At 71.3% G+C, this 49,901-nt stretch carries 46 protein-coding genes and 2 pseudogenes; 25 read left to right on the forward strand and 23 right to left on the reverse strand.

The genetic code is table 11. The annotated features are described in order from the left end of the window. Positions 1-83 precede the first annotated feature (83 nt). A pseudogene (locus ACWC9R_RS28085) lies at positions 84-587 on the reverse strand (helix-turn-helix domain-containing protein); the annotation flags it as partial. Between the two features lie 340 nt (positions 588-927). Here ACWC9R_RS28085 and ACWC9R_RS28090 point away from each other — a divergent pair. Continuing rightward, positions 928-1,173, forward strand: coding sequence for a DUF7848 domain-containing protein (locus ACWC9R_RS28090; protein ID WP_450735640.1), 246 nt, complete (start codon positions 928-930; stop codon positions 1,171-1,173). 274 nt (positions 1,174-1,447) lie between these two features. Then, positions 1,448-1,729, forward strand: coding sequence for a hypothetical protein (locus ACWC9R_RS28095; RefSeq protein WP_450735642.1), 282 nt, complete (start codon positions 1,448-1,450; stop codon positions 1,727-1,729). A 674-nt stretch (positions 1,730-2,403) separates the two neighbouring features. On the opposite strand, the gene ACWC9R_RS28100 is transcribed toward ACWC9R_RS28095, so the two are convergent. Next, a complete protein-coding gene (locus tag ACWC9R_RS28100; protein ID WP_450735643.1) occupies positions 2,404-2,661 on the reverse strand; it encodes a hypothetical protein in 258 nt (85 codons plus the stop codon). Positions 2,662-2,819: 158 nt separating this feature from the next. Between ACWC9R_RS28100 and ACWC9R_RS28105 the strand changes: the two genes are divergently transcribed. Then, positions 2,820-4,124, forward strand: coding sequence for a pentapeptide repeat-containing protein (locus ACWC9R_RS28105; protein WP_450735645.1), 1,305 nt, complete (start codon positions 2,820-2,822; stop codon positions 4,122-4,124). A 179-nt stretch (positions 4,125-4,303) separates the two neighbouring features. Here ACWC9R_RS28105 and ACWC9R_RS28110 read toward each other — a convergent pair whose 3' ends face one another. Further along, complete coding sequence (locus ACWC9R_RS28110; RefSeq protein ID WP_450735647.1) at positions 4,304-5,470, reverse strand: hypothetical protein; 1,167 nt, start codon at positions 5,468-5,470, stop codon at positions 4,304-4,306. Positions 5,471-5,617: 147 nt separating this feature from the next. Here ACWC9R_RS28110 and ACWC9R_RS28115 point away from each other — a divergent pair, with 147 nt between their 5' ends. Continuing rightward, a complete protein-coding gene (locus ACWC9R_RS28115) occupies positions 5,618-5,809 on the forward strand; it encodes a hypothetical protein (protein WP_450735649.1) in 192 nt (63 codons plus the stop codon). A gap of 151 nt (positions 5,810-5,960) precedes the next feature. Further along, a complete protein-coding gene (locus ACWC9R_RS28120) occupies positions 5,961-7,193 on the forward strand; it encodes a replication initiator (protein ID WP_450735651.1) in 1,233 nt (410 codons plus the stop codon). 207 nt (positions 7,194-7,400) lie between these two features. Here the strand turns inward: ACWC9R_RS28120 and ACWC9R_RS28125 are convergent, their stop codons facing one another. Next, positions 7,401-8,888, reverse strand: a complete 1,488-nt coding sequence (locus tag ACWC9R_RS28125) for a recombinase family protein (protein ID WP_450735653.1) — start codon at positions 8,886-8,888, stop codon at positions 7,401-7,403. A gap of 44 nt (positions 8,889-8,932) precedes the next feature. Between ACWC9R_RS28125 and ACWC9R_RS28130 the strand changes: the two are divergent. Beyond that, positions 8,933-9,031: pseudogene (locus ACWC9R_RS28130) on the forward strand (peptide-methionine (S)-S-oxide reductase MsrA); the annotation flags it as partial. 34 nt (positions 9,032-9,065) lie between these two features. Next, positions 9,066-9,707 carry a hypothetical protein gene (locus tag ACWC9R_RS28135; protein ID WP_450735655.1) on the forward strand — a complete coding sequence of 214 codons (642 nt, stop codon included), beginning with the start codon at positions 9,066-9,068 and terminating at the stop codon, positions 9,705-9,707. 126 nt (positions 9,708-9,833) lie between these two features. Here ACWC9R_RS28135 and ACWC9R_RS28140 read toward each other — a convergent pair whose 3' ends face one another. Both ACWC9R_RS28140 and ACWC9R_RS28145 read right to left on the reverse strand, forming a co-directional pair. Continuing rightward, a complete protein-coding gene (locus tag ACWC9R_RS28140) occupies positions 9,834-10,235 on the reverse strand; it encodes a DUF5958 family protein (protein WP_450735657.1) in 402 nt (133 codons plus the stop codon). 48 nt (positions 10,236-10,283) lie between these two features. Beyond that, a complete protein-coding gene (locus ACWC9R_RS28145; RefSeq protein WP_450735659.1) occupies positions 10,284-10,598 on the reverse strand; it encodes a hypothetical protein in 315 nt (104 codons plus the stop codon). Between the two features lie 134 nt (positions 10,599-10,732). Here ACWC9R_RS28145 and mgt point away from each other — a divergent pair, with 134 nt between their 5' ends. After that, positions 10,733-11,944, forward strand: a complete 1,212-nt coding sequence (gene mgt, locus ACWC9R_RS28150) for a macrolide-inactivating glycosyltransferase (protein ID WP_450735661.1) — start codon at positions 10,733-10,735, stop codon at positions 11,942-11,944. Positions 11,945-12,053: 109 nt separating this feature from the next. Here the strand turns inward: mgt and ACWC9R_RS28155 are convergent, their stop codons facing one another. Then, the gene (locus ACWC9R_RS28155) at positions 12,054-12,866 is read right to left on the reverse strand and encodes a helix-turn-helix transcriptional regulator (protein ID WP_450735663.1); all 813 of its coding nucleotides are present in this window, start codon (positions 12,864-12,866) and stop codon (positions 12,054-12,056) included. A gap of 260 nt (positions 12,867-13,126) precedes the next feature. On the opposite strand from ACWC9R_RS28155, the gene ACWC9R_RS28160 reads away from it, so the two are divergent. The 3 genes from ACWC9R_RS28160 (at position 13,127) to ACWC9R_RS28170 (ending at position 15,465) form a co-directional block, all read left to right on the forward strand. After that, positions 13,127-13,864, forward strand: coding sequence for an SDR family oxidoreductase (locus tag ACWC9R_RS28160; protein WP_450735665.1), 738 nt, complete (start codon positions 13,127-13,129; stop codon positions 13,862-13,864). 134 nt (positions 13,865-13,998) lie between these two features. Continuing rightward, positions 13,999-14,475, forward strand: a complete 477-nt coding sequence (locus tag ACWC9R_RS28165; RefSeq protein ID WP_450735667.1) for a hypothetical protein — start codon at positions 13,999-14,001, stop codon at positions 14,473-14,475. Between the two features lie 288 nt (positions 14,476-14,763). After that, complete coding sequence (locus ACWC9R_RS28170) at positions 14,764-15,465, forward strand: TetR/AcrR family transcriptional regulator (protein WP_450735718.1); 702 nt, start codon at positions 14,764-14,766, stop codon at positions 15,463-15,465. 58 nt (positions 15,466-15,523) lie between these two features. Here the strand turns inward: ACWC9R_RS28170 and ACWC9R_RS28175 are convergent, their stop codons facing one another. Next, positions 15,524-17,326 carry a sulfatase gene (locus tag ACWC9R_RS28175; RefSeq protein WP_450735669.1) on the reverse strand — a complete coding sequence of 601 codons (1,803 nt, stop codon included), beginning with the start codon at positions 17,324-17,326 and terminating at the stop codon, positions 15,524-15,526. 156 nt (positions 17,327-17,482) lie between these two features. Between ACWC9R_RS28175 and ACWC9R_RS28180 the strand changes: the two genes are divergently transcribed. Beyond that, positions 17,483-18,385, forward strand: coding sequence for a phosphorothioated DNA-binding restriction endonuclease (locus tag ACWC9R_RS28180; protein ID WP_450735671.1), 903 nt, complete (start codon positions 17,483-17,485; stop codon positions 18,383-18,385). 46 nt (positions 18,386-18,431) lie between these two features. Here ACWC9R_RS28180 and ACWC9R_RS28185 read toward each other — a convergent pair whose 3' ends face one another. Next, positions 18,432-18,986, reverse strand: coding sequence for a hypothetical protein (locus ACWC9R_RS28185; RefSeq protein WP_450735672.1), 555 nt, complete (start codon positions 18,984-18,986; stop codon positions 18,432-18,434). A 252-nt stretch (positions 18,987-19,238) separates the two neighbouring features. On the opposite strand from ACWC9R_RS28185, the gene ACWC9R_RS28190 reads away from it, so the two are divergent. Both ACWC9R_RS28190 and ACWC9R_RS28195 read left to right on the forward strand, forming a co-directional pair. Further along, the gene (locus ACWC9R_RS28190; RefSeq protein ID WP_450735674.1) at positions 19,239-20,636 is read left to right on the forward strand and encodes a sensor histidine kinase; all 1,398 of its coding nucleotides are present in this window, start codon (positions 19,239-19,241) and stop codon (positions 20,634-20,636) included. Continuing rightward, on the forward strand, positions 20,633-21,274 hold the full coding sequence (locus ACWC9R_RS28195; protein WP_450735676.1) for a response regulator: 642 nt from the start codon (positions 20,633-20,635) through the stop codon (positions 21,272-21,274). Before ACWC9R_RS28190 ends, ACWC9R_RS28195 begins: the two co-directional genes overlap by 4 nt. Positions 21,275-21,305: 31 nt before the next feature. Here the strand turns inward: ACWC9R_RS28195 and ACWC9R_RS28200 are convergent, their stop codons facing one another. Next, positions 21,306-21,878 (reverse strand): class I SAM-dependent methyltransferase, encoded by a 573-nt coding sequence (locus tag ACWC9R_RS28200; protein WP_450735678.1) that lies wholly within the window; start codon positions 21,876-21,878, stop codon positions 21,306-21,308. A gap of 175 nt (positions 21,879-22,053) precedes the next feature. Here ACWC9R_RS28200 and ACWC9R_RS28205 point away from each other — a divergent pair, with 175 nt between their 5' ends. Then, positions 22,054-22,746 carry an AraC family transcriptional regulator gene (locus ACWC9R_RS28205; protein WP_450735720.1) on the forward strand — a complete coding sequence of 231 codons (693 nt, stop codon included), beginning with the start codon at positions 22,054-22,056 and terminating at the stop codon, positions 22,744-22,746. A 40-nt stretch (positions 22,747-22,786) separates the two neighbouring features. Here the strand turns inward: ACWC9R_RS28205 and ACWC9R_RS28210 are convergent, their stop codons facing one another. The 3 genes from ACWC9R_RS28210 to ACWC9R_RS28220 all read right to left on the reverse strand — a co-directional run bounded on the left by ACWC9R_RS28210 (position 22,787) and on the right by ACWC9R_RS28220 (position 26,116). Continuing rightward, positions 22,787-24,016, reverse strand: a complete 1,230-nt coding sequence (locus tag ACWC9R_RS28210) for a DUF2786 domain-containing protein (protein WP_450735722.1) — start codon at positions 24,014-24,016, stop codon at positions 22,787-22,789. A gap of 249 nt (positions 24,017-24,265) precedes the next feature. Further along, positions 24,266-25,531, reverse strand: coding sequence for a L,D-transpeptidase (locus tag ACWC9R_RS28215; RefSeq protein WP_450735680.1), 1,266 nt, complete (start codon positions 25,529-25,531; stop codon positions 24,266-24,268). Positions 25,532-25,828: 297 nt separating this feature from the next. Continuing rightward, entirely contained in the window at positions 25,829-26,116 is a 288-nt protein-coding gene (locus ACWC9R_RS28220) for a hypothetical protein (protein ID WP_362612612.1), read from the reverse strand. Positions 26,117-26,276: 160 nt separating this feature from the next. Between ACWC9R_RS28220 and ACWC9R_RS28225 the strand changes: the two genes are divergently transcribed. Next, a complete protein-coding gene (locus ACWC9R_RS28225; RefSeq protein WP_450735682.1) occupies positions 26,277-26,657 on the forward strand; it encodes a hypothetical protein in 381 nt (126 codons plus the stop codon). A 27-nt stretch (positions 26,658-26,684) separates the two neighbouring features. Here ACWC9R_RS28225 and hutH read toward each other — a convergent pair whose 3' ends face one another. From hutH to ACWC9R_RS28250, 5 genes are all read right to left on the reverse strand, one after another. After that, positions 26,685-28,229, reverse strand: coding sequence for a histidine ammonia-lyase (gene hutH, locus ACWC9R_RS28230; protein ID WP_450735684.1), 1,545 nt, complete (start codon positions 28,227-28,229; stop codon positions 26,685-26,687). Positions 28,230-28,334: 105 nt separating this feature from the next. Beyond that, positions 28,335-29,531, reverse strand: a complete 1,197-nt coding sequence (locus ACWC9R_RS28235) for a diguanylate cyclase domain-containing protein (RefSeq protein ID WP_450735686.1) — start codon at positions 29,529-29,531, stop codon at positions 28,335-28,337. A gap of 159 nt (positions 29,532-29,690) precedes the next feature. After that, on the reverse strand, positions 29,691-30,491 hold the full coding sequence (locus tag ACWC9R_RS28240; protein ID WP_450735688.1) for an enoyl-CoA hydratase/isomerase family protein: 801 nt from the start codon (positions 30,489-30,491) through the stop codon (positions 29,691-29,693). A 206-nt stretch (positions 30,492-30,697) separates the two neighbouring features. Beyond that, positions 30,698-31,852, reverse strand: a complete 1,155-nt coding sequence (locus tag ACWC9R_RS28245) for an adenylate/guanylate cyclase domain-containing protein (RefSeq protein ID WP_450735690.1) — start codon at positions 31,850-31,852, stop codon at positions 30,698-30,700. Positions 31,853-32,074: 222 nt separating this feature from the next. After that, positions 32,075-33,004, reverse strand: a complete 930-nt coding sequence (locus tag ACWC9R_RS28250) for a biotin--[acetyl-CoA-carboxylase] ligase (protein WP_450735692.1) — start codon at positions 33,002-33,004, stop codon at positions 32,075-32,077. A 131-nt stretch (positions 33,005-33,135) separates the two neighbouring features. On the opposite strand from ACWC9R_RS28250, the gene ACWC9R_RS28255 reads away from it, so the two are divergent. The 7 genes from ACWC9R_RS28255 to ACWC9R_RS28285 all read left to right on the forward strand — a co-directional run bounded on the left by ACWC9R_RS28255 (position 33,136) and on the right by ACWC9R_RS28285 (position 39,081). Continuing rightward, positions 33,136-34,725, forward strand: coding sequence for an acyl-CoA carboxylase subunit beta (locus tag ACWC9R_RS28255; protein ID WP_362612626.1), 1,590 nt, complete (start codon positions 33,136-33,138; stop codon positions 34,723-34,725). 50 nt (positions 34,726-34,775) lie between these two features. Beyond that, positions 34,776-34,988, forward strand: a complete 213-nt coding sequence (locus ACWC9R_RS28260) for an acyl-CoA carboxylase epsilon subunit (RefSeq protein WP_450735694.1) — start codon at positions 34,776-34,778, stop codon at positions 34,986-34,988. Between the two features lie 128 nt (positions 34,989-35,116). Continuing rightward, positions 35,117-35,245 (forward strand): morphogenic membrane protein MmpB, encoded by a 129-nt coding sequence (mmpB, locus tag ACWC9R_RS28265; RefSeq protein ID WP_362604327.1) that lies wholly within the window; start codon positions 35,117-35,119, stop codon positions 35,243-35,245. A 161-nt stretch (positions 35,246-35,406) separates the two neighbouring features. After that, on the forward strand, positions 35,407-36,891 hold the full coding sequence (locus tag ACWC9R_RS28270; protein ID WP_450735696.1) for a peptidoglycan D,D-transpeptidase FtsI family protein: 1,485 nt from the start codon (positions 35,407-35,409) through the stop codon (positions 36,889-36,891). 44 nt (positions 36,892-36,935) lie between these two features. Continuing rightward, a complete protein-coding gene (locus ACWC9R_RS28275) occupies positions 36,936-37,547 on the forward strand; it encodes a nucleoside triphosphate pyrophosphatase (RefSeq protein ID WP_450735698.1) in 612 nt (203 codons plus the stop codon). Between the two features lie 88 nt (positions 37,548-37,635). Beyond that, positions 37,636-38,466 (forward strand): MOSC domain-containing protein, encoded by an 831-nt coding sequence (locus ACWC9R_RS28280; protein ID WP_450735700.1) that lies wholly within the window; start codon positions 37,636-37,638, stop codon positions 38,464-38,466. A gap of 51 nt (positions 38,467-38,517) precedes the next feature. Then, positions 38,518-39,081, forward strand: coding sequence for a DJ-1/PfpI family protein (locus ACWC9R_RS28285; RefSeq protein WP_450735702.1), 564 nt, complete (start codon positions 38,518-38,520; stop codon positions 39,079-39,081). A gap of 22 nt (positions 39,082-39,103) precedes the next feature. Here ACWC9R_RS28285 and ACWC9R_RS28290 read toward each other — a convergent pair whose 3' ends face one another. The 4 genes from ACWC9R_RS28290 to ACWC9R_RS28305 form a co-directional block, all read right to left on the reverse strand. After that, entirely contained in the window at positions 39,104-41,242 is a 2,139-nt protein-coding gene (locus tag ACWC9R_RS28290) for a serine/threonine-protein kinase (protein ID WP_450735704.1), read from the reverse strand. A gap of 50 nt (positions 41,243-41,292) precedes the next feature. Beyond that, positions 41,293-43,518, reverse strand: coding sequence for a protein kinase domain-containing protein (locus ACWC9R_RS28295; RefSeq protein WP_450735706.1), 2,226 nt, complete (start codon positions 43,516-43,518; stop codon positions 41,293-41,295). Positions 43,519-43,524: 6 nt separating this feature from the next. Next, complete coding sequence (locus ACWC9R_RS28300; RefSeq protein WP_450735708.1) at positions 43,525-44,496, reverse strand: serine/threonine protein kinase; 972 nt, start codon at positions 44,494-44,496, stop codon at positions 43,525-43,527. Positions 44,497-44,748: 252 nt separating this feature from the next. Then, complete coding sequence (locus ACWC9R_RS28305; protein ID WP_450735710.1) at positions 44,749-45,213, reverse strand: hypothetical protein; 465 nt, start codon at positions 45,211-45,213, stop codon at positions 44,749-44,751. A 515-nt stretch (positions 45,214-45,728) separates the two neighbouring features. Here ACWC9R_RS28305 and ACWC9R_RS28310 point away from each other — a divergent pair. Beyond that, positions 45,729-47,498 (forward strand): acetyl/propionyl/methylcrotonyl-CoA carboxylase subunit alpha, encoded by a 1,770-nt coding sequence (locus ACWC9R_RS28310; RefSeq protein WP_450735712.1) that lies wholly within the window; start codon positions 45,729-45,731, stop codon positions 47,496-47,498. Positions 47,499-47,574: 76 nt separating this feature from the next. Here ACWC9R_RS28310 and ACWC9R_RS28315 read toward each other — a convergent pair whose 3' ends face one another. Further along, positions 47,575-48,759, reverse strand: coding sequence for an alpha/beta hydrolase (locus ACWC9R_RS28315; RefSeq protein ID WP_450735714.1), 1,185 nt, complete (start codon positions 48,757-48,759; stop codon positions 47,575-47,577). Between the two features lie 349 nt (positions 48,760-49,108). On the opposite strand from ACWC9R_RS28315, the gene ACWC9R_RS28320 reads away from it, so the two are divergent. Beyond that, positions 49,109-49,738 carry a TetR/AcrR family transcriptional regulator gene (locus ACWC9R_RS28320; protein WP_450735716.1) on the forward strand — a complete coding sequence of 210 codons (630 nt, stop codon included), beginning with the start codon at positions 49,109-49,111 and terminating at the stop codon, positions 49,736-49,738. The last annotated feature ends 163 nt before the right edge of the window (positions 49,739-49,901 follow it).

A 49,901-nucleotide genomic window follows, 5' to 3' on the forward strand; every position in this document is an offset into this window, starting at 1 on the left:
GCCACCCGCTACGACAAGACCGCCGAGTCCTACCAAGCAGCCGTCACCCTCGCATCACTCCTGATGTGGGCGTGACATTTGAAGACAACTCCTAGCCGGCATCGCGATTCGATGCCGTGGCCGAACCGTTCCTCCTCGCCGCGCTGCCGCACGTTCGCGCTCTCCGCATCGCCCAATGCGATACGTACGGAGCACCCTTCGGCGGCGCGCTCGCGAAGCAGGTCATTCAGGCGGGGAAACCCCTCGTGCAGGAAGACCGCCGCGTAGACGAGGACGTCGATGTTCTCGCGGGCCTCCGCCAGCATGTCCGTGAACGTGGACACGGGAACGTCCGCCCGCTGGTCGTACAACGCGACCAGCTCGGAGCTGACAGCACGGGCAGAGCGTGCTTGCCTGAGCGCCGGCCAAAGTGCATGCACGTCTTCTCCTAACGTCTCAGCCGCCAGCAGGGCCGTCCCCCGTCGCGGGGTTCGGCCCAAGTTGACCCATCGCTCTACGGACTTGGGGTCCACCTGAGCCCTCGCTGCGAGGGTGGCATGGGTCCACCCTCCGGCTGCCATGGCGGCTCGAAGCCTCTCGTTCGGCATCCGCAGTCTCTCCCTGGAAGTTGGGACGTTGCTAGGGACGTTCTACCTCCTCTGGGACGTCCCAAAATGGGTTTTGGGCGAGGTTCCTACGTCCTGGGCACCGCCGTGATCCTCGTTGCATGAGCGACAAGAAAGCCCCCGCGGTGGGCACTTTGACGCTGGACACCAGGAGCGGCCGAGTCGGCCGGGTCATGGACTTCAAGTGGTCGCACGTACAACTACGTCCACCCCAAGGCGGGATCGAATGGGACGCACGGCCGGAGGATCTACGACCGCTCGGTTCCTGTGACGACCTGAGCTCACGCGTGGCAGAACGCAACGCTCACAGCAGGAGCGGGCTGTGACCAGGTCGGTCTATCGCTACCTCAGGTGGACGATGGGGCCGGAGACCGCTCCAGAAGCCCCCGAGATGGTGCACGAGTTGGAGTGCATGTCCTGCGACGCCGCAGCAGACCCCTCGGAAGAGTTCGAGGTCGCACGCGATTGGGCCTTCACGCACACCGGTCGAAATCCCTCGCACCGCCAGTACCGCGAGACCGTCACACGCTTCTGGCGCACGACGCCAACGGACGGTGAGTGCCTGTGAGACAGCGATTATTCAGCGTGCTGATCGTGGCCTTCTGGGCGGCGATAGTCGTGCCGCTTGTCGTCATCAGCACCCCTGGTAACGGCTGATCAAAGACATGTGAGACCGGACCACCCCTCGCCTGGACAGCATCCGGGGTGGTCCGGTCCGGAGCCCTCGCGGACCCCGGTGCCGATGGTACTGGGGCCGCAGTCATGCCCGTTGACCGGCGGGTGGACAGCCCCAGGTAATCAACTACTGCTCCTGGGAGTGACGTTCTGTGCAGCACGATCCCATGGACCCGAACTTCGACGACGAGGCTCTGGAACCGGACGGCTGGGTGTGGGTACGCTGCGTGGACTACGTGGCCGGCTGGCGGAGCGCGATGGACGCTGCGACGGAACTGAAGGGCGCGATGGATGAGGTGGGCATCGACACGGCCAAGGTCATGTCGACGGCATCGACAGCAAGTGATGGTTCGGGAGTCCTCCGGCTGTCGCTTCCTGTGGAGGCCGCGCTAGCTCTGGCCAACGCAGCGCGAGAAGAAGCGCTCAGGTGGCGAAGGGCCGGAGCGTAGGGCACTCGAAGCTGCTGACGCGGCTGAGCGCCGTCTCCACGATCACTGCTTTGCAAGGCTGGCGGTGATCTCGGCGGAAGATCTACTGGCCGGTGGGCGGGCCGCCGACCCTTGTTTCTCCATGGCTGCGGGGACCGATAGGCACCCTCGTTGACCGTGGATGCCCCTCCGCTGTGGCATGCATCTGGCACGCCATGAATTGCGGCCCGCCCGGACCTCAGCCGACGACAGTCAGCCACAACGGTGGGGCGCCCCGGCCGATCAGGCGCGCGTATGCCTCGCGGTCCCACCTCCTGCCTCAACCAAGTTGCCCCGTTGATAGACAGGCTCCCAGGAGCCGACTGGCACACAAGCGGTGCGACCACCGCATTAAGGAGTTCGACCCGAGTCCGTTCTGGCTGCTGCCGTCGACTGGTGCGGCCGCCGGAGAAAGACGCTGGCGTACGCCTTCGTCGGCTGCGGGAACCCTCAGCTTGGGAACTGTGGGCGTGTGCGGCTCGCCTGGGCTCTGACCTGCGTGTACGACTACGGTGAGGCCTTGCGGGGATGGGGCGCTTCCACCGTGGTTCCCTGCTGTTCCCCGCTCGATCTGGTGCGCTTGTGGTGCGCCTCATCTGCATCATAGGTAGCGGGCCCTCCGCCAATCCGGGCGAGAGGGCCCGTGGTCACCCGGGCTAGAACGTCAGCCAGTCAGAAACCTCGGCCCAGCGGACCTGCTGGACCTCGTGCATCAGTGCCAGGGCGGCGGAACCACACAGCGCCCGGACCAGCATGCCCGCCGCCAATCCTGCGCTCAGCTGCCGCCAGCCGCGGCGCTGCCCCGGCACCGGTACGGCCGTCGGACTAGTTTGCCCCTCGAATACAACGATGACAGTCGCTCCCTCAACTGCTGCGTCTACCTGGACCAGCACCATCAGGCCACTCCTGCTCATGATCGCCTCCTCATTCGGCTGCCACTCGGCACGAGGTTGGCCCCCGCCGGCCGTGGCGAGCGTTGATCGCGGACCGATCGCGAACGCACCCCGAACAGGTCGGCAAGGGGTTTCCTGGTGATCGACAAAATCGCAGGAGGGCCCTGAGAGGATGAGGTGTGAGCGAGGTGGCTGCAGAATGGCAGGAGGCCGTCCGACGATTCGGCGGCCTGCTTGGCCAACTGCGTGCAGAGGCCGGACTGACCGTGCGCGAGCTAGCCACGGCCATCGGGGTCGCTGCCGCGACCGTCTCGAAGACCGAGAACGGAGGCCACGCCAGGCCACAAGACTTCTACGTCGTCAAGCAATGGGTCGCGGCCTGCGCGCGTCGCGCGGACGGGCGCGGTGGATTTTCGATCCCGGTGACACTCGACTGGTGGCGCGAGAAGCACGGTCAACTGGAACGCCTGCACCAGAAACTGAGCCTGCAACCACTCCGCTCCGAGTCGGCTGATCCCATCACCGCGACCGCTGGCCACGAGCACGATTCCCACCCGGTCTCCTTCGAGGTGTTGCATCAGAAGGCGGTGGATCACCTAGCCGACCGTTCGCTGCACGTACGCATGACCGCTCTGCGCACGCTGGGGGACCTTGGGGACATGTACCAGGAGAAGAGGCAGCGCATCGTCCACGAGCTGTGTGACTACCTCCGGGTCCCTCCGGATACCAGTGACGCCGGCGAAGGTCAGGTCAGACGCACGGCCCAGATGGTCCTGGCGGACCGGCTGCGACCGAAACGCGGGGACGATGGGACGGCCACGAATTCTTCCTTCTGGCCGGACATGGACGTCGACCTCAAGCGGGCATTTCTCCAGGATGTGTACTTCAACGGCTGCGAGTTCCGCCACGCCGACTTCGACGAAGCACGTTTTGAAGGGGAGGCCCATTTCGACGGTGCACGTTTCGTCGGAGAGGCAAGATTCGTCGGAGCCGCGTTTCTGGGGTATGAGGCTTCGTTCAAGAAGGCGCGCTTCGAAACGATCAGTTGGTTCCGCTGGGTAGCCTTCCACGGTTACGCCGACTTCCAGGGCAGCTACTTCGGATTCAACGCCGAGTTCTCGAGATCGCAATTCAGCGAGAACGCTCACTTCGACCATATGGTGGTACGAAACTGCGCCTGGTTCACCCATGCAGTGTTCCACGGCTCCGTCACCTTCCAGCACGCCCAAGCCGAGTGCGCGAAGTTTTTGCTCGACTCCTTCCGGGCGGGTGCCGACTTCCGGTGGGCACGGTTTGCCTCGCCGCCGGAGGTCCGAAATTCCGAGGCAGTCGGCCAGGCCGAGCGGCACTGGCCCGACAGTTGGGTGGAGCTGACAGCGGAAGACGCCTGTGGATTCGTCGACTCGTGGCCGGTGGGCTGGGCTGCGGTCGTCGAGAAGGCGCATGCTGCAGAGATCCGAGCTTGGTGGCAATCTCGGTCATGACTGGCCCGTCTCGCCTCTTGATAGCCGGCCGATCCTGTCAGGCCCAACGGGCTTCGGGCGCACAGGATGTACGGTCGTCAGTGTCGCTCAAAGTTGGTGTGTCTGCTGGCGTTGATGTCAGCATGCGGCTTTTGCGGGCCCTCATGAGGGCCCGCTTCAAAGAAGCGCGAGGCTAGGTCTCACCCGGAGCGGGCGAGACTGGCCCGGAAGAACGGCAACAGCGGGGGTGGCATTACGGCGGGGGATTCGAGCAGCGCCCACTGGCAGCCGGGCACCTTCTCGTCGAGATAGCGGAGCGCCTGCCGCATCATCAACAGACCCACGGACGCCGACGCTTGTTCCGCCGGGGACCAGTAGCGACTACTCACATCGGTCATCAGCAGCAGTATTCCCGGCGCAAGGGTTCTACCCATCAGCCATTCGTAGGCCGCGTCATCCAGCACGTTGGCCTCAATCTCCGCCTCGACCCGCACGCACAGGTCCATAGCCCATTCCCGGGTCGCTCCGCTTGCCTCCCAAGCCTCTCGCAGATCGTCCAAGGTCGCTGTCTCCGCCAGACAGAGCAGGGTGTCGAGAACAGGGCGGTCGGGGAGGGTGCTCATACCGCCATCAGGGGGAAACACTTCCTCAGCAAGATCCGGTACGTCCTCGACTGTGTATTCAGCCATAGACGCCCATGGGTTGTACCACCCCGCAGGCTGCATGGCCCGCAGAACATCACCGATTCCCTGCGGCGTGATGACGGCACCCCCGCGCAGCACCGTGGTCACCGCCGCAGCCGTAACCTCCCCGTCGGACAGATTCGGAGGCTCTGGGTTCCGGTCCATTTCAGCCAGCTCCGGCGGAGGCCACACCACACCCCGTTTACGCATGCATCGGATGATCCCCTCATCGATCCGGCGGGCCCGAGGGGGAACGAGCCGGACCCGCTGACCGGAGGCGACCACCTCGTCGGCGACACGCTCCGCCCACTCCTCCTCGTCCTCCCGGGCTATCGGACCCTGCTCACCGAGACCGGTACCCAGACCCCGGACGGCTTGCCCGAAGGCTCCCCGCACTGCGTCCTCCGGCACCGGATGTCCCTCACCGAACAAGGCCAGTGCCAGATGAAACGGCCGAGCGCCACGCCGGGCCAATCGGGCGAGCGCCACGACCAAGCCGAATGCCTCGTCAACCGGAACCGATGCACTCCCCCGCCCCCGGCCCAGTGCCCGCACCGTGTGCCTTGGCAACAAACCCGCCCGCCGCCAGGAGGCGAGCTGCTTCATCGACACCCCGTAGCCCTGCCGGCGCGCGTGGTCGATGAGCTGCTGATCAGCGGATACCGGACCACCTGTGGAAGACATGGCGCGAACCTACCCACTCCCGCCACAGGAGGACGTGGCTTTGGGAGAGATAGAGCCTCCCCACCTTCACCAAGGCCAGGTGTGCCGCACATGGTGCTCTTGGGGAACCGCCGGACTACACGGCCCGGCAACGAACCAGGAGAACCCATGCTGATCACCTTCACCGACCTCTTCACGACGACCGGCCCCCTGCCCTGGGCACTGATCACGGCCCTGCACATCTGGATCACCGTGTACGTCGTCATCGTCGGCGTCGCCCTGCTCCACCCCCGCCGCTCCCGACGGAAGGAAGCCCGCAAGATCTTGGACTGCCACTTCCTCGTCCCCCGGCCCCTGTGACACTGGCGGCTTTGGGCTGGAGCTGCTTTGGCGCGAGTGATCATGGCTCCGTAAGCTTCCGGCGCGTCGGGCAGTCTGTGGGCCTGCCCGGTAAAGCACGACGTTGGGGCCATGGTCTTCGAGGCTCGCGCCAAAGTGGCTGCCTAAAGCCGTGGAGCCGACCGCCCCAGCCACGACGTATGCCTTCTCTCAGATCAAGCGGCTGATTGCTCTGAGCGCGGTGCGGGCGCGGGCCGGGCTGGCGCGGGACGGAGACAGGAGCGCCGGACTCGTCGGCGGCAAGACCGTCACCTCTGATGTGCGCGCCCGGCCCCGGCTGTTCATCACGCTCACGGCGCCCGGCTTCGGCCCCGTCCATCACGCCACCACGGACCGTCGACGATGCCGACCGCGCCGGGACGCCGGCCAGTGTGAGCACGGCCGGTCCCTCGGCTGTCCGGCCGTCCACGACACAGCCGACCCGCTCAACGGGCAACCGCTGTGCCCCGACTGCTACGACTACCCGGCGCACGTCCTGTGGCACGCGAACGCCGGGCGACTGTGGAAGGCCTTCACCGACAACCTCTACAACCACCTCGCCGCCCGCACCGGCCGCACCGGCACCGGTCTGCGCCGCAGCCTTCGTATCTCCTACGCCAAAGTCGCCGAGTACCAGAAGCGTGCAGCCGTTCACGTCCACGCGGTGGTACGCCTCGACGGCGCGCACGGAACGGACGCCCCTCCCCCGGCCTGGGCGACGGCGGACGTGCTCTCGTCCGTGGTCCGCACCGCTGCGGCAGCCGTACACCTACGCACCCCCTACAGCTCGTCTGTGGGAGAACACGAGCTGCACTGGGGCACCCAACTCGACGCCCGGCCGCTCCGTGCCTTCGGCGGCCACGAGGGCCTGGCCGACGACGCGGTTGCTGCCTACGTCGCCAAGTACGTCACCAAAGGAGCCACGGACACAGCCGCCGGCCTCGATTACCGGATCGCTAGTCCCCAGGACATCGCAGCAGCCCCCGTGTCGGCACACGTACGCACCCTCATACGGGCCTGCTGGCACCTGGGCGGCCTGCCCGAACTCGAACCGCTACGGCTGCGCGCTTGGGCTCACACGCTCGGCTACCGCGGCCACGTCCTCACCAAGTCCCGCGCGTACTCCACCACGTACACCGCTCTGCGGGCAGAGAGAGCCGACCACGAACGTGGCGGAAATCAACTCGACGACACGGACGCGATCACGGAAGCCCACTGGCGATACGTCGGCTCCGGTCACACACCCGGCGCCGCGCTACTCGCCGCAGGAGTCGCCGAAGACCGCTCCCGCAACCGAGAAATAGCAAGGGAAGAAACAGAGCACGAATTGCACGAGCGACGGGGAGGCCTGACGTGCCCTGTCTAAGCGCTCGCGAGTGGGGAAGAAGGCAAGCGGCCAATGCTCCCGCGTGGAGTGAGGAACGGTGGCGTCGCTTTTCCAGAATCCTCGGAGTTGATCTCTTGAAGGGAGAACCAAGAGATCATCGATCAAGAGGGAACCACGATCTAGAACAGTCACCGTGAACACACAAAGAGGGGCGCACCCATCGCGCCCCTCTTCGCTGTATCAGCCCTAGCTTTCGGTCCACTTGGGGACGAGAAGGTCAGGGTTGAACGGACGTCTGCCTCCTCCGCCGACCGGAAGAACGATCACGGCATGCAGGGCTTCTCGGACGAGAGCACGCTTCTGGGCCATGTCCAGCTTTCCCGAGTACCACTGCTCCCGGATGTTCTCCGTGACCGCTGAAGCGCGCTGAACCTGCAAGGCATGCTGAGTGCGCTCCTTGCGGAGTTCCTTGATGCGAGACTCCATCTTGTGGTTCTCAGGAAAGAAGAGCTCGTCCGAGACCTGGTCCTCCTGCCACGCCTGCAACATCTTCCGCTGCTTGACCATCAGGCGATCGAGCTCTTCCTGCCCGGTCCACTCAGAGCTCACTTGGCTCTTGGCTGCGGTGCGTTCCTCCAGCTTCGCGAGGACCGCTTCCGTAACGAACTCGTCGACCTTGGCGCCGTTCCGTGCGCTGCCACCACAGCCCCCCATGGATCTGCTCTGGCACTGGTAGACATATCCGCCTGACAGGTTCGGCCTGGTGCTCACCCGCAAAGGAGCGTTACAGATCTGCCCGTCAGCCTTGGGCTTCCCGCACCGAAGAATGCCGGTCAAGAGGTGCGAAGGAGTGCGGTAATCCGTGACCGTACCGTCCGCCTTGACGTTAGGACCGATCCGCGCGGAAAAGAGGGCGTCGATAGCCATCCATTCCTTCGGCGTGATGATCGCTTCCCATTTTCCTACGATGGGGACACCGTTAGCGTCTCGCACCAACTCCCCGTTGTGCTTGCGCCAGCCACACAGACGAGGGTTCCACAGTGCGAGCTTGAGCGACCGGCTCTGCCATTCGTTGCCGTGGACAGTCCGTACCCCTTGCTCTCGCCACGCGGCAAGAATGGAGTGGAGGGACTTCCGGGCGATCGCATCTCGTGCGGCCTGTGCGAGGTGCTGTGCCTCTTCAGGCTCAAGGGTCAGCTTGTCGTCCTGCCATCCGAAGGGCCGTTTCCCACCAACCGGGATCCCCTCCTCCGCACGCCGACGGTGCGAGCGACGTGTACGCCGCTTGATCTTGCGGACCTCTGCCTTCGCGATGACCACACCGAAGAGCCCCATGGACTCGACGTCTTCGTTGTAGAGGTCCTTGAGCCCCTTGGCGTCCGCGTACACTCGCCCGTCCTCGTAGGTCAGGGCGTCCACGAAACGCTCGTAGTCACCGACACGCCGCACCAGCCGATCGTCCGCCACGACGATCGCACCGCGCACCGACTGTCCGTCCGGGAGGTGCCCGGCCTTGAGTGTTCTCAGCATGGCCTCGAAGTCGGGCCGTACAAGGCCGGCCTTGGCTGCGGAGAGGTCGTTGTCCGTGTAGTAGTGGACGATCTTCAGTCCCAGCGCCGACGCTGTCTCGTCGTTCACCTTGTGCTGGTCGTCGACCCCGTGGCCGTCCTTGGCCAGGTCTGCGGAGATCCGCGCGTAGGCCACTACCGGCACTAACTGAGCGTCGTTGGTCATGCCACCCCCTGTCATCGCATGAAATACTGTATGAAGAGAGTACGTACCACCAGCAGTACCTCGACAAGAACCCGACGGGGTACTGCGGGATCGGGGGGACGGGGGTGAGCTGTCCGGTGGGGGTGGCTCCGACGGAGGGCTGACGAGGTAGTGGGCTTCAGGACCTACTCGCGCAGGGTGCGCGACGAGCGGTTGCCCCTTGCCCGACGGCACTCAGCGCTGAGGTGTGCCGTCGGGCACTACTGCCCGCTCGGCTTCAACGCGACCTGGGCCTACCTTGCCGCGACGGCATGCCCGTCTCCCGATCTGCGCAGAGACCCTGCGGCGCTGCTGCGCGCGCTGAGCACGCTGGAGGCAAGTCGTGCAGCCTGGCTCGGCGAGTTGGAGGCGTTCGCGGCGCGCCGTCACGCCGAGAAGGCGACGGGCCGGCGAACCCCGCAGGCCGCCGACACCCAGCGTCTCCGTCGCCCTCGCTGGCCCGGTGAAGCAGCGCCCTCCCGCCTGGGACTCATCGCAGCCGTGGCGAACCGCCACACCGCCTTCCGACGGTCGGCCTACCCCGATGAGACGCTCTCCAGCGACACCCAGGCACGCCAACTCGCCGACCTGCACGCCCGTCTGGACGCCTGCGCGTCCGCGTACCTCACGAGCCTTGGCCGCTGCCTCAACGGCCGGGCGCAAGACGAACTGACCCACACCATCCACGGCATCAGCCGCCTGAACCGCCCAGGCTACGCACCGCTGAACACGTACCTCCTCAGCTGGCTGGGCTTCGCGAACCTCCTCGCGTATGCGGCGGGTGCGCGCCTTGATCGTTGACCCCTTGGGCCGTAGACCGCCGGCGCCAGCAGTACCTTTCACGCGAGAATTCGAACGGGTTTTGCGGGATTGGCGGGACGGGATTGCCTGCCCTGCCCCATCGGCGTGGCGCCAGCAGAAGGCTGATCAGATGGCAGACGGTTCCGCGTCTGTACCGCGAGCCAGTTGATGCCACTCGTGCCGACACCCCGCAGCGCAGTAGCGCTCACGCCGGCGGGTGTCGGCAATGGCCAGCAGGGCGATCAGCAGCCGAAATGCTCTGGGAAGGTCGTACGGCGGGAGTGCGGACATGTGGAGCCGCCAGCGGGCCAGCATCACAGCCGGTGTGTAGGTCGGGCGCAGGCCGGAGCGCTCGATGGCCTCCTGGGCGTCTTCCTCCGTCGCGCCCGCCTGGACGCAGAAGTGTCCCAACTCCCTGACGACCAGGCGTTGCTCGGCCTCGGGACGGCCGGCGAACCATGCCAAGCCCTCCGCCATAGGACGAAGCCCCTGGGCGAGCTCATTGACGACGACCTCACGCTCGTACACGCCCCCACCCTTCCGGCGAGGTAGCACGTCGGCCCCGCCCTCTTTGAATCAGGTGTCCTGGAGGAGCGACAGCACCACGAGGCACAGCGCCAACGAGCCCGCGGTGCCTGCCCCGCCCCAGGTGACGAGCTGGGTGCGGCCCGTTCGTCGACCGTGCAGCCTGACCGCCAGGCCGCCATACATGGCGAGCAGGTTCAGCACCGTCAGCCACACTCGGGTCCCGTTGGCGACGGAGAGGTAGAGCAGCACCCAAGGCGCCAGGAGAGCCAGGCCGAAGAGCATGTGCGTGAAGACTCTGCTCTCCCGGCGCATCATCTCGTCCGCTGGTTGGAGCGGTTCGAGATCCGGCAGTTCGGGACTCACAAGCATTCCTTCCACGGCGTAATGCGGGTTCCGGCGCCACACCCTTCACGGCCCGAACCCTACCGCCGCAAGCAACGCCCCTCAGTGCGGCAAAGCAATTGCACGATACGTATCGTCTCGTCTACCGTGGAGCCATGACGACTCCGGAGCACACCCAACGCGCCCATATCGCCATGTTCTCCATCGCTGCTCATGGGCATGTGAACCCGAGTCTTGAGGTGATCCGCGAGCTTGTTGCGCGTGGGTATCGGGTGACGTATGCGATTCCTCGGATTTTCGCGGAGAAGGTGGCCGAGACCGGTGCTGAGCCGGTGTTGTATCGGACGATCTTGCCTTCGCCGGATGATGACCCGGCGGCGTGGGGGAGCACGCTCCTCGACAACGTGGAGCCGTTCCTGGAGGACGCGGTTCAGGCGTTGCCGCAGCTCAGCGAGGCCTATCGGGGGGATGAGCCGGATCTTGTGCTGCATGACATCACCTCGTATCCGGCGCGTGTCCTCGCCCGCCGGTGGGGGGTGCCCGCGGTTTCCCTGTCGCCGAACCTCGTCGCGTGGGAGGGGTATGAGGAGGAGGTCGCCGAGCCGATGTGGGCGGAGCCCCGGGCGACCGAGCGGGGCAGGGCGTACTACGCGAAGTTCGCCAACTGGCTGACGGAGAACGGGATCTCGGAGCATCCCGATCCGTTCGTCGGGCGTCCCCGCCGGTCTGTCGTGTTGATTCCCAGGGCGTTGCAGCCGAACGCCGAGCGGGTGGACGAGAAGGTGCACTCCTTTGTCGGTGCCTGCCAGGGGGACCGTGCCGCGCAGGGCGACTGGGAGCGGCCGGCGGATGCCGAGCGGGTGCTGCTGGTCTCGCTCGGCTCGTCGTTCACCAAGCAGCCCGGTTTCTACCGCGAGTGCGTGGAGGCGTTCGGTGGGCTGCCGGGCTGGCACGTGGTGCTCCAGGTGGGCAAGCACGTCACGGCCGGGGATCTCGGGAAGGTCCCGGAGAACGTCGAAGTGCGCGACTGGGTACCGCAGTTGGCGATTCTGAGGAAGGCCGACGCCTTCATCACGCACGCCGGTGCGGGTGGCAGCCAGGAGGGGCTGGCCACCGCCACGCCCATGGTGGCCGTTCCGCAGGCCGTCGACCAGTTCGGCAACGCGGACGTGCTCCAGGCGCTCGGGGTGGCCCGGCACGTTCCGATGGACCAGGCGGACGCCGCCACCCTTCGTGCGGCGGTGCTGGCGCTCGTCGAGGACCCGGACGTGGCGCACCGCCTCGCGGCCATTCAGCGGGAGATGGCCACCGAGGGCGGCACCCGGCGGGCGGCCGACCTCATCGAGGCCGAACTGCCGGCTGGGTGACGGGAGCGGCAGCCCCTCGGGGTCAGCAGTCCCTCGGGGCCGGCCGTCTCGCAGGCCGCAGGTGCTGTCAGGGGGCAGCCACTCCCCCGTCGGACGGGTGCGCGGCCGGTCACGTGGAGGGGGCCGGTTCCGTGCTGTCCTCGGCGTAGACCACCAGGGTCTGTTCCGGTTGTTCGGCCAGGTGGAAGGCGGTGTAGGTGTAGGTGACCGGGCCGCGTCCCGGGGGGCGCAGGCGTTTGCGGCCGCTGTGGCGGGCCTGTACGTCGTGCTGGGGCCACCATGCGCGCGCTTCCGGGCTGTGTGCGGTCAGCTCGTCGATGAGGCGGGTGTGGCGGGGGTCGGTGGGGTGGCGTCCGGCCTGGGCTCGGAGGCGGGCGAGCAGGCCGCGGGCTTCGGGTTCCCAGTCGACGACGACCTCCCGGGCCAGTGGTTCGAGGAACACCCAGCGGAGGAAGTTGGGCGGGCGCCGCGGCTCGTCGCCGATGAGGCGGGGGAAGAGGGCTGCGGCTGCCTGGTTGTGGCTGAGGACGTCGTAGGTGCCGCCGATGATGTACGCGGGGTGGGGCTGGAGCAGCAGGGGCACGGCGGCGGCCTCGGGCGTGAGGGGCTCGTGGTCCTCGGGTTCGTCCGTCGGCGTGTGGCCGGCGAGACGGAGGAGATGGGCGCGCTCGTGGCGGTCGAGGCGCAGTACCCCGGCCAGAGAGGTCAGGACCTGCTCGGAGGGGCGGATCTGGCGCCCCTGCTCCAGGTACGTGTACCAGGTGGCGCTGATGCCGGCCAGGAGTGCCAGTTCCTCCCGGCGCAGTCCCGGCGTGCGGCGGCGCGCGGTCTGCGGGAGGCCGACCTGGTCCGGGGTGAGGCGTTCCCGTCGGCTGCGCAGGAACGCGCCCAGCTGTCGGCGTTGGTCCGGTCGCAGTGGCATGGCACCTTCAGTTCCAGAATAAGTGGATTCTGGATACCAGGCTAAGACCGGCGGAGACTCGTGCCCCAGTAGAGGCGGTGAGGGCGCCGAGGGCCCCGTGCGGTGGTGAGCTGTGGGGCGCGGCGTCCGGCCGGCCGGCCAACTGCCGTCCGGGGGCCCGCCGTCCAGTGGTGCGCTGCGGCTTTCGACGGCCGTTCGCGCATGCCGCGGCCCCGGGCCGCCGCCTCCTGCCCCGCTGTGGAGAACGAAGGGAATTCCTGATGTCCGGAATCGAAGGCAAGGTCGTGGCGATCACGGGAGCCGGCAGCGGTATCGGGGAGGCGACCGCGTTGCTGCTCGCCGGGCGTGGGGCGCGGCTCGTGCTCGGTGCGCGTCGGAGCGAGCGGCTGGCGGAGCTGGTGGCGCGGATCGAGGAGGCGGGTGGGGTGGCCGTGCAGCGGCGTACGGATGTGACCCGGCGGGACGATCTGCGTGCCCTGGTGGCGCTGGCGGGCGAGCGTTTCGGGCGGCTCGATGTGCTGGTCGGCAATGCGGGGGCCGGGATGATCTCGCCGCTTGATGATCTGCGGGTCGAGGAGTGGGACCAGATGGTCGACGTGAACGTGAAGGGCGTGCTGCACGGGATCGCCGCTGCGCTGCCGGTGTTCCGGGCGCAGGGCACCGGGCATTTCGTCACCGTCGCGTCCACGGCTGCCTTTCGCGTCGTGCCGTCCATGGCGGTGTACGCCGGGACCAAGGTCGCGGTCCGGGCGATCTGTGAGGGCCTGCGTCAGGAGGCCGGGGATTCCCTGCGGGTGACCACCGTCTCGCCCGGGATGACGGACACCGGATTCGCCGAGGCGTCGAGCAACTCCCGGGTCAGGGCGGAGATCACGAGGATGCGGGACGAGATCGCGATGCCGCCCGACGCGATCGCGCGCGCCATCGCGTTCGCCATCGAGCAGCCGGACGGGGTGGATGTGAGCGAGGTGGTGGTGCGGCCCACGGCTCAGAGGTGAGGGGCGGGGGCTGAGGGGCGAGGGCTGAGGAGTGGAGGAGGATGCGCGGCGAGGGCCGAGGTGCGAGGGGTGAGGGGTGAGGGTGGATGCGGACGGTGGGGTATCGCGTGGTGGGGGCCGGCCGGGGTATTGCCGTGGACCTCACGGCCGCGTCGGTCTCGGTGGCGGCGCCCCGGGCCGGCGCCGAGCGGGTCGGCGACCGGATCTGGCTGGACACCACGCCCGTCCTGGAGCATCCACCCGCCGACCGCTCGGGACTGCGCCTCACCCCGGACGAGACCCGCTGGCTGCGGCACGGCCTGGGCCTGGCAGCAGAGGCCATCGAGGCCGCCCGGCCTCCGGGGCGGCACCTGGTGGTGACGGTGCACCGCGTGCTGTTCCCCGTAGCCGACTTCCAGGTCGAGGGCCTGGCCGGCGCGATCGTGGAGTGGTCCAGCACGGAGTTCGGCATTCCGGAAGTTGCCGTCGGGGTCTCGTTCGATCGTGCTGCGAACCGGTTTCTCTACGACTGGCAGCCGCGGCGGGGGGCCTCAGGGACGGGGGTGCGCCGCTTCCGCCCCGTACGGGACCTGCGTGGCCGTCCGCTGACCGACGCTTCGGGAACGGAGTAGTGCAGGCAGGGGACTTGGCCGCCCCAGCGCATCCGGTCACCCTCGGGCGTCACGACGGCGTCGCGCATGGTCTGCTTCCCCTGCAGTCACGGTAGTTGGAGGGATGAGGGTAGCGACCGGGAGGCGGACACGGCCTCCGTGCTCCTCGTCAGGCGTGCGTCCGGCAGGTGGGTCCCGGTGCCCCGTTCGGCTCGTCTCCGGTGCGTGGGGCGGGGGTGATTGGATGGCCGCCAGGAGTGAGGAGAGGTTGCCGTGCCCCGTACAGGCTCGTCCGGACGCAGTGCCGGTGTGGACCCCGAGCGGCTCTGGTCGCGGGCGGAGCGCCCGCGGCGGGGGCGGCCGCCGACGCACAGCCGTGCCGAGATCACCGATGCGGCCGTCGCCCTCGCCGACGCCGAGGGGCTCGGCGCGGTCACCATGCGCGCGGTCGCGGGCCGGATCGGGGCCGGAACGATGTCGCTCTACAGCTACGTCCCCAACAAGGAGACGCTGTTGGAGCTGATGATCGACCAGGTGAGCGGCGATCACCGGCTGCCGGCGGAGCCGTCCGGCGACTGGCGGGCCGACCTGCGGCAGTTCGCCCAGGAGCAGCGCGTGATCATGCGGCGCCATCCGTGGCTGCCCGGCGCGCTCTCGGCCCGGCAGACGTTCGGCCCGAACGCGCTCGCCGCCCTGGAGTACGCGCTCGCCGTCCTCGCGCCCGTCGGCCTGGAGGCCCCGGCCCGGCTGGAGACCTTCAGCCTGCTCACCGGGTTCGTGTCCAGCCATGTCTCCTATGAACTCGCCCAGGAACGGGCGGTCGAGGCCGGTGCCCGCGCCTCCGGCGAGCTGTTGGAGGCGCAGGACCGCTACCTCCGGTCCGTCGCCGCCGAGGGCCGGTATCCCCATCTCGCGCGGGCGCTGGCGGTGCCGAGCCATGACTCGGCACCGCAGGCCGTGTTCGACCGCCTTCTCGACCGCATGATCGACGGGCTGACGGCGGGGGTCTGACCGTCCGTACGGCGTGGCTTTCGCCGGTCGGTACGGCGTCCCCGGCCAGACCGGCCCGTCAGTGTGACGGCCGGGACGGCTTCGAGGCGCCCGACCGGGGCCCGTAGGCGGTCAGGAAGCGGTCGCGGAAGGTGTCCATGCGCCAGACCGGGGTCTTCGGGCCGGGCTTCAGGCCCTTCTGCCAGCCCCAGCCGGAGATGCGGTCCAGCACGGCGGGGTCGTGGGCGACGAGCGCGACCGGTACGTCCCGGCTCGCGTGCTCGCCGGTGACGGTCGGGACGGGCTGGTGGTCGCCGAGGAAGACGAGCACGGTGTTCTTGTTGCCGTACTTCTCCATGTACGAGATGAGGCTGTGCAGCGAGTACTGGATGGCGCGGCGGTACTCGGTGCGCACCTTCGCCGGGTCCTTCCACACCTCCTTGGGGTCCTTGCCGGCCTTCTTGATGCCGTGGTAGACGGAGCCGTCGCCGAGTTCGTTCCAGCCGATCATCTTGGGGATGGGCGCCCAGGGGTTGTGGCTGGAGACGAGGATGATCTCCGACATCAGCGGCTTGTCGTGCCGCTTGCCGTGCTCCAGGCGTTCAAAGGCCGACAGGCTGTACTGGTCGGGCACCCGTGACCAGCTGAACTGCGGGCCCTTGTAGCCGAGATGGTGGGTGTCGTAGACGTGGTCGAGGCCGTAGAACCTGCCCTCGGGCCAGGAGCGGGTGACGCCGGGCATGATGCCGGCCGTGCGCCAGGCGCCGGAGCGCTTGAAGGCGTCGGTGAGGGGCATGCGGTCGCTGGAGGTGACGGTGCGGTAGCGCTGCTGGTTGCTGATCCACAGGCCGGACAGGAACGTGGAGTGGGCCAGCCAGCTGCCGCCGCCCGCTGTCGGTGAGGTGAGCCAGCCGCTCCGCGAGTCGAACCCGGCCTTCCGCAGCCGCTTGGTCCCGTCCTTGAGCACCGAGTCGACCTGCGAGGCCATCGCCGGGTCCGCGATCGCGCTGCGGCCGTAGCTCTCGATGAAGGTGAAGATGACGTCCTTGCCGCGCAGCCCGGTCAGCAGCTGGTCGGGCGGGGTGTCGCGGAAGGCGTCGACGTGCGCCTGCTTGGCGAACACCCGCTGGTCGGTCAGGCTCGCCCGCAGCCGCTGGGCGCTGTCCTGGAAGAGGTCGGCCGTGTTGGTGGAGGCGACCGGGACACCGGCGAGTTGCACGCCGAGCGCCGCGCAGGTGATCCAGACGGTGCCGAGCACAAGGGTGGCACGGGTCGCCACGGCGCTGTGCCGGACCATGAGGCGGCTGAGCCGGACGACCGCCAGCGTCATGAAGGCGAGCAGGGCGAGCACGAGGACCACGACGCCGATCACGGCACCGATCGCGCCCGCCTGGCCTATCGAGTCCCTGAGGAACGACTCGGCGTCCTCGAACAGGACCCAGTCGAGGACCGGGTCGAAGGGGCGGGCGAGCACCGAGTAGAAGCCCATGTCCAGGCAGTTCAGCAGGGCCCGCAGGCCGAGGCCCACGCCGGCGGCCACCGCCGCCACCCGCCGCGCCCTCGGCGGCAGGAGCAGCAGCAGGGCCGCACCGAAGATCCCCTCCACCGGGATGCGCAGGAACTCACCGGGGGTGAGGCGGCTGAGCTGGTTCGGCAGCAGGAGCGCGGCGAGCACCAGGACGGCGGCCAGCACGGTGACCGTCCAGCCCGCCGCCCGTGCGAGGACCGGGTGCCGGTCCCGCCGGCGGTCGCCCGCCACGGCGGCCTCCGTGTCCTCGGCCTCGGGGGCGGGCTCGGTGGCGGCGTCGGGGGCGGCGTCGGTGTCGGGTTCGGTGGGCTTCTGTGTGTGCGGCGGCTGGCTGAGGCGCGTGTCGTGCGGCAACCCGAAGGTCCTTCCGTGCGGGGCCCGGTGGTGGCAGGACGGACCGGAACCAGGGATTCAGGCCGCCGTTATCTGTACGTCCGGCCCACAGCCGCTGTTCAATCGTCGAGGTCCCGCTTCGGCCCGGGTGCACCGCCCGCCCTACAGTCGCCTGTCATGGAGTGGATCGAGCGGGTGGGAAACCTGCGCCAGTGGACGCACAACGGGACACGCGCACCGCACAAACCCCTCTTGCTGCTCTACGCGCTGGGGCGGTTCCAGCGGCGGCCCGACGACGCGATGCGCTACTCGGACATCGAGCGTGATCTGCACGAACTGCTGCAGGACTACGGTCCGGCGCACCGGACGTCGCCCGCCTACCCCTTCCACCATCTCGTCAGCGACGGCGTCTGGGAGGTACGCACCGACACCGGGGAGACCAGTCCGGGCACCGGGGTACGGGTGCTGCGGGCGAGCGGTGCGCGGGGGCAGTTGGTCCCGGGCCTGCGGGCGGCGCTGTCCACGGAACCGGCGCTGCTCGGGCGGCTGGCGCAGCTGCTGCTGGACAGCCACTTCCCGCCGTCGATCCACCCGGACATCACCGCCGCCGTCGGACTCGACCTGGAACCGGCGGAGGTGGCACCGCGCACCGCCGGACCGGCGCCCGAGCGGCGGCGCGCCGCCGAACTCCGCCGCCAGGTGCTGGTGGCGTACGAGTACCGCTGCGCCTTCTGCGGGTTCGACGGGTCGATCGGGCGGGTGCCGGTCGGGCTGGAGGCCGCCCATGTCCAGTGGTGGGCCTTCCAGGGGCCGGACGACCTCGCCAACTGTCTGTGCCTGTGCGCGCTGCATCACAAGCTGTTCGACCGGGGCGTGCTCGGCCTGGATGCCGGGCGGCGGATCGCGGTGTCCCGGGAGTTCGTGGGCCATGGCACCGCGGCCCGTACACAGGTGCTCGCCCTCACCGGGCGGCCGCTGACCGGGCCCCAGAGCGGATGTGCCCGGGTCGCCCCCGAGCACATCCGCTGGCATACGGCGCAGGTGTTCCGCGGCGAGGCGCGGGTGGCCGGGCCGGCCTGACCGGACCGGGCGGACCCGGACCGGCGGCGCCGCTGCCCCGTGGCCCTCAGACCGTGGCCGGCCGCTCCCCCGCGGGGGCCGGTTCCACGGACGCACGGCGGATACGGCGGCGCTTGGCGACCAGTACCGCGGTGCGGGTGAGGACCATGGCAAGTGACATGAAGACAAAGGCGTTCGCGTAGACGTCCGGGCCGCTCAGTTCGTTTTCGATGCTGAAACGGACCAGGCCCTCGGCGAACCAGTGCTCGGCGCCGTAGGCGAAAAGCACCCGGGCGCTGGAGAGGACGATCCAGACGAGGGCGTATCCGAATCCGCCGGTGGTGTAGATCTGCCCGTCGGTGCCGCGGTGGGCGGGGAGCAGGGCGCCCGCGACCAGTCCGCAGATCACGCCCACGCCGACCCCGATGAGCTGGAAGGACGGGGCGTTTCCCGAGGTCGGGAAGGAATGCACGAAGAGCGCGATGATGACGGCGACCGCGAGCACGGAACGCAGCATCCGCATGTTGGTGACCCGGCGGCGGCCCAGGTCGGTCGCCAGGATGAGGGTGAGAATGCTGGCGCTGGCAATGAGCGCGAGGGCGAACTGACTGAGGTTGTTCATGGAATTCCGGGGCCTTTCCGCAATGCCGCGAGGTCGGGTGCTCCGACGGTTTCCGGGATATCCGCCGGCCGCCGTCAACGACGTTATGGCGGGGCCTTGTTGCCGGGGTACGACCGGCCGGTGGATGCGCTGTCCACCGGTCGGTGGACACCACGGCGGACGGGGTGCGGCAGGGTGATAGGACTGGGGCGCGGCGGCACGGGGCGCCCGCGCCCCGGTGCGGGGCCGTTCGGATACGGGGAGAGGGACACGGTGACGCGTGAGGCGCGGCGCGCGCCCGAGACACGGATGCGCTGGTTCGGGCTGTGGGACAGCTACTTCGTGATCTGCTATCTGGTCACCACGGGGCTGGTGTTCACCTCCGCCGTGCCGCAGACCGGGCGGCTGATCGCGATCGGTGCGCTGACCGTGATCGTGCCCTGGTACGCGGGGGTCGGGCGGCCGTTGATGCTCCGTGAGGGGCGCGACCGGCGGAACTCCGGCTTCGCCGCAGGGCTGTTCGCGCTGTTCGGCATCGCCACGGCGGTCGATCTGACCAGCGCGTTCGCCCTGTTCGCGATCGTCCCGATGCTGATGATGAGCCTGGACACCCGGCCGGCCGTCGTGGCGGGCGTGCTCGGCAACCTCGTCCCCGTGACGCTGCTGTGGCTGCGGGGCGGCGCCACGGCCCCGCTCGTGCTGTTCGTGCTGCCGGCGTCGCTGCTCGGGATCGCGCTGTCCGTGCTCCTCGGGCTGTGGATCAAGAGGGTGGTACGGCAGAACAAGGAGCACGCCGACCTCATCGAGGAACTGCGGCAAAACCGCGCGCAGGTGGCCCGGCTGTCGCACCAGGCCGGCATCGCCGCCGAGCGCGAGCGGCTCGCGCGGGAGATCCACGACACCCTGGCGCAGAGCCTGACCGGCATCATCAGCCTGGTGCAGGCCGCCGACGCGGAGGTGGAGGGCGCCCCCGCCGCCGCCCGCAAACACCTCGCGCTGGTCGGGCGGATGGCCGAGGAGAGCCTGGCGGAGGCCCGTGCCTTTGTCGCCGACCGGACGCCCGCCCCGCTGCGGGAGAGTTCCCTGGCGCAGGCGCTGCGCCGGCAGGCGGACGGGCTGGCCGCGCAGACCGGGCTGCTGGCGCGGTTCGCCGTCGAGGGGGACGAGCGTCCGCTGCCGATGGCGGTCAACGTCGTCCTGCTGCGGGCCGCGCAGGAGGCCGGCACCAATGTGCGCAAGCACGCCGGCGCCCGTGCGGTGGACCTGGTGCTGCGGTACGGCGCGGGGCAGGTCGGGATCGTCGTCACCGATGACGGCGACGGGTTCGACACGACGGCGGCGGGGACGGCGGGCGGCGCGGCGCACGGCGGCCGGGACGAGGCCCCCGGCCGGGACGGGCCCGGCGGCGGTGACGAGGACGGTGGGTTCGGGCTGCGCGGGATGGCGGCCCGCGTCGCGGAGATCGGTGGGGCGATGCGGGTGGTGAGCACACCGGGAGCGGGCACCACGGTCGAGGTGAAGGTGCCCCTGGACGGGGCGGCGGAACGGCCGGCCGGGCCGCCGGCGCCGCGGCCCGGAGCGGCGGAACAGCGGACGGCGGCGACAGCGGCAGCGGCAGCGGCGACAGCCACGGGCACAGCCACGGCGAGGGATGAGGAGCGTTGCGGGTGACGGGCGTTGCGGACACGGCGGCGGTACGGGTGCTGCTCGCGGACGACCATCCCGTCGTCCGCGAGGGCCTGTGCGCCATGCTCGAATCCGACCCGGGCATCGCGGTCGTCGGGCAGGCGGGCTCCGGCGAGGAGGCCGTGACCCTCGCGGAACGGCTCACACCGGATCTGGTGCTGCTCGATCTGCGGATGGGCGGGATGGACGGGGTGGCCGCCACCGGGCACATCCTGCGGCGGTCGCCGCGCACCAGGGTCGTCATCGTCACCACCTACGAGGACGACGCCGACATCCTGCGCGCCGTGGAGGCGGGCGCGGCCGGCTATCTGCTCAAGGGCAGTTCCCGGGCGGAGCTGATCGACGCGGTGCACGGTGCGGCGCGCGGCGCCACCGTGCTGACCCCTTCGCTGGCGCCCAAGCTGTTCCGGGCGCGGGCGGTGGAGGCGCCGCTGCTGTCGGTCCGGGAGTGCGAGGTGCTGCGGCTGGTCAGCCAGGGGCTCACCAACGCCGAGATCGGCCGGGAGCTGTTCATCGGTGAGGCCACGGTCAAGACCCATCTCCTGCGGGCGTTCAAGAAGCTGGAGGTGTCGGACCGGACCGCGGCCGTGATCACGGCACTGGAGCGCGGCCTGCTGGCGTAGGCGTGTCCGCGAAGTCCCGTCCCCCGCCCGCTCAGGGGCGCACGGCGCGGAAGCGGAAGTAGTCCTTCCGGAGGCTGAGGGCGGGGGTGTGGAATCCGGCCGCGCGCAGCCGGTCCGGGAGGGTCTCGGGCGGCACCGGGACGTAGGTGTCCTTCAGGTGGATGAGGCGGAAGCCCCAGCTCGCCCGGCCATCGCAGCCCGCGAAGACACCGCCCGGCCGCAGCACCCGGAACGCCTCGGCGAACAGCTCGTCCTGCTGCCGGGGCGAGGGCACATGATGCAGCATCGTGAAGCAGACGACGGTGTCGAAACCGCCGTCCGGCAAGGGCATCGCACAGCCGTCGCCGTGCACGACCCGGACCCGGTCGCCGTACTCCGCGCGCAGCCGCTCCGCCGACCCGCCGTCGACCTCCAGGACGCTCAGCCGGCTGCCGTCCCGGCCCGCCAGCACCCGCGTGGTGGCGCCGTAGCCGGGCCCGATCTCCAGGGTCTCGGCGCCCAGTCGTACGTCGTCGAGCGCCCAGGGCAACAGGTCCGTGGCGACCGCGCGGGCCCACATCCGGGAGTTGCACAACCACTGGTGATAGCGATTCATGGAGGTCATGCGGCGAGCGTAGGGAGCGGCCGCGGTGACCACCACGCGACAGGGGGACATGTTGTATCGCGGAACGGACAGCGGGCAGCGGCCGGACGGCGGGGCGGAGCCGGACGGGCGGGAGGGGGAGGTCGCGCCGCCGGGGCCGCCCGCCGGGGCGGCGGTCGTCGTCGGGAGCTTCGCGATGCGCCGGGGGCAGTGGTTCGCCCGCCATCGCCATGAGCACCATCAACTGGCCTGGGCGCGGCGGGGAGTTCTGGCCGTACGGGCCACCGGCACCACCTGGGTGCTGCCGCCGTCCATGGCGCTGTGGATTCCGGCGGGCACGGCGCACGCCACCGGCGCCCCGGGCCAGGCGCTGTTCCGGAGCCTGTACTTCCTGCCGGACCGCTGCCCGGTCACCTGGTCGGCGCCCACCGTCGTGGGCGTCTCACCGCTGCTGCGCGAGCTGATCTCGTATCTGTCGGACGGCGCGCTGGACCCGGCGCCGCGCGAACGGGCCGAGGCCGTGGTCCTCGACCAGCTGCGGCCGGTGTCGGTGGCCACGGTCCAGGCGCCGATGCCGCACGACCCGCGGGCGCGCCGGATCGCGGAGGCGCTGCGCGCCGACCCCTCGGACGGGCGGACGCTGGCGGAGTGGGGTCCCCGGGTGGGCGCGAGCGGCCGGACGCTGGCGCGGGCGTTCGTGGCGGACACCGGGATGCCGTACGGGCAGTGGCGCACCCGCGTCCGGCTGCAGGCGGCGATGCCGCTGCTGGCGGGCGGCGCCACGGTGGCGGCGGTGGCGGCGCGGGTGGGCTATGCCTCCCCGAGCGCCTTCGTCGCGGCCTTCCGGCGGGCGGTCGGGGTGCCGCCGGGGGCGTACTTCGCGCCCTGAGCGTGGAGGGCGCGGGGCGTTCCGGCCGTCGCCCGCGCGCTCACCCCTCCCCCAGCCGGGCCCGGTCCGCCGCCGCTCTGCCCTGGTGCCAGCCGTCGGCGTCGCGGATGCCGCGGAGGCGGACCGGGGCGGTGTCCGGGAAGAGGTCGCCGGTGGTCCGCTCGACGGCGCGGGCGCGGGCGGCGAGGACCGGCAGGAGGCCGGGGGCCGTGGGGGCGGACTCGGCGGTGGCGGCCTCCGTGGCGGCGGCGGTGGCCGCCGCGAGCCGGTCGCGGATGCGGTCGGCGTAGGCGACGAGGAAGGTCTGCCGGAAGTCCCGGGTGCGGCGGGAGCGGCCGCGGGTGACGGGGACACCGCCCTGCTCCTTGAGCGTGTGGTGGCGGGCGTCGCCCGCGCGGCTCATCGCGGCGGTGGCCTGGAGCAGCAGCGAGGTGTAGAGCATCTCGGCCGCCTCCAGGTCGGGGGCGAAGCCGACGAGGGTGGAGAAGCCGACGTCGGCGGCCCAGACGGCCTGGCAGCGGTTGGCGGCGGCGACCGCGTCGAGCAGCAGCGCCTTGGCCTGTTCGTAGGGGCCCTCGATGCCGATCCGGACCGCTGACGGGCCGTCGGTCCCGCCCTCGGGGCCGTCGAGGAGCGCCTCGTCGATGCTGTGCCGGGCCATCAGCTCCTGTGCCTTGGCGGACAGCGCCTCGGCCTCCTCGGCGTAGTCGGTCGCCTCGGCCTTGGCGAGCAGACCGCGGATACGCCCGAGGGCACGTGTCGCGGCGGCGTCCGCCGGGCCGCTCCGGCCGCCGGGTGCCGGCGGGGCGGGCAGCGGGGTGATGCGGGGCAGCCGGGCGAGCACCCGCAGCGCCGCCAGCACGTCGTAGGCGGTCTCGAAGCGGGTGGCGCGGCGGCGCCCGGCCAGGGCGTCGAGGTAGCCGGTGTCGGCGGGCCACCAGACCTCGGCGCCGAGCTGCCGCAGCTGCTCGGCCCAGCGCGGGTCCGGAGCGGGGCGGCGGGCCGGCGGCCGGGCCGCCTCGGCCGCGACGGCGTCGACGACCAGCGCCACGAGGGCGGCGCCGGAGGCCTCCCGCCGGACGATCCGCACCAGGTCGGCGGGGTGCCAGCCGCCCGCCCAGCACTGCCGTACGCCCGCCACGGCGGCCTCGACCACCGCCGCGCTCACCGCCGCCCAGCCGGCCTCGGCCGCGGCCAGCATGGAGGCGCCCGCCTCCAGGGCGTCCTCGGCCCGCTCGCCGTCCGGCGCGTAGCGGACGCTGCCGAGCACCTGCCCGACCAGTTCACCGGCCGACGGCGACGGTCCGCCGCGCCCTTTTCCTCCGCGCTCACTCACCCGTTCACTCTACGGACGGCCCGGCCGCGCCGGACGGGGCGTCGCCGCCGGTGCCTGCGGCGGGCCGTGGCACCGCGACGACGCCCGGCCGCGCCGTGGGAACGGGCGCGGCCGGGCGTCGGTCACGTCGTGCGCTCTGGGGTGAGCGGACCGGCCGTCAGGGGCCGGGGAGTGGTGGTGCCGTCACCGCACCGCGCTGCCGGCCACCCACTGCGACCAGTCCATGTTCCAGCCGTTCAGGCCGTTGTCCGGCTTGACGCTCTGGTCCGGGGAGTTGACGACGTCGACCACGTCACCGGTCTGCGAGTGGTCGAAGAACCAGGCGCCGTCCGTCTTGGCGTCCTTGGCCCCCTTGGCGTCCTCCAGGCCGATGCATCCGTGGCTGGTGTTGTTCTTGCCGAAGATGCCCTTGCCCCAGTAGTTGCCGTGGATGAAGGTGCCGGAACTCGTCAGGCGCATGGCGTGCGGCACGTCGGGGATGTCGTACTCGCCCTTGCCGTTGTGCTTCTTGAAGCCGACCGTCGAGCCGTTCATCCGGGTCTGCTTGAACCGCTCGGAGATGACCATCTTGCCGTTGTAGGTGGCGTTCTCGTCGCTGCCCGCCGAGATCGGGATGGTCTTCACGGTCCGGCCGTCCCGCACCACGGTCATCTCGTGCGCCTTGGTGTCGACGGTGCTGATCTGCGCATGGCCGACCCGGAAGCTGACGGTCTTGTTCTGGATGCCCTTGACGCCCGGCGAGGCCTCGACGCCGTCCAGGCCCAGCTTCATGGTGACCTCGGAGTTCGCCTGCCAGTAGTCCTGGGGGCGGAAGTCCAGCCGCTTGTCGTTGAACCAGTGGCCGACGACCTGCTGGCCGCTGCTCGACGAGACGGTGATCGCGGACTCGACCGCCGCCTTGTTCTCGACCGGCTTGTCGAAGTTGATCGACACCGGCATGCCCACGCCGACGGTCGAGCCGTCCTCGGGCGTGAAGTTCCCGATGAAGCTGTTCGCCGGGGCGACGGTGGTGAAGCTGGAGTTCTCCACCGCCGTGCGGCCCCGGGAGTCCTCCGCGTGCGCGGTGACCTTGTACTTCGTCGAGCGGCTCAGGGGCTGGTCCGGCTTCCAGGAACTGCCGTCGCCGGAGAGCGTGCCCTCGACGGCCTTCTTGGTCTCGACCGAGGTCATGGTGACGTCGGTGAGCTTTCCGTCGCTGACCGTGACGCGCGCGTCACTGTTGAGGCCGGCGTCGGTGGCGCCGTCCTCCGGGAGGATCGTGATCCGGGCGTCGGAGGCGTCCTTGGCGGCCGCCTCGTCCACCTGCCGGCTGTTCTCGTGCCGGTCGGCGCCGGCGCCGTCATCACCTCGGTCAGCCGCGACGCTGCCACCACACGCCGACAGCGTGAGTACGCCCCCGAGCAGCGCGGCGCTGGCTATAAGGCCCTTCCGGCGCTTGCTGTCCGTCATCACACGTATCTCCATTGCTACCGATTTCGCACGACTCCCGCACGATTCCCCGAGTGAGCAGCCAGCTGAACGCCGGCTCATCTGGACGCTGGTATTCCGACCGACGCCATATGAACGCCTTTTCCGTTTCGCCCGTTCCATGCCTCCACGAAGTGTGGGGAAGGCCACTTATGTCATGGGAACGGGCAAATGGTGATCACTCGGCACCGGTGCACGGCGGCCCGGCACCCCGGCAACGCAGGCGGCCCCCGTACGGCGCGGAGCCGTACGGGGGCCATGGCCTCTCAGGGGTGCCGGTCAGCCCTCCCCGTCGGCGTCGTCCGCGAGATCCCACTCCGCCGCGTCCCACTCGGCGTCCGGGTCGTAGTCGGTCAGCTCCTCGCTGCTCCAGGAGGCCTGTGCGAGTTCGGCGCCCGGCACCTTGGTGACGAGGTCGAACGGGTCGATCAGATGGGCCAGCGCCTCCGCCGGGTCCTCCCGGACCGTCTCCAGCGACTGTCTGCGCTCCTCGTCGGGCAGCGCGGGGTCCCCTTCGATGTGGCCGACGGCGGCGCCGGTCAGCCGGGCGGCGTCGGTGACCTCCATGATCAATTCCACATGAAGGCGCACAAAACGTGATGTCTCACCATTGCTCATAGCACGGAGGTTAGGCATGGACGGGTCCCGACTTCCCCGCGACCCGCGGCGGTCATTAACATCTGCGGTCAACGGCCAATTCGCCGCACCCACAAGGGGGATCGCTTCCGTGACCGCACGACGACCACTACTGACCGCCGCGGCCGCGGGATCGGTGCTGTTCGCCCTGTGGTTCGTGCCCTCCGCCAACGCCACAGCGGGTGCTGACGGTGCGTCGGGCCCGGCGCTGCGGATGGCGTCCGCACCGGCCGGACCGGACCTGGACAGCCGTACGGCCGTCGGGGTGCGGGACACCGGCGGCGGGTCGGCGGCGGCCACCTCGCACACCGGCGCGACGGGCGCCGACGGACACCCCGGCACCCCGCACTTCCTCGCCGACACCGGCAGCCCGGACACCACCCCGTATGTGATCGCCGGCGCCGCCTGTCTCGCGTTCGGCGCCGGCCTGGTCAGCTACTCCGTCCGCCGCACCCGCGACGAGACCTGCTGACGGACCCCGGACGGCGCCCGGCCGCCGTCAGTCCAGCGCGCCGGTGACCGGCTCCACGGCCGCCACCAGCTGCCCGCTCCGTACGAACGCGTACGCGCTCTCCAGGTCCGGTGCCAGGAAGCGGTCCCCGCCCGGCCCCTGGATGCCGGCCTCGCGCACCGCGTCCAGTACGGCGCGGGTGGCGGGCGCCGGCGTCAGGCCCTCACGCATCTCGACGGCCCGGGTCGCCGCATACAGCTCGACGGCGATGATCCGGGCCAGGTTGTCGACCGCGGTACGCAGCTTGCGCGCCGCCGACCAGCCCATCGAGACATGGTCCTCCTGCATCGCGGAGGACGGGATGGAGTCCACCGACGCCGGCGCCGCCAGCCGCTTCAGCTCGCTGACCAGCGCGGCCTGGGTGTACTGGGCGATCATCAGCCCGGAGTCGACACCCGGGTCACCGGCCAGGAAGGCGGGCAGCCCGTGCGAGCGGTTCTTGTCCAGCAGCCGGTCCGTACGGCGCTCCGCGATGGAACCGAGGTCGGCCGCTGCGATGGCCAGGAAGTCCAGGACATAGGCGACCGGCGCACCGTGGAAGTTGCCGTTGGACTCGACCCGGCCGTCCGGCAGCACCACCGGGTTGTCGACCGCGGCGGCCAGTTCCCGCTCCGCGACGCGCCGGGCGTGATCGAGGGTGTCCCGGCCGGCGCCGGCCACCTGCGGGGCGCAGCGGACCGAGTAGGCGTCCTGGACCCGCGGGGCGTCGTCCTGGTGGTGACCGGTGAGCTCCGAACCCGCGAGCACCTTGGCCATGTTGGCGGCCGAGGCGGCCTGCCCGGGGTGCGGGCGGATGGCGTGCAGCTCGGGCGCGAGGACCTTGTCCGTGCCGAGCAGCGCCTCCAGGGAGAGCGCGGCGGTGATGTCCGCCGAGGTGAACAGCCGGGCGAGGTCGGCGCAGGCCATCACGAGCATGCCGAGCATGCCGTCGGTGCCGTTGAGGAGCGCCAGGCCCTCCTTCTCGCGCAGTTCGACGGGCTCGATGCCGTGCGCGGCCAGCAGCTCGGCGGCCGGGCGGACCACCCCGTCGGGACCCTCCGCGTCGCCCTCCCCCATCAGCGCCAGGGCGCAGTGCGAGAGCGGCGCGAGGTCGCCGGAGCAGCCGAGCGAGCCGTATTCGTGGACGACGGGGGTGATGCCGGCGTTGAGCAGGGCGGCCATCGTCTCGACGATGAGCGGGCGGACGCCGGTGTGCCCGGAGGCCAGCGTCTTGAGCCGCAGGAACATCAGCGCGCGGACGACCTCCCGCTCGACCCGCGGGCCCATCCCGGCCGCGTGGGAACGCACGATGTTGCGCTGGAGCTGGACCCGCAGCTCGGGGCTGATGTGGCGGACGGCGAGGGCACCGAAGCCGGTGGAGACGCCGTAGACGGGGTCGGGCTTGGCGGCGAGTTCGTCGATGAAGGCGCGGGAGGCGGCGACGGCCGCGAGGGCTTCCCCGGACAGCTCGATCCGGGCCGCGCCGCGGGCCACCGCGATGACGTCCTGTGCGGTCGTGCCGGACGTCCCCAGCACCACAGTGTGCATATCCATATTCAGGAACCCTAGAGACTGAATCGCCGGATGTCACCACCGGATTTCGGGATCACCCCTTACCCGGGCTCCGGGCCGGCCGGTGTGGCGCACAAGCAGACCGCCTCACCTCCGGAAGCGCCGGCGCTCCGGCCCCGACCGCCGGTCCGGGGCGTCCGCGAGCCGGACGACCGGGTCGTCCTTGCCGCCGTGCCGCCCGGCGATCACCGGCTCACCCGACCGCGCCGCCTTGGCCTTGTACTGCGCGGCGTCCGCGAGCCGGAACAGCCGGCGGGCGCTGCGCACCGGCCCGATCGGATCGCCGGTCGAGGCGACCCCGACCGCGACCCCCTCACCGAGGTCCAGCTCCCCTGCCCGGTCACACAACTCACCGGCCACCTTGACCACCTCGTCGGCCGGCGGTCCCACCGCCAGCAGACAGAACTCGTCGCCGCCGAGCCGGGCGGCGAGGGTGCCCGGCAGCATCGCACCGCACAGCGACAGCACCGAGCCGAAGCGCTCCAGCAGCCGGTCGCCGACCGCGTGGCCCCGCGAGTCGTTCACCCGCTTCAGCCCGTTCAGGTCACACACCACCAGGCTGACCACCACCTCGTCCCGGCGGTGCAGCTCCAGCGCCTCGTCCAGCCGCATGTCGACGGCCCGGCGGTTGGCCAGACCGGTCAGGGAGTCCGTGAAGGCCAGCCGGCGGGCCTCCGCCAGCCGCTCGGTCTGCGCGATCCCGGCGGCGGTCACCGCGGCGAGCACGCTCGCGAAGTCGGCGTCCGCCCGGCCGAACACCGGCTCCCCCGTCCGGCGCGCGACATACAGCTCACCCCAGGCCCGCCCGTGCAGCACGATCGGCGCCACCACACAGCAGCCCCGGCCGCGGCGGCGCAGCGCGGCCATCCGCTGGCGGTTGCCGCCACCGCCGCCGGCCGGGCCCTCGTCCAGCGGCCCGGTCACCGGACCGCCGAACGGCCCCTCGGCGGTCTCCACCCAGGCGCTGGGCTCACCGCCGCCCGCCCACTGCTCGTGCAGGAAGCCGACGATCTCCGGGAACTCATGGACGGGGTAGCTCTCGTCGTCCGGGAACTCCTCCTCGCCCTCGGCGAGTTCACCCGTGTTGACCAGCACCCGCAGCTTTCCCAGCTCGCGCTCCCATTTCGAGATCGCCGCGAAGGAGCCGTTCAGAGCCTGACGCACGCCCAGCGCCGCGGCATGCGCCGATTCGCGCGGTGTGTGCGCGGCCGCCATCGCCTGCGCCAGCTCCACCACGGCCCGCAGCCGCGCATCGCCCTCGCCCGTCACCGGAGGCCCTCGCATTCCGTCACCGTGAGCACGCTCTGTATTACAGCGTAGGAATGTTTAACCCCTTTCGCCCCTTTCCGTGTGCGATCGACACCCGGGCGTTATGCGCGTCGCCCCTGGTCGGGCCGGAGGGGAGGAGGGCCGAGCGGGGGCCTTACGGAGAGTGATCGTTTTTCACTCGCCGGGCCACTCCGGGTCCCGCTTCTCGTTGAAGGCCGCCACACCCTCCGCCCGGTCCCCGGAGAAGGCCACGCTGCGCCAGGCACCGTCCTCCACCTCCAGCCCCGCCCGCAGGTCCAGCCCGTGCCCCAGCCGCAGGGCGCGCTTGGCGGCCCGCAGACCGACCGGCGAGTTGCGGGCGATCCGGGCCGCCAGCTCCAGCGCCTCGGCCCGGTCCTGCCCGTCCGCCGCCAGCTGGTCGACCAGGCCCAGTTCCACGGCCTCCGGCGCCGGCACCCGCCGCGCGGTGAACACCAGCTCGGCCGCCCGCGCCGCACCCACCCGGCGCGGCAGCAGCTGTGTCCCCCCGCCGCCCGGGATGACGCCCACGGACACCTCCGGCAGGCCGACCACGGCCGTCCCGTCCGCGACGATCAGATCGCAGGCCAGCGCCAGCTCGAAGCCGCCGCCGAGCGCGAAGCCGTGCACGGCGGCGATCGTCGGCACCGGCAGCTCCAGTACGCCCGTGTAGGCGGCGCGGGTGTGCGGGCGCTGGCGCATCAGGTCGGCGTCCGTGAAGGAGTTGCGCTCCTTGAGGTCGGCGCCCACGCAGAACGCCCGCTCATGGGTGGAGCTGAGGACCACCGCCCGGACGGAGCGGTCCGCGGCCAGCTCGGCGCAGGCCTGCGCCAGGCTGTCGGCCATGGCCGTGGAGACGGCGTTCATGGCCTTGGGGCGGTCCATGACCAGCTCCGCCACGAAGCCGTGCCGCTCGACGGCGACCCAGCCGTCCGCACCGAACCGTTGCCGTTGCATACAGCCCTCCCTGTTAACGGTCGTTGACCTGACGGGGGGATCATGTCAGCTGGCGGCCCGGAGGAACAGGACGGGCTTTCCGCCTGTGGACAACCGCGGCGGGACACGGCACCGGCCCGGCCGACGGGCCACTCAGGGGCGCCGGCCGCCCGCCGGTGCCGCCCGGTCGCTGCCCGGTGGCGCCCGCCCGCTGCCCGGCGCCCGGGTCAGTCGCGGCGGTTCAGCAGCCAGGGCTCGACGACGCCCAGACCGCGCACCGGGCGCTGCCACATCGGCTGGAGCCCGAAGCGGTAGGTCGGGGGCGGGGCGCCGGTGCCCTCCTCGGCCGCCTTCTCGGCCGCCGCGGCATCGGCCTCGGAGACCGGGGCGTCCCCGATCCGGCCCAGCTCCTCGGCGAACGCCTGGTCCACCAGCACGGTGTCCTTCGGCGCTATCGACGTCAGACGGCTGGCGAGGTTGACGGTCGTGCCGAACACATCGCCCATCCGGGTCGTGACCGTGCCGAACGCGATGCCGACCCGCAGCTCCGGCATCGTCTCGTCGTGGGCCATCGTCTCGATCAGCCGCAGCCCGATCTCGGCGGCGATACCGGCGTCGTCGGCGGCGAAGAGGACCTCGTCGCCGAGGGTCTTGATGAGCCGCCCGCCGTGCGCGGCCACCAGGTCGGAGCAGGTGGTCTCGAACGCCTCCACCAGCTCGCCCAGTTCCTCGTCCTCCAGACGGCGGGTCAGCCGGGTGAAGCCCACCAGGTCGGCGAAGCCGACGGCGAGGCGCCGATCGACCATCTCGGCGTCGTCCTGGGCCCGCACGACCCGGCCGGTGGCGGCGGCCAGCTGGCGCCGCCAGACGTAGACGAGGAACTCCTCCAGCTCCGGGAGCAGCAGCTCGACCAGCGGATAGGTGATCTCGGTCCGGGTCAGGCCGGAGTCCTGGGGCTCGGTGAGGCCCTCCAGGAAGGAGTCGATCTGCCAGTCGGCCAGTCGGGCGGTGGTCTGCCCGGTGGAGCGGGCGACCTGGATGGCCATGGCCTCGCTGAGCAGACCGGCCTCGACCAGACCGGCGAGGCGGCGCAGAGCCAGCACATCGGCCTCGGTCAGCGCCTTGACCTGGCCGATGTCGGCGAAGCCCATGGCGCGCCAGAAGCGGGCCGCGAGGTCCATGGAGACACCGGCGCCGCGGGCCGCCTGGAACGGCGTGTAGCGGCGGTCGGCGCCCAGGATGAGCTGTTCGAGGCGGACGGCGATGTTGTTCTCGTCGTTCTCGTCGCCGGCCCCCGGGGGGTCGCTGACGGGGACGTCGTCCACCGCACCGTCCTCGGAGTCCCTCTCGCGCGAGGCGGCGCCCGAGTCGTCGGCGGTCACCGGCCGCTCCCTGTCCGATCCCTGCGCACTGCCCTTCCGATCACTGCTCGCCGGTGGCCCGCTCCCTGGCGGACCGCCTCAACGATACGGCAGGTGTGCTCTGGCTCACTCTCACATGTCGGCTCTGACCAAGGAAGAGGCGGGGAGGCGTCGGCGCGGCGGGCGCCGTGGTAGAGGGGCTGGTCCGGGCGCCGGCACCGGGTGCGCGCCACCCGACCGGCCTCACGGTTCCGGGGAGTCATCGCCCTCGGGCCGCCGGGGCGCCGCGGGGCGCAGGTGGACGATGTCGCCCGCGCCCACCGGCTGCTGTACGCCGTCCGCGGTGGCCAGGACCAGGCGGCCGTCGGCGTCGATGGCCACCGCCTCGCCGGTGAGCGCGGTGTCGCCGGGGAGTTCGGCGCGTACCGAGCGGCCCAGGGTGGCGCAGCCGGCGGCGTAGGCCTCCTGGAGGCGGCTGGCGCCGGGGTCGCCGTCGGCGGACTGCCAGGCGGTGTACCACTCCTCCAGCGAGCGGAGGACGGCGCGCAGCAGCGGGTCGCGGTCGGTGCTGCGGGCGCCCGCCAGGGCCAGGGAGCCGGCGGTGGGCACCGGGAGTTCGCCGGCGGTGAGGGAGACGTTCAGGCCGATGCCGACGACGACGCCGGGGCCGGCCCGTTCGGCGAGGATGCCGCCCACCTTGCGTTCGGCCGTGGCGCCTTCCGGTCCTGCGGCGTCCTCGGGGAGGGTGACCAGGATGTCGTTGGGCCACTTGAGGGCCGTGTCGACGCCGGCGGTCCGGGAGAGCGCGGTGGCGGTGGCGACTCCGGCGAGCAGCGGCAGCCAGCCCCAGCGCTCCACGGGAACGCGGGGCGTGAGGTAGACGGAGAAGAAGAGGCCGGAGCGCGGGGGCGCCGACCAGGCCCGGTCGAGGCGGCCGCGGCCGGCGGACTGTTCCTCGGCCACCAGGACGGCGCCCTCGGCCGCGCCCTCGGCCGCGCGGGCCGCCAGGTCGGTGTTGGTGGAGCCGGTGGCGGGGACGACGTCCAAGGAGGTCCAGAGCGCGCCGGGGCGCACCAGGGCGCGCCGCAGCGCCGTGGCGTTCAGCGGGGGGCGGCCCAGATCGCTCCAGCGGCCGGCGTCTTTGTCCCGGTTTTCCGGTGGTTGAGGCGTCATGGGACCAGCCTAGGTGTGGTCAACGACGCAGTGCCGCTGAGCAGTCCCGCGGATACGCTACGAATCGGTAGCCAAACCCGTACCACCCTCAGTACGAGCACCAGTCCAGGACGAGCAGGAGCCGCATCCCGATGTCCGAGCCGGAAGCAAACATCCACACCACCGCGGGCAAACTGGCGGATCTGCAGCGGCGGGTCGAAGAGGCCACGCACGCCGGTTCCGCCCGTGCCGTGGAAAAGCAGCACGCGAAAGGCAAGTTGACGGCGCGTGAGCGCATCGATCTGCTGCTGGACGAGGGCTCGTTCGTCGAGCTGGACGAGTTCGCGCGGCACCGGTCGACGAATTTCGGGCTGGAGCAGAACCGCCCCTACGGCGACGGCGTGGTGTCCGGCTACGGCACGGTCGACGGCCGTCCGGTGGCCGTCTTCTCGCAGGACTTCACGGTCTTCGGCGGGGCGCTGGGCGAGGTCTTCGGCGAGAAGATCGTCAAGGTGATGGACTTCGCCCTCAAGACCGGCTGCCCGGTCATCGGCATCAACGACTCCGGCGGCGCGCGCATCCAGGAGGGCGTGGTCTCGCTGGGCATGTACGGCGAGATCTTCCGCCGCAACACCCACGCCTCCGGCGTGATCCCGCAGATCAGCCTGGTCGTCGGCCCGTGTGCGGGCGGCGCGGTCTACTCCCCCGCCATCACCGACTTCACGGTCATGGTCGACCAGACCTCGCACATGTTCATCACCGGGCCCGACGTCATCAAGACCGTCACCGGTGAGGACGTCGGCTTCGAGGAGCTGGGCGGCGCCCGGACGCACAACACCACCTCGGGCGTGGCGCACCACATGGCGGGCGACGAGAAGGACGCCATCGAGTACGTCAAGGGGCTGCTGTCCTACCTGCCGTCCAACAACCTCTCGGAGCCGCCCGCCTTCCCGGAGGAGGCGGACCTGGAGACCTCGGACGTCGACCGTGAGCTGGACGTCCTGATCCCGGATTCGGCCAATCAGCCGTACGACATGCGCACCGCGATCGAGCATGTCCTGGACGACCACGAATTCCTGGAGACCCAGCCGCTGTTCGCGCCGAACATCCTGACCGGCTTCGGGCGGGTCGAGGGCCATGCGGTCGGTGTGGTCGCCAACCAGCCGATGCAGTTCGCGGGCATCCTGGACATCAAGGCCTCGGAGAAGGCCGCCCGGTTCGTGCGGACCTGCGACGCGTTCAACGTCCCGGTGCTCACCTTCGTGGACGTGCCCGGCTTCCTGCCCGGCACCGACCAGGAGTGGGACGGCATCATCCGGCGCGGCGCCAAGCTGATCTACGCGTACGCGGAGGCCACGGTCCCGCTGATCACGGTCATCACGCGCAAGGCGTTCGGCGGCGCGTACGACGTCATGGGCTCCAAGCACCTGGGCGCGGACCTCAACCTGGCCTGGCCGACCGCGCAGATCGCCGTGATGGGCGCACAGGGCGCGGTCAACATCCTGCACCGCCGCACGCTGGCCGCGATCGAGGACCCGGCGGCGCAGGACGCGCGACGCCAGGAGCTGATCCAGGAGTACGAGGACACCCTGCTCAACCCGTACGTCGCGGCCGAGCGCGGCTATGTCGACGCGGTGATCACGCCGTCCGAGACGCGCCGGCACATCGTCCGCGGGCTGCGCACGCTGCGCAACAAGCGCGAGTCGCTGCCGCCGAAGAAGCACGGCAACATCCCGCTCTGACCGGCGGAACCAGCAGCAGCGAGCGGAACCGGCGAAGGGAGCCGTTCTTCATGATCAAGGTCGTACGGGGCAATCCCACCCCTGAGGAGCTGGCCGCCGCCGTGGCGGTGGTACAGGCCCGCGCGGTGGCCGCCGCCGCCATCGCGCCCGGCGAGGCGGACCGCGGCACCGAGTGGTCGGACCCCGCGTCCACCGTTCCGGCGCGGTCGCGGATGCCGCATCCGGGGCCGCGGGCCTGGCGGACGAGTTACTGGCCGCACTGACCGGCTGACACCGGGTGGCCGCCGGGGCCGCCAGGTCGGTGCATGATGCACTGACTAGTCCTTTGCACCGTGGCGCCTGAGTACGCGTACTCAGGCGCCACGGCCGTTCCCGGGCCCAGGATCGGTACATGCTGTGGTCAGATCCGCCCGACGAACCTCCTGAGGAGCTGCGCGACGTGCAGGCGAAGCTCCGCCGGATGGGCGTGGTGCTGGCCGTGGCCGCGGTGGTGCTGATGGTCCTGCTCTCGGGGAGATAGCCGCTCCCGCACACCCGAAGATCATCGTTCCCGTACCCGGAGAGGCAACGCTCACAGTTCCCTTCCGCAACCGTGTCCCCCGAAATCGCTTCTTCCTCTTTTGAGAGCGCAATTCGGGCGTCCGGCCGCCCGGACGGAAGCCGGACGGGAGTGGGAGAACGATGAACAGGCCGCTGAGGCATATAGCCGTGTTCTGCGGGGTGCTGGTGCTGGCCCTGCTGGCCCGCGTGACATGGGTCCAGTTCGTCCAGGGCGAGAAGCTCGCCAACGACCCGAACAACCGGCGCGTCAAGATCGAGGCGTTCTCCTACCCGCGCGGCAACATCATCGTCGGCGGCAAGCCGGTCACCGGCTCGGCGGCGACGCCCGGTGACTTCAAGTACAAGCGGACGTACAAGAACGGCCCGATGTACGCACCGATCACCGGCTTCGCCTCCCAGGCCCAGGGGACGACGTTCCTGGAGGGCATCTACAACAAGGTGCTCAGCGGCAAGGACGACCGGCTCGCCCTCAAGAACGCCAAGGACATCCTCACCGGCGAGAAGCCGCGCGGCGGCGACGTGATCACCACCATCGACCCCGCGGCGCAGAAGGCCGCGTACAAGGGCCTGACCGACCTCGACGCCAAGGGCGCGGTGGTCGCGCTCGACCCGCGCGACGGCCGGGTGCTCGCGCTCGCCTCCACCCCCTCCTACGACCCCTCGCTCTTCACCGGCATCTCCAACGCCGAGGGCAAGAAGTTCAAGGCGCTGGACGACGACAAGTCCAAGCCGCTGAGCAACCGGGCGCTGCGCGAGACCTACGCCCCCGGCTCCACCTTCAAGATCCTCACCGCGGCGGCGGCCCTGGAGCACGGCGTGGTCAGCGACATCAACGCCTCGTCGGGGGCGCCCGCCCCCTACCAGCTGCCGCAGAGCACCACGAAGGTCGGGAACGACGTCGCGGGCGCGCCCTGCGACAAGGCCTCGCTGAAGACCGGCATGCAGTGGTCGTGCAACAACGTCTTCCTCGACGCCGCGCTGAAGGTCGGCAAGGACAAGATGCGCGAGACCGCCGAGAAGTTCGGCTTCAACGCCAACGTCTACGACGAGGACCTCGGGGACCTGCTGGCCACCAAGAGCCTCTACCCGGACAAGCTCGACAAGCCGCAGACCGCGCTGACCGGTATGGGCCAGGGCAGCCTGACCAGCACGCCGATGCAGATGGCGATGGTGGCCGCCGGCCTCGCCAACGACGGCAAGGTGATGATGCCGCACCTGGTCGACGAGGTGCGCGGCTCCGACCTGTCGACGATCGAGAAGACCAAGCCCAAGATGATGTCCCAGGCCGTCTCCGCCGGCACCGCGAAGAAGGTGCAGGAGATGATGGAGTACACCGTCAACGAGGGCACCGCCGACAAGGCCGCGATCGACGGGGTGACCGTCGGCGGCAAGACCGGCACCGCCCAGCACGGCGCGAACGTCCACGACGAGCGCCCCTACGCCTGGTTCGTCTCCTACGCCAAGCAGAGCGACGGCAGCTCCCCGGTGGCGGTCGCCGTCTTCGTCGACCCCAAGGACATGAACATCCCCCGCGAGGAGATCGCCGGCGGCAAGCTGGGCGGGCCGATCGCGAAGTCGGTCATGGAGGCGGTGCTCAAGAAGTAGTCCGGGCGGCGACCCGGCGCCCGGGGCTCCGTACGATGGCGGGCATGACCGAAGAGTCCCGCCCCCGCCGTCTCGTCCTCGCCTCCCAGTCCCCCGCCCGGCTGGGCCTGCTCCGGCAGGCCGGACTGGCCCCCGAGGTCATCGTCAGCGGCGTCGACGAGGAGGCGCTCACCGCGGACACCCCCGGTGAGCTGGCCCGGGTGCTGGCCGAGGCGAAGGCCGAGGTGGTCGCCGCCCGCCCGGAGGCCGCCGGTGCCCTGGTCGTCGGCTGCGACTCGGTGCTGGAGCTGGACGGGCGGGCACTCGGCAAGCCCGCCGACGCCGAGGACGCCACCGCCCGCTGGAAGTCCATGCGCGGCCGCTCCGGCGTCCTGCAGACCGGCCACTGCGTCATCGACACCGCGACCGGCCGCCGGGTGTCCGCCACCGCCTCGACCACGGTCCGCTTCGGCGAGCCGACCGACGAGGAGATCGCCGCCTACGTCGCGAGCGGCGAACCGCTGTTCGTCGCGGGCGCCTTCACCCTCGACGGCCGCTCCGCCCCCTTCATCGACGGCATCGACGGCGACCCCGGCAACGTCATCGGGCTCTCCCTGCCGCTGCTGCGCCGGCTGCTCGCCGGCCTGGACGTCGCGATCACCGAGCTGTGGACCTGAGCGGCGGCCCCGGCGCCGGACGGGCGGAAAGCAGCCACCGGCGGTAAAAGGCGGGAACGCGCGGACGTCCGCCGCCTACGCTGCCCGTATGGCAACAGTCGTCGAGCTGATCAGCTACCCCGTCAAGGGCTGCGCCGGTGTCCCGGCGGCCGAGGCGGAACTCACCCCGGCCGGCCTCGCCCACGACCGCACCTTCCTGGTCGTCGGCCCCGGCGGCGTCTTCCGGAGCCAGCGCACGGACCCCCGGCTGGCGGTGATCCGCCCGGAGGTCGGCGCCGACGGGGCCCACCTCACCCTGCACGCGCCGGACCGGGACCCGTTCCAGCTGGACGTCGACCTCGGCACCGGCTCGTCGGCCCGGTCCGAGGTCGAGATGTTCGGCACGCCGTACCGCGCCGTGGACCAGGGGGACGGGGTGGCCGGGTGGCTGTCCGGGGCGCTGGGCGCGGAGAGCCGGCTGGTGCGGGTACCGCCGGAGCACGGCCGGGTCACCGACGGGCTCACCCCCGGCACCTCCGGCTTCGCCGACAGCAGCGCCGTGCACGTCCTCTCGCTGGCCTCCTTCGACGACCTCAACCGCCGGATCGCCGCGGCCGGCCGCACACCGGTCCCGATGGCACGGTTCCGGCCCAACTTCGTGGTGGGCGGCTGGGACACCCCGCAGACCGAGGACCGGGCGCGGCGGATCACGGTCGGCGGCGGCGCGCTGGGGTTCACCAAGCTCGCCGTCCGCTGCGCGGTCACCCTCGTCGACCAGCAAACCGGCGGCAAGGCCGGGCCCGAGCCGCTGCGCACGCTCGCCGCCTACCGCCGGGTGCCCGAGGGCGGGGTGGCGTTCGGCTCGAAGTTCTCGGTGCTGGCCACCGGAAAGGTGTCGGTGGGCGACGCATTCGAGGTCACCGAGTGGGGAACCGATTGATCCGGAACGCGTCGATCGCCCCGATCGGCACCGTCATGAGGAGCCCGCGCCATGCCGAAGATCCTGCTCATCGCCGGTGACGCCACCGAGGACCTGGAGTTCTTCTACCCCTACCAGCGGCTCCTGGAGGAGGGGTACGAGCCCCGCGTCGCGGCCCTCTCCCGCAAGAAGCTGCGGTTCGTCGTCCATGACTTCGTCGACAACTTCGACACCTACGTGGAGCGCGAGGGCCACTCCTGGCCCTCCGACCTCGCCCTGTCCGAGGTCGACCCGGCCGAGTACGCGGCGCTGGTGCTCCCCGGCGGCCGGGCACCCGAGTACCTCCGCAACGACGCCGCCTTCCGGCGCGTCGTCACCCACTTCTTCGACGCCGACAAGCCCGTCGCCCACATCTGCCACGCGGCCCTCTCCCTGGCCCCGCTGGGCGTCCTCAAGGACCGCCGCACCGCCGCCTACCCCGCCTGCGCACCGGACGTCGAACTGGCCGGCGGCACCTTCGTCGACGGCGCCGCGGTGGTCGACGGCAAGCTCGTCTCGGCCCGCGCCTGGCCCGACCACCCCGAGTGGATGCGCGCCTTCCTGGAGGTGCTGCGGGAGCATGCGCCGGTGAAGTAGGAGGCGGGCGGCGGACGGGGCGTCAGAACACCGGCAGGGCGTAGAGCGAGTCGTCGTTCATGGCGAACACGCGGTTGCCGTCGGCCACCAGCCACTGGCGGTCGGCCTCGCCCAGGCCGTACTCCACGACCCGGTCGCCGTCCTCCGCGCTCGCCGCGTTGACGCGGTATTCGCCGTACTCCTCACCTTCGATCGTCCAGAGGCCGTTCCCCTGCACGACCACGGGCGTGTGGACGTTGGAACTCGGCTTCAGGTCCATGACCTTGCTGCCGTCGCGGGGACTCCACTTGTCGGGGAAGAAGGTCTCGTCGTCGGCGTAGCCCTGGTGCGTGGCGTACAGGGCGTCCGCGGTGGCGGTCACCGGGCCCCACTTGACGATCGGTGGTTTCTCCCGCTCCAGCGCGTGCGCCAGTGCCCGCTTCCTGACCGTCCACCGTTCCTTGCCGTCAGTGATCCTGCGGGCCGTCATCGACAGGCCGTTGAGGTAGACGGTGTCGCCGTGGAAAGCCGGGCGGATGAAGTTGTCGGACTGGTCGCGCAGATCCCATACGTGGCGGCCGTTGGCGGTGTCGACGGCGAGCACGTTGCCGTCCCGAGTGCCCACGACCAGGCGGCCGTGGGCGGCGATGCCGGGTGGGAGGATCTTGGTGCGGAACGGCTTGTCGATCGGCGCGGTCCAGCGGACCTTGGCATCGGAGCGGCCGACGGCGCGCAGCCGCTTGTCCTTGGTCACCAGGTAGACGGCTTCGTCGTCCACGGCCAGCAGCTTCTCGGCCCCGACGTCGGCGGTCCACCGGCGCTCCCCCGTGGAGGGGACGAAGGTGCGCAGCGTCCCCTTGCCATCGACGGCGACGACCAGGCGGTCCGAGAGGGAGAGGAAGCGCCCGGCTCCCTTGATCTCGGCGGCGGCCCAACGCCGTTTTCCGTCCACGACGTTGTGGGCGGCGATCCCGCCGCCGCGGGTACCGAAGACGACGACGTCCCGGACGGGCAGGGGTGCGGGGGTGTCCTCGGCGAGGATGTGCACCGCCCACAGCTCCTTCAGCGTCCCGCCGACGATGAAGTCCCCGTCGTCCGCGTTGAGCAGGTGCGCCGTGGGCTTCCTGGCGGCGGGCGGGTAGGCGAAGAGGTCGACCTTCTTCTTGGGCGGCTTCGGGGGCCGCGGCCACCAGGCGGCGGCCGCCCCGCCGCCCGCGGTGAGCACCACTCCGCCCGCGGCGAGGCCGGTGAGCAGCCGGCGGCGGGAGACCTGTCCGGAGGGCGTCGCTCCGTCGGCCGCGGTGGTCAGCTCGTGGATGCTGCTCTCCCGCTCCTTGATCGCCTGGCTCACCGGGCCGCGCCGCCAGGCCCGTCCGGCGCCGCGCGGTGGCGCGAAGGCCGCGGCGATCTGCGCGGGCGTGGGGCGGACGGCCGGGTCCTTGGCCAGGAGGGGCAGGACAAGCGGGCGCAGCGCCTCCGGGACGCCGGTCAGATCGGGCTCGTCGTGGACCACCTTGTACTGGAGGGCGGCGATGTGACCGCCGTCGAAGGCCCGCCGTCCACTGGCCGCGTGGACCAGGACGGCGCCCAGCGAGAAGACGTCGGCGGGCGCCGCGACCCGGCGGCCCAGGACCTGTTCGGGGGCGCCGTAGCCGGGGGTGACCGGGACCTGTCCGGTGGTGGTGAGGGTCAGGCCGTGTTCGGGACGGGCGATGCCGAAGTCGATGACGCGCGGACCGTCCGAGGTCAGCACGATGTTCGGCGGTTTGAGGTCGCGGTGGATCAGGCCGGTGGCATGGATGTCCGCGAGGGTGTGCGCGAGCGACGCGGCGAGGGCGCGTACGGCGGGCTCGTCGAAGGGACCGTACGTCTCCACGGCCTCGTCGAGGGGCGGACCGGCCAGGAACTCGGTGGCGATCCACGGGCGTCCGGCCTCGGTGTCCGTGCCCAGCACCCGGGCCACGCCCTTGCTGGCCACGGCGGTCGCCGCCTGCGCCTCCCGGACGAAACGGCGGGCGAGGTTCTCCTCGCCGGTGAGTTCGGGCCGCAGGACCTTGACCGCGGCGACGGTGCCTCCGGCGTCCTGGCCGACATAGACCTTGCCCATGCCGCCCTCACCGAGCACGCCGAGCAGGCGGTACGGACCGAGGCGGAGCGGGTCGCCGGTGCCGAGCGGTTTCATGGGTGGTGTCCTTCGGGCGAGTTCGCGGCCGGGGGGCCTCGGGCAGGGGGTCAGCGGAGCGGGAAGCCCGCGAGGAAGTCGGGCCCGGAGGCGATGACCATCCGGCTCTTCTCATGGGCGAGGAACTTCGTTCCGGTGGTCTTGTACAGCTGCTCGGTGGTGTGCGAGCTGAGGCCGACGGCCCGGAGGTACTTGCCGGTGAAGCTGTACGAGTAGGCGTACGCGGAGCCGATCACGGGCCGGACGAGGTGGTCCGCCGACCTGCCCTCCTCGCTCCTCTCCGTCCACCGCGGCTTCCCGCCGCCGGGGTCGAACGCGACCACGCCGAGGTCCTCCTCCACCGCGTACAGCACACCGTCCTTGAGGGCCGGCGGTCCGTACGTCTTCCCGGGGCGGGTGCCGGAGGTGTCCCACACCTGGCCGCCGTCGCTCAGCCGCAGCGCCCGCAACGGGCCGTAGCCGAGGTAGAGATGCCTGTCATCGGTCGTCAGCGGGTCCCGTACGAGCCGCCGGTCGGCGCCCTTCCACGGCTTGTCCCAGGTGACCTTCCCGGTGCGGAGGTCGCGGGCGACGATCCGGACCGAGGCGTCGTTCATCTGCTGGAGGGTCACCAGGAGGCGGCCGGTGACCTTGGCGGTCAGGACGTGGTTCTCGTTGCTCTCGGCGGAGTGGAACGGCAGGGGGTCACTCCACTTCCGGCTCCCGTCGGTGAGGTCGAGTGCCACCACGGACCAACGGACCTGGCGTTCGTACTTCTTGGGCTTGCCCTGGGAGACCGCCAGACAGGCCGTGTCGTCGGCGACGGCCAGCAGCCGGCCGGTGAAGCCGTAGTCCTGGTCGTCCGACACCGGGGCGAGGCGGCGGCCCTCCTTGCCCGTCGTCAGATCGACGCGGGCGAGGTACCACGAGCCGGGCTCCCCTGCGCCGGCCCTCACGACCCGGTAGACGTGGGTGCCGTCCGAGGCGGTCTGCCAGCTGTCGTCCCAGGACAGCGGAAAGGTCCACCGGGTCTCCCCCGACCGCGCGTCCACCCCGCGCGCCTCGGCATCGGACACCATGACGACCTGGTCGCCGGCGACCATCGGCACGTCGGGGTTCTGGTCGTCGTCGGGGCCGCTGATCTGCTTCTGCCACACCGAGTCCATCTTTTTCTTCTTCAGCGCGCTGACGCTCGGCCCCGGCTCCGGCTCGGTGTACCCGGGCCCGGTGGCGGACCCCGGCGCCGACCGCTCCCGCCCCAGCCACGCCCACACCCCCGCCCCGGCGCCCGCGACGCCGAGCACCGAGCCGGCGCCCGCCAGCAGCAGCCCCCGGCGGGACAGCCCGCGGGCGGCCGGGGCCTCGGTGGACGGCACGGTCGCCGGCTCGTCGGGCGGTGCGGGCAGCCGCTGCGGCACGACCTGCCAGACCTCGCCCGCCCGCCGTCCGATCTCGGCGAGCACCGCGTCCGGCAGATGGTCGGCGAACTCCCCGCCACCGTCGTGGAGTCCGGCGGCCAGCCCGGCGGTGGACGGGCGCTCGGCGGGGTCCTTGGCCAGCGCGCGGGACAGCACCGGGACGAGGGCGGCCGGGACGCCTCCGAGGTCGGGCTCGCTGTAGCGCACCCGGTAGAGGAGGTCGGCGGGCTGTCCGTCGCCGAACGGACCGTGGCCGGTGGCGGCGAAGACCAGGACCCCGGCGAGCGCGAAGACGTCCCCGGCCGGGGTGTGCTCCTGCCCGGTGGCCTGCTCCGGCGACATGAACGCGGGGGTGCCGACCGCGGCGCCGGTGTGCGTCAGCCGGGCGTCGCCGAGGGCGCGGGCGATACCGAAGTCGATGACCTTCGGGCCGTGCGCCGTGACCATGATGTTCGACGGCTTGAGGTCACGGTGCACGACGTCCGAGTGGTGGAGCTGGCCGAGCGCCGCGCACAGCGCCGCCCCCAGGGCACGCACCGAGGCCTCCGGCAGCGGACCGGCCTGCCCCACCGCGTCGTCGAGGGGCGGGCCGAGGACGTACTCGGTGGCCATCCAGGGGGTGTCGGCGAGCGGATCGGCGTCGACGACCTGGGCGCCGTACCGGCCGCCGATCACCCGGGCGGCATCCGCCTCCAGCCGGAACCGGGTGCGGAACTCGGTGGTGGTGGCGATCCGGGCGTGCATCGTCTTGAGCGCCACGGTCCGGCCGCCCGGGGAGCGGGCGAGGTAGACGGTGCCCATACCGCCGCTGCCCAGCCGGGCGATGAGGCGGTACGGGCCCAGGCCGGGCGGGTCGTCATGGGCGAGAGGGAACGGCATGGCGGGTCAGTCCTGTGGGGCGGGCGGAACCGGGAGGGCGGCGGCGAGCAGCCCGGCCGACTGGCGGGCGAGGGCCGCGATGATCCGGCCGGGCAGCCAGCCGGGGCCGAGCAGCGCGGCGGCGCGGCCGGCCGGGCCTCCGTCGGCGTCGGGCAGCGTGGCGGAGTGCGGCGGTCCGGAGGCCGGGGCGGGCGGCGCGGGGGGCGGGCCGCCCGCATCGAGGACATCGAGCAGTTCGGCGGGGCGCGGCCGGGCCGCCGGGTCCCGGGACAGGCAGGCGGTGACGACGGACCGCAGGGCGGCCGGGACCTCTTCGCGCTCCGGCACGGTGTACCCGGTCGCGGCGTAGGCGAGCGTCGCGCCGAGCGCGTAGACGTCGCCCGCCGGATGCGGCCTGCCGCCGGTGGCCTGCTCCGGCGGCAGGCTTCCCGACTCCAGGCCCGGCAGCCCGGAGCGCGGGGCGCCGTCCCCGGCGGCGGCCCGTACCGCCCCGAAGCAGGTCAGCCGGGGCCCGTCGGCCGCCAGCAGCACCGCGGCCGGCGACACCCCGGCATGGGCCAGGCCCTGCCCGTGCCCGATCACCAGGGTCTCGACGAGGGCCGCGCCCAGGGCCCGTACGGTGCGCTCGGGCAGCGGGCCGCCGTGCACGGTGAGCACGGCGGGCAGCGGCAGCACCGGCACGTATGGGCGGGCGTGCCAGGGGTCGTCACCGGCCGCGGCGACCTCGGCGGCCGGTGACGACCAGGGGCCGAGCAGATAGCGCGAGTCCTCCGCCTCGGCCATGAACCGGCCGGGGTCGCCGCCCGGCAGCGGCACGCCGATCAGGACCGTACGGTCGCCGTCCGCGCTCCGCCCGATGAACCGCCGCTCCGGCACGGGTATGCCGGACGCTTCGTCATCCAGCTCCCGCAACACCGTGTAGGGCCCGATCGCGCTCCCGCGCGCACGGCCCTGCGCACCCGCAGCCGATGCAGGCATGCCCCGTCCCCCGTCCTCCGACATCGCGCGAAGAGCCTACCCGGGCGTGTCGCAGGACCTCCGGGGGCGTCGACTCGCCTCGGGACGCGGGGAGTTCGGGCCTGACGGGAGGGGTTCGGACCACGGCCGCCGGCCGGAGGCGGCGGGGCGGGTGAACGTGAATCTGGCGGACATGGCTCAGGCAGATGTAGATCAGGCAGACGTGGATCAGGCGGATGTGGATCAGGCCGACACGGAGCAGCCGGACGTGGCTCAGGCGGACGTCGGGGCCACCGGCGGTGCGCCGTTCGGGGGGTTTTCCGCGTTTCCGTGCGCATCCCCCGTAAGGCCCTCGCCGTACGCCATCAGCGTCAGCACCAGCAGCCCCAGCACGACCATCATCGCGACGAAGGCGACCCAGCCGACCAGCCCGACGGCGAAGGCGCCGAGCATCCCGTGCACCACCGCGCAGCTGATGAGGGCGATCCGGGTGAAGCCGCCGGGGGCGCGGTCGCGCAGGGCGCTGCGGAGCAGGACACCGGCACAGAACAGCAGGTAGAGACCGAAGACGATGCCGCCGATCCAGGAGCCGGCGGACATCGCGCGGGGCTGCAGGCCGGCCAGCGACATCTGCTGCCGGTCGACGACGATGCTCAGAATCCAGTTGAGCAGCACGATCCCGAACGCCTCCAGGACCAGTACCACCGCCGCCGCCAAGGCCACCGGCCGTCGTGCCACCCTCACCCCGTCCACCCACTTCCGCCGTTCGCCCTGCCCGGTGCGCCATGCGGGCGCCTGTCGCCACCGTGACCCCTGTTACCCATGGGTACGGGTAGGCATCGGGCACGCTACTGGGGGTCCCCCCTGCTCGTGAAGGGGTTGGCGGAGGGTAATAGCGGGGGCAGGGGTGGTGCGCGGGTGGGTGCGGCCGACCGCGGACGATGGGGCCGGCGGCGCGCCGACGGACGGAGCCGACCGCAAAGATTCCTTCGCCCATTCGTAGGGACTCCACAAAGAATTGACGATCCGCTGGACGACCGAAGTCCGAGACCTAGGCCACACCGGGTCCTGAGCCGGAGCCCGTGAATCCGGGCCTACCCTGGGACACCAGGGGACTTCGCTCCCTCACTGGCGCCCCGGGCACACTCCGTGTGGGCAAGCTCACCCCAGGGAACGGGTCGGCACGCGGTGTCGCCAGTCCCTAAAATCGCGGCATCCAATAGATGCGGCGAAGCGCCAAGGAAGGACCCATCGTGCGCAAGGTGCTCATCGCCAACCGTGGCGAAATCGCTGTTCGCGTTGCCCGTGCATGCCGGGACGCGGGGATCGGCAGCGTAGCCGTCTACGCCGACCCCGACCGGGACGCGCTGCACGTACGCGCGGCAGACGAGGCGTACGCCTTGGGCGGTGACACTCCTGCCAGCAGTTACCTGGACATCGCCAAGGTCCTGGCGGCCGCCGCCGATTCGGGCGCGGACGCCATCCACCCCGGGTACGGCTTCCTGTCGGAGAACGCCGAGTTCGCGCAGGCCGTCCTGGACGCCGGGCTGACCTGGATCGGCCCGCCCCCGCAGGCCATCCGTGACCTCGGTGACAAGGTCGCCGCGCGGCACATCGCCCAGCGCGCCGGTGCGCCGCTGGTCGCCGGCACGCCCGACCCGGTATCCGGCTCGGAGGAGGTCGTGGCCTTCGCCAAGGAGCACGGCCTGCCCATCGCGATCAAGGCGGCCTTCGGCGGCGGCGGCCGCGGCCTGAAGGTGGCCCGGACGCTCGAAGAGGTTCCGGAGCTGTACGACTCCGCGGTGCGCGAGGCGGTCGCCGCCTTCGGTCGCGGCGAGTGCTTCGTCGAGCGCTACCTGGACCGTCCCCGGCACGTGGAGACCCAGTGCCTGGCCGACAAGCACGGCAACGTGGTCGTGGTCTCGACCCGTGACTGCTCGCTCCAGCGCCGCCACCAGAAGCTGGTGGAGGAGGCCCCGGCCCCGTTCCTGACGGCCGAGCAGAACGCCGAGCTGTACCGCGCGTCCAAGGCCATCATCAAGGAGGCCGGCTACGAGGGCGCGGGCACCTGCGAGTTCCTCGTCGGGCAGGACGGCACGATCTCCTTCCTGGAGGTCAACACCCGGCTTCAGGTCGAACACCCGGTCACCGAGGAGGTCACCGGCCTCGACCTGGTCCGTGAGATGTTCCGGATCGCCGACGGCGAGAAGCTCGGCTACGACGACCCGGAGGTCCGCGGCCACTCCTTCGAGTTCCGGATCAACGGCGAGGACCCGGGCCGCAACTTCCTCCCGGCGCCCGGCACGGTCACCCGCTTCGACGCGCCGGCCGGTCCCGGTGTCCGCCTGGACGCGGGCGTGGAGTCCGGCAGCGTCATCGGCCCGGCCTGGGACTCCCTGCTGGCCAAGCTGGTCGTCACCGGCGCCACGCGTCAGCAGGCCCTCCAGCGCGCAGCACGTGCGCTGGCGGAGTTCACCGTCGAGGGCATGGCCACCGCCATCCCCTTCCACCGCACGGTGGTCCAGGACCCGGCGTTCGCCCCCGAACTCACCGGCTCCGCCGACCCGTTCACGGTCCACACCCGCTGGATCGAGACCGAGTTCGTCAACGAGATCCCGCCGTTCGCCGCCCCCGGCGCGGACGAGGCCGAGGCCGACACCCGCGAGACGGTCGTCGTCGAGGTCGGCGGCAAGCGCCTGGAGGTCTCGCTGCCGTCCTCGCTGGGCATGCCGCTGGCCCGGGCCGCGGTCGCCGGCGGTGCCAAGCCGAAGCGGAAGGCCGCCAAGAAGTCCGGCGGCGCCGCCTCCGGCGACGCGCTCGCCTCCCCGATGCAGGGCACCATCGTCAAGGTCGCCGTCGAGGAGGGCCAGCAGGTCACCGAGGGTGAGCTGGTCGTCGTCCTGGAGGCGATGAAGATGGAGCAGCCGCTCAACGCCCACCGCTCCGGCACCATCAAGGGCCTGACCGCCGAGGTCGGCGCGGCCCTCACCTCCGGCGCGGTGATCTGCGAGATCAAGGACTGACGCGAGACCGCTCCGCCAGACGGACGAGGGGCTCCCGGCGTATGCCGCCGGGAGCCCCTCGTGTCGTCCGGTCGCGCTACGAGTTCCCCACCACGTCCTCCGGGAAGCTCAGCGACCTGCCCATCCACTCCAGCGCGGCGGGCAGTTCGCGGCGCCAGGTGGCGAAGTTGTGGCTGCCGTGGCCGAGGACGACGGAGTCCGCCTTCATCGGCGGCCTGACGGCGGCGAGGAACTCCCGGGCCGCCGGATAGTTCTTCTCACCGGTACGGCTGGTGCCCACCAGGACGCTGACCCGGGGCGCGGGCAGATGCCGCAGCCGCCACATCAGATCGTGCTCCTGGCGGCGGCGCACCCGGTCGCGGCCCTCGCCGAAGAGGTTGCCGGTCGTGGCGTCGTTGCTGACCCGGTAGTCGGGCGACAGGGCGGCCGCCGCGGTGTACGTACGGTCGTGCCGCATGGCGAGCTGGAGGGCGCAGCTGCCGCCCGAGGAGTAGCCCAGCAGGCCCCAGCCGCCGGGGTCGTGGCCGACGCGGTAGTGCGACCGGAGCGCCTCCGGCACATCGCGGGCGAAGAAGGTCTCGGCCTGCGGCCCGCCCGGCACATCGACGCACTGGGTGTCGCGGGGCGGGGCGATGGTGGGCCGCAGCATCACGATGACCGTCGGCTGCATCTTGCCGGCCCGGATCAGCCGCCCGGCGGTCTGCGGCAGCCGCAGATGCTGGCCCAGCAGGAAGGTGCCGCCGGGGTAGCCGCTGAGCGCGACGACGACCGGGAACCGCTGGCGGGCGAACTGGGGCTGGAAGTACTGCGGCGGCAGATAGACGTACGCCGGGTTCACCGCCCGGGTCCGCTTCCCGACGAGCCGTACGGTCTCGACCTTGCCGTGCTGCTCCGGCGCCCCCTTCGGCAGCCCGTGCACCTTGTCCAGGCCCTCCGGCCCCGAGGGCTGGACGAGCCCCTTCGACGGGTCGCCGACGGGTCCGGCCGCCCCCTGGCCGCCCCATTTGCCGACGGCGGCCGGCGCGTCGTCGTACAGCCCGAGCAGCTCGTGCCAGGACCCGTAGAACTGGAAGTTGGTGTTCACCACGAGGCCGAGCGCCGCCACGACGGCCAGCTGGGTCGCGACGATCGAGCCGAGCCGCCCCAGCAGCGCCCGCGGCCCGCGCCCGGCGAACCGCGGCCAGAGCCAGAGCGTGAGGCCCACACAGACCACGGCGACCGCGATCATGGCGTACAACAGCGACCGGCTGGTCAGTCCCATGACGTTCTTCCCCAGATGTCCCGCGCCGCGCCCCCGTTCCCGGCGGTCCGGCACGGCGTCCTCCCGGGTCTCCGGAACACCCCGGAAGACCTCATTGCGCCTGGTTTGATGGCCCTTGGAGGCGCGGCGTTGCGGGTCCGGCGCGGTGTTCGGCCGCACGACCGCCGGGGGACGCCGGGACTTCATCCCCGGTCTGCCGGACGGCCACCGGGCGGGCACGACCGGACCGCCCGACCATTCGGAGGCACCATCCGATAAGCCTTGTCCACAGCACCGGGGCAGCCGCCGAGGACGCGATGGCATGCTGGAGCCACCGGGCCGGGACCGGCCGGGTCGAGGGAGGACGGCGATGGCGACCGAGACGGCTGGGCAGCCGCAGACGACGGGCCCGGCGGCGACCGCACCGGCGCAGGACATACGCCCCATGCGGGCCGACGCCCGCCGCAATTACGAACGGCTGCTGACCGAGGCCCGTACGGCCTTCACCGAGCACGGCACGGACACCTCGCTGGAGGACATCGCGCGCCGCGCCGGAGTCGGCATCGGCACGCTCTACCGCCACTTCCCCAACCGGACCGCCCTGATGGGCGCGGTCTTCCAGGGAGAGGTGGACGCCCTGCTCACCCAGGCCAGGGAGCTGGCCGACGCCCCGCAGCCGTGCGCCGCACTGGTCGAGTGGCTGCGCGCGATCATCACCCACGCCACCACCTACCGCGGGTTGTCGCGGGCGCTGATGACGGCCTCGGCGGACGACAGCTCGGGGATGGCGCGGTGCAGCGTGCCGATGCGGGAGGCCGGCGAGGCACTGCTCACCCGCGCCCAGCAGGCCGGTGCGGTGCGTCCGGACGTGAGCATCGGCGACCTGATGCAGTTGACCAACGGCATCGCGCTGGCCGCCGAGGAATCCCCGGACGACCCCCAGCTCGCCGACCGGCTGCTGACGCTCACCCTGCGCGGACTGAAGGGGGAGAACCGCTAGGACCTGTCGTCAAACTCCCGTCTGCCCCGCGGCGCCTGGTACGCACTCCCCCACGCCTAAAGGGCGCGGGGGGACCCCCATGCTGCGTTGTCGGGTTCGCCCCGATACACCCAGTATCGGGGCGAACCTCCGCCTTGCGATCGCACGCACCAGACGCCGCGGG

The sequence above is a fragment of the Streptomyces sp. NPDC001219 genome, from assembly GCF_053597915.1.

Excerpts from the sequence above, each read along its gene's own strand:
- ACWC9R_RS28095 (WP_450735642.1), top strand. The coding sequence starts at position 1,448 with ATGGACCCGAACTTCGACGACGAGGCTCTGGAACCGGACGGCTGGGTG.
- ACWC9R_RS28100 (WP_450735643.1), bottom strand. The coding sequence starts at position 2,661 with ATGAGCAGGAGTGGCCTGATGGTGCTGGTCCAGGTAGACGCAGCAGTT.
- ACWC9R_RS28110 (WP_450735647.1), bottom strand. The coding sequence starts at position 5,470 with ATGTCTTCCACAGGTGGTCCGGTATCCGCTGATCAGCAGCTCATCGAC.
- ACWC9R_RS28115 (WP_450735649.1), top strand. The coding sequence starts at position 5,618 with ATGCTGATCACCTTCACCGACCTCTTCACGACGACCGGCCCCCTGCCC.
- ACWC9R_RS28125 (WP_450735653.1), bottom strand. The coding sequence starts at position 8,888 with ATGACCAACGACGCTCAGTTAGTGCCGGTAGTGGCCTACGCGCGGATC.
- mgt (WP_450735661.1), top strand. The coding sequence starts at position 10,733 with ATGACGACTCCGGAGCACACCCAACGCGCCCATATCGCCATGTTCTCC.
- ACWC9R_RS28155 (WP_450735663.1), bottom strand. The coding sequence starts at position 12,866 with ATGCCACTGCGACCGGACCAACGCCGACAGCTGGGCGCGTTCCTGCGC.
- ACWC9R_RS28160 (WP_450735665.1), top strand. The coding sequence starts at position 13,127 with ATGTCCGGAATCGAAGGCAAGGTCGTGGCGATCACGGGAGCCGGCAGC.
- ACWC9R_RS28180 (WP_450735671.1), top strand. The coding sequence starts at position 17,483 with ATGGAGTGGATCGAGCGGGTGGGAAACCTGCGCCAGTGGACGCACAAC.
- ACWC9R_RS28185 (WP_450735672.1), bottom strand. The coding sequence starts at position 18,986 with ATGAACAACCTCAGTCAGTTCGCCCTCGCGCTCATTGCCAGCGCCAGC.
- ACWC9R_RS28200 (WP_450735678.1), bottom strand. The coding sequence starts at position 21,878 with ATGACCTCCATGAATCGCTATCACCAGTGGTTGTGCAACTCCCGGATG.
- ACWC9R_RS28205 (WP_450735720.1), top strand. The coding sequence starts at position 22,054 with ATGCGCCGGGGGCAGTGGTTCGCCCGCCATCGCCATGAGCACCATCAA.
- ACWC9R_RS28215 (WP_450735680.1), bottom strand. The coding sequence starts at position 25,531 with ATGACGGACAGCAAGCGCCGGAAGGGCCTTATAGCCAGCGCCGCGCTG.
- ACWC9R_RS28220 (WP_362612612.1), bottom strand. The coding sequence starts at position 26,116 with ATGGAGGTCACCGACGCCGCCCGGCTGACCGGCGCCGCCGTCGGCCAC.
- hutH (WP_450735684.1), bottom strand. The coding sequence starts at position 28,229 with ATGGATATGCACACTGTGGTGCTGGGGACGTCCGGCACGACCGCACAG.
- ACWC9R_RS28235 (WP_450735686.1), bottom strand. The coding sequence starts at position 29,531 with ATGCGAGGGCCTCCGGTGACGGGCGAGGGCGATGCGCGGCTGCGGGCC.
- ACWC9R_RS28240 (WP_450735688.1), bottom strand. The coding sequence starts at position 30,491 with ATGCAACGGCAACGGTTCGGTGCGGACGGCTGGGTCGCCGTCGAGCGG.
- ACWC9R_RS28250 (WP_450735692.1), bottom strand. The coding sequence starts at position 33,004 with ATGACGCCTCAACCACCGGAAAACCGGGACAAAGACGCCGGCCGCTGG.
- ACWC9R_RS28255 (WP_362612626.1), top strand. The coding sequence starts at position 33,136 with ATGTCCGAGCCGGAAGCAAACATCCACACCACCGCGGGCAAACTGGCG.
- ACWC9R_RS28260 (WP_450735694.1), top strand. The coding sequence starts at position 34,776 with ATGATCAAGGTCGTACGGGGCAATCCCACCCCTGAGGAGCTGGCCGCC.
- mmpB (WP_362604327.1), top strand. The coding sequence starts at position 35,117 with ATGCTGTGGTCAGATCCGCCCGACGAACCTCCTGAGGAGCTGCGCGAC.
- ACWC9R_RS28270 (WP_450735696.1), top strand. The coding sequence starts at position 35,407 with ATGAACAGGCCGCTGAGGCATATAGCCGTGTTCTGCGGGGTGCTGGTG.
- ACWC9R_RS28275 (WP_450735698.1), top strand. The coding sequence starts at position 36,936 with ATGACCGAAGAGTCCCGCCCCCGCCGTCTCGTCCTCGCCTCCCAGTCC.
- ACWC9R_RS28280 (WP_450735700.1), top strand. The coding sequence starts at position 37,636 with ATGGCAACAGTCGTCGAGCTGATCAGCTACCCCGTCAAGGGCTGCGCC.
- ACWC9R_RS28285 (WP_450735702.1), top strand. The coding sequence starts at position 38,518 with ATGCCGAAGATCCTGCTCATCGCCGGTGACGCCACCGAGGACCTGGAG.
- ACWC9R_RS28290 (WP_450735704.1), bottom strand. The coding sequence starts at position 41,242 with ATGAAACCGCTCGGCACCGGCGACCCGCTCCGCCTCGGTCCGTACCGC.
- ACWC9R_RS28295 (WP_450735706.1), bottom strand. The coding sequence starts at position 43,518 with ATGCCGTTCCCTCTCGCCCATGACGACCCGCCCGGCCTGGGCCCGTAC.
- ACWC9R_RS28300 (WP_450735708.1), bottom strand. The coding sequence starts at position 44,496 with ATGCCTGCATCGGCTGCGGGTGCGCAGGGCCGTGCGCGCGGGAGCGCG.
- ACWC9R_RS28315 (WP_450735714.1), bottom strand. The coding sequence starts at position 48,759 with ATGGGACTGACCAGCCGGTCGCTGTTGTACGCCATGATCGCGGTCGCC.
- ACWC9R_RS28320 (WP_450735716.1), top strand. The coding sequence starts at position 49,109 with ATGGCGACCGAGACGGCTGGGCAGCCGCAGACGACGGGCCCGGCGGCG.